The following is a 55,674-nucleotide window of genomic DNA, read 5'->3' on the forward strand; positions in this document are numbered from 1 at the left end:
GGTCGGCGACGCGCAGAGCGAGTTGAACACGGGACATGGGTGTCCTCCCTTGGCCGTGAAGCGGCGGGCCAAAGCCGCCCGTCTGCTTCGATGAGCTTCTAATCAACGTGTATCCGGAGTTTGTGCCCTTGCCTAGACCTGTGTCAAATTAGAGATATGTCGAATCAAGTGCTGCCGATTGTGGACGCGGACGCGGCGTGCTGTGTACCGCTGGGGTGCGAGCCCCTGTCGGAGAGCGAGGCCGCCGAGGTGGCGCCGCTGTTCAAGGCGATCGCCGACCCGGTACGGCTGCGCCTGCTGTCGTTGATCGCCTGCCACGAGGGCGGCGAGACCTGCGTGTGCGACCTGACGGCGGCTTTCGACCTGACCCCGCCGACGATCAGCCACCATCTCAAGGTGCTCAAGCAGGCCGGGCTCATCGACTCCGAACGCCGGGGCACCTGGGTGTACTACTGGATCAACCCCGCCGTCCTGGCCCGTATGTCGGCCCTTATCGGCCCGGTGTCGCCCGCCCTCGCCGGTACGGCGTGACCACGGGCATCGGACGGCGGGCGTTCGCCGAGTTCTTCGGTACCGGCCTGCTCGTCGCCGTGGTGATCGGATCAGGCGTCATGGCCGTGCGCCTGTCACAGGACGTCGGGGTACAACTGCTGGCCAACAGCGCGGCCACCGCGGCGGCTCTGCCGGTCATCATCATCCTGGTCGGGCCGATCTCCGGCGCGCACCTCAACCCCGTCGTCTCCCTGGTCGGCTGGCTGCTCGGACGCCGCGACCGGAGCGGGCTGAGCACCCGCGAGGTGGTCGCCTACCTGCCCGCCCAGGTCGCCGGGGGGATCGCCGGGGCGGTGCTGGCCAACCTCATGTTCGCCCTGCCGCCCGTGACCGCCTCCACCCACATACGGGCGGCCCCGTCGCTGTGGCTCGGCGAGGTCGTCGCCACCGCCGGCCTGGTCGCGCTGATTGTCGCCCTGGCCCGGCAGGGCCGCGCACATCTGGCCGCGCCACTCGTCGGCGCGTACATCGGGGCCGCGTACTGGTTCACCAGCTCGACCAGCTTCGCCAATCCCGCCGTGACGATCGCCCGGGGCTTCTCCGACACCTTCGCCGGGATCGCCCCGTCCTCCATCCCCGCGTTCGTCGCCGTCCAACTGCTCGGCGCCCTCGTCGGAGCGGTCATCGCCGTCGCCCTGTATCCCGCGTCCGGCCCGGCCGGAGCCGACGCCCTCCAGGACGACGGGGGCCATGACGTCGTCGTACCGCACTCGTCCTGATCACCGCCGCTGACCCCGCCAAGGAGTCCCACGTGTCCGACATCCCCGAGGTGCTGTTCGTCTGCGTGCACAACGCCGGACGCTCCCAGATGGCCGCCGCCCTGCTCGACCGCCACGCCGCCGGTCGGGTACGGGTCCGGTCCGCCGGATCGGCTCCCGCCGACACGATCAACCCTGCCGTCATCGCGGTGATGGACGAACTCGGCCTCGACCTGTCCAAGGAGTTCCCCAAGCCGCTGACGACCGAGGCCGTCCAGGCCGCCGACGTCGTCATCACCATGGGCTGCGGGGATGCCTGCCCGATCTTCCCCGGCAAGCGCTACCTCGACTGGCAGCTCGACGACCCCGCAGGCAAACCCGTCGACCAGGTCCGCCCGATCCGCGACGAGATCGACCGCCGCGTACGCGACCTGCTCGCCGAACTCGTCCCCGCCCACTAGAACGACGTCATCTCGGACCGGCTCGGCGTCCGCTGGGCCGGTTTTTGTTCTTCCACTTCAGCACTTCATCGTTTATCGTCGATGAACGATGAATCAGGGAACGACGCCGCTCGACCGGGCCACCGCCGCCGAGTACGCCAGTTGGTTCAAAGCCTTGGCCGACGCCACACGCATTCAGATCGTGACCCTGCTCGCCCGCGCCCAGAGGCCGATGGCGGTCAAAGAGATCGTCGAGGCCGTCGAGGTCGGGCAATCGACCGTCTCCGCGCACTTGAAGGTGCTGGCCGAGGTGGGGTTCGTCCTGGTCGAGCATCGCGGTACGGCCAGCCTCTACCGAATCAACGGCGCCTGTGTGGAGTGCTTCCCCACCGCCGCCGACGTCGTCATGGGCCGCCCCGTTCCCGACCCTGCGCCGCCCTGCTGAACGGAGATGACGTGTCCGAGAACGTGGAAGCAGTCAGAGCCGGTGTCGTCACCCGCTACGGCGAACTGGCCAAAGCCGCCCAGGCAGGCAAACAGGTCATCGACTGCGAGCCGCAGGAGTTCACCGACGGCTGCTTCGGCTCGGCCGGCTACGACGACACCACCGGCCTGCCCGACGGAGCCCTCCGGGCCAGCCTGGGATGCGGAAACCCGGTCACCGTCGCCGACCTCCAGCCCGGCGAAACCGTCCTCGACCTGGGATCGGGCGGAGGCATCGACGTCCTGCTCTCGGCCCGCAGAGTCGGCCCGACCGGCAAGGCGTACGGCCTGGACGCCACACCCGAAATGATCGAACTCGCCCGAGCCAACGCCACCGAGGCCGGAGCGACCAACGTCGAGTTCCTGCACGGCCACATCGAAGACATCCCGCTCCCCGACGGCAGCGTGGACGTCGTCATCTCCAACTGCGTGATCAACCTGTCCGCCGACAAACCCCGCGTGCTCGCCGAAGCCTTCCGCGTGCTCAAGCCCGGCGGCAGGCTCGGCGTCTCCGACGTCATCGCCGACGACGGACTCGACCCCGCCCAGCGCGCCGAGGCCGAACACCTCGTCGGCTGCTCGGTCGGCACCCTCACCGAAGCCGAGTACCGCGCCCTGCTCGCAGAGGCCGGGTTCACCACGTACACGATCACGCGCACCCACGCCGCGAACGGTGTCCTGCACTCGGCGATCGTTCATGCGTCCAAGCCCTCCGCCCCGCCCGGCGTCCATCCGCCCCATGCAGGAGGCTGACGCCGCCCAGGTCCTCGCCATCGACTAGGCCGGTCTCGACGGCGGAAACGCCGGCTTCGAGACCACGGCACCGAACTGCAAGCCGTGAGGCAGCTCTCTGCGTGAGGATTCCCAGCTCGCGGCGGCGTTCCCGGACGGCTGAGGATGTCAGCCCGTTCCAGCTGTTCCCTCTGGAGCGTGGCCGGGCACGCCGTTGCCCCGGCGGCGCTGGAGCTGCACCGGGGCAACGGAGCCGGTTGAGGAGCGAAAAGGGGGGGCGAGCTCAGCGGGTGGAGCCGTAGCCGTCGCCGGAACCGTAGGCGCGGCCGGTTCCGTCGACGTCGCCCTCGACGTCGATGCGCTCCTTGCGGACCTCGCCGCCGATCCGCTTCCGGTCGGTGACCTGCTCCTTGGCCATGTGGACCCGCTCGACCGGCACGGTCCGCTTGTCGACCACCGGGCGCTCCTCGTGCAGCGTCACCTCGTGCTCGGAGCCGGTGATGTCCGGGCCGTTCAGCGCCTCGTCCCGGTTGGTGTCGGTTATCGGCTCACGCTCGATCCGCACCTTCTCCCGGGTCACGGGTACGTCGACCTGCTCGTGCTCGGTGACCACGTACTTGCGTAGCCGGGCCTGGCCGGTGCGGTGTCGTTCGGTGCCGATCTCCAGTTGCTCCTCCGAGCGGGTCATCGCGTCGTCGCGGCCGATGCCCATGCGGTCGCGCTCCCGGCGTCCGCCCGCGTCGGCCCAGCCGGTCTCACCCGGCTGGTTGGCGCGCTCCCAGGAGGAGTCCCAGTCCAGGTCGTAGTAGCGGTACAGCTGCCGCTCCTGCTCGGGCGGCAGGTGCTCGTCGGCGTCCAGGTCGACGTCGGGTGCGTCCTTGATGCGGTCCTTGTCGTAGGGAACCTCGACATGGTCGGCCACCAGGTCGGCGTCGCGCAGCGGGACGAAGGTCTCCTTCATGTTGAACAGCCCGCTCTTGACGCACAGCCATTCGGGCTGCCCGGTGGCATCGTCGAGGAAGACGTGCTTGACCTCGCCGATCTTGTCGCCGTTGAGGTCGTAGACCGGGTGGTCGAGCACCATGGGGATCTGCTCGTGAGTGATCACGTGCTTCTCCTTGCGTTGTCGCTTGATCGGTCCTTTGCCGACGTACCGCTCACATGAGGATGAAAACCACTTATCTAGACATTTTTGTGACCTTCCGGGTCCGGGCCGGACGCCCGGCCGGCGCCGCAGCGTCGCGTGACCACTCTGTAGCTCCCGGCACATCTCGGCCTACACTCCGCATCCTGGTCCGCGCCGCGTGCGACCCCCGGGTAGCGAGCCTTTCCGAGCGGGGCGCGAGCGGCAAAGAAGCGACCACCCACAGCCCAGATATCACACGTTCGAAGAAGAGCCGTGGGGTGAGGGGTATGAGTAGGTTTGTGGCACTTGTGCCCAAGGCGTACATGTCCAGACGCGACGACCAAGGCGGGTGTGGATCAGATGGGTGCCAAGGGTGCGCAGAGCTTTTTCGGCGTAGAGGTGTCCGCCCGAGGTGTGGCTGTCGCCGCGCTCGTCATCGGCATGTCGGCTCTCGCGGATGTGCCGCAGGCGTCGGCAGCGCCGATACCGCAGGGCGTCCACGCAGTGAATCGTGATTGTCACGGCCTTTACGGCCATGGATCCGGCAAGGGCAAGGGTAAGGGCAAGCGGCACGGCAGAGGTGGCGTCAGGCAGAGCACGAGCGGCGTCAACACGGCCAACGCGCCCACGATCAGCAGCCCAGCCCGTCAGCGGATCAAAGGCAGGCGCAACGTGAACGCCCCGGCAGCCAACAGCGCCGTCGACTTCTCCGGCGTTCAGCAGGTGTCAAGCGTCAGCGTGTTCACCAACTCCCTCAGCGGCAACTGCAGGAGGGGAAACGGGGACTGCGTGATCAACCAGAACCTGCGCAGTATCGAGAGCAGAGGAGGCATCGGGCACTAAGAACCATGCCCGCAGATCCATAGGCATGGCGCTCCTTATCACCGACACTCCTGAGCTCCTGATCACCGCAGGGCTCTCCAACTGACGGCATCTGGCCCTCGCCCACATCTACATAGCCATCCAGTGGACGGCGGTGCCTGGCCCAACCCCCGATGGCCGGGCACCGCCGCCGCAGCACCGTCACGGGCGCATGACCAGTTCGGGTATGGCTTGGGCCGCCAGCATGATCCTTGTGATGCTGCCGGTCAGCGCCACGAGCAGCAGCAGGGAGGGCGGTGGCAGAAGTGTGAGGACCGTGCCCAGCATGACCGTGTCCAGGACGGCCACGGTTCCCGTGCCGACGAGTGCGGCCAGCCGTACCGTGCGGTAATGCCGTCCCTTCCGGATGGCGATCAGCAGCATGAGCACGGCCGACCCCAGGAGGAGGCCGAGGGCCAGGCGCGATGACAGCGGGATCGTCGAGGCCCAGACGTTGCCGGTGACGAGAACGGCTCCCCAGCTCAGCCCGACGATCGGCCCGGCCACGAGCAGCCTGAACGCGGCTTTCCTGCCGGGAGAGGCGCGGACGAAGGCGGCGGTGACGGTGTCGGCGTCGCCGAAGTCCGCCAGTGCGGCCCGGGCCGCCGCGTCAGGATCGCCGAGCCGCTCCATCTGGTCGTCGTACGCGGCGAGGAGGCCGTCGGCGAGCTCCTCCACCACGGGATCGGGCAGCCGCTCGGCGAGCGTCTGAAGGTGACGTTCGATCAGTTCGTGGCCGGCCACGGTCCACCACCCAGTGCCGCGGATATGACGGCGGCGAACTCCTGCCAGCGGTCGCGTGCCCCCGCCAGCGAGCGTCGCCCCTGCTCGGTCAGCTCGTAGGTGCGTCGTCTGCGACCGCCCACCACCGACCAGCTTCCCTTGATCAGGCCCGCGCGCTCCAGACGGTGCAGCGCCGGGTAGACGGTGCCGGTGGGCAGGTCGAGTCTGCCGCCTGTGGCGTCACGCAAGGCTTCCTTCACTGCGTAGCCGTGCTGCGGCCCGTCCTCCAGCGTGGCGAGCAGGAGGCCATCCAGGTGTCCTTTGAGTGCTTCCGCCCTCATAGGTAGTAACGCTACATCTGCTCTTTCCATCGGCCAAGACCCGGAGTAGCGTCCCTATAGGTAGCAACCCTACGCATTGGAGATGCGATGGACACCATCGACATCTTGGGCACTCCGATCCCCAACGCCGGACCGGTCTTTCTCTCCGCGCTCGCGGTCCACGTAACCGCCGGGATCACGTGTGTGATCTGCGGCGCGATCGCCGCATTGACGAGAAAGGGAAGCCCACGACACATGCGATTCGGACGCGTCTACCTGTGGGGACTGGCCGTCGTCTACGTCAGCCTTACCGTCATGTCGGTGATTCGCTGGCGAGAGAACATTCACCTGTTCGGCATCGGTACTTTGGCGATCATCACTGCGCTGACGGGGTACGCCAACCGCCGGCAGCGGCCCGACGTCCACATCCTCGGAATGGGAACGTCCTACGTCCTGCTCCTGACCGGCTTCTACGTCGACAACGGCCCACATCTGCCGCTGTGGGACAGGCTTCCGGCCATCGCCTACTGGCTGCTCCCGGCCCTGATCGGCTCCCTCTTGATAACACGCGCCATCGCCCGCAGACGCCATCCGAACGCACCAGCCCGAACGTGACACTCGACCACAGCCACATGCCCTGCCGAATTGTGCTCAGCCGATCCCGGCCGGCGGCGACTCGGGCCGCCTGCCGCACACCAGCCCGCCGTAACTGGCCCCGCGTGCCGCTGCAAGTGATCGCCAGTCAGCGCGAGCACGAGCTCGTGACCTCCTCCGTGAGGACCAGCCGGCCTGTAGGTCACGCGTCACTTCTGGCGATGTCTTCGCTCCCCGACAGGGCCGTGTCAGCGATCCGTTCCTGCTGCGCGATCTCGGCGTGTAGCTGCCCAAGGTCGTCGGCATCGACGGTACGGAAGGCACCTGCCATCTCGGCTGCGCGGCCGAAGGGGCGCTCGCGGGTCGCCCATAACCGCCCGGCATCGCTCCGCAGGATCCGCCAACCATCGTGCGACCGGGGTTCGGGGAGCGTGTTCACGTGCGCAAACACTATCTGGTCATGATCACTGTGAGATGCACGGGGTGTGTTTTTATCCTCTCGGACGGCCGGGGGGGAGGCGGCGGGAGATAAAACCACACCGAGTAGAAGATCTTTTGTACCGGGGGTTCACGCAGGGAATGGCACATGCGTAGCCGTCAGCAACCGGTTCATGTCGCTTTCGACCGTCACAAGCCCGGTGGCCGGATCGACCTCGACGCCGGTGACACCGGGAACCTCACCGACCTCCTCCTTGACGGAGCTGACGCGGTGGCCGCAGGTCATGCCGGTGGCGGTGGTCATGACGCTTCTCCTTCGCTCGGTCGGTCAGGAACGGACGAGACGGGCGACGGCGTCGGAGGCTTCCTTGATCTTGACGTCGGCCTCGGTGCCGCCCTTGGCGATGGCCTCGGCGACGCAGTGCGCCATGTGCTCTTCGAGCAGTTCCAGGGCGAACGCCTGGAGTGCTTTGTTAGCGGCCGAGACCTGGGTGAGGATGTCGATGCAGTACTTGTCCTCGTCGACCATCCGCTGCAGTCCGCGGACCTGCCCCTCGATCCGGCGCAGCCGCCTGAGGTGGTCTTCCTTGGTCCCCGTGTATCCGGCCATCTCCCCGCCTTGCTCCGCTGACGTCTGTTGTTTCTATTAACACCCTACCCCCCTAGGGTATTTCGTGGGCCCGCCACTTCCAAGGACGGGCCCACTCGGCGTCACTCACACCTGTGCGGATGCCGCTTCGGCGTCCGCTGCGGGGGACACGGCGGATGCGGGCGTGCGCATCAGTAGCAGGGTCAGCACGGCCCCCGCCGCGGCCACGACCGCCGCACCGGTGAAGGCGGCCTGGAAACCGTCGGTGAGCGCGGCGGGGCCGGCCGCGCCAGCCGCTGTCCCGGCGGTGGCGAGTGCGGTCATCACGGCCAGGCCGAGCGCCGAGCCGATCTGGTAGGTGGTGTTGACGATGCCCGAGGCCAGCCCGCTGTCCTCGGGCCGCGCGCCGGACATCGCCGACATCATCGCGGGGATGTAGGCCAGGGACATTCCCACCGCCGCGACCAGCGAGGCGGGCAGCACGTCGGCGACGAAGGTCCCGTCCGGCCGGACCAGGGACAGCCCGGCAACTCCCGCGGCCAGTACGCCGAGCCCGATGACGATCAGCGGCTTGGCGCCGAACCTGCCGAGCAGCCGGGCGGTGATCCCGATCATGAAAATCATGATCGCGATCGTCATGGGAAGCAGGGCCGCTCCGCTGGGGAAGGCGCTGTAGCCGAGGACCTGCTGCAGGTAGAGGTTGAGGAAGTACCACATCGGGATCCAGGCCGCACCGAGCAGCGCCATCGCGAGGTTGGCGACGGCCAGCCCGGGGGTGCGCCAGATCCCCAGCGGCATGAGCGGCTCCCGGATCACGCGCTGCACGAGCAGGAACAGCGCGAGCAGCACGACCGCCCCGGCCAGTTCCAGCAGCGTGGCGGCAGAACCCCAGCCCTGCTCGGGTGCCCGGACGATCGCGAACACGGCCAGGGCGATCCCGGCGGTGACGGCGACGCCGCCGAGCGCGTCCACCGACCCGCGTCTGCCGGCCACCGCTGGCAGCAGTGCGGGCACGGCCAGCAGGGTGGCGACGCCGATGGGGACGTAGACGATGAAGATCCACGGCCAGCTCAGGTACTCGGTGATGACCCCGCCGAGGAACACTCCGGCGGTGCCGCCGGCCGGAGCCGCCGCGCCGTACAGGGCCATGGCCTTGCCGAGCTCCCGCGAATCGTGTCCGAAGAGCATCATGAGCAGGGTCATCGAGGCCGGGGCGATGAGCGCGCCGCCGACACCCTGCACACCACGGCCGAGAATCTCCACCCAAGGACTGCTCGCCGCGGCGGCGACGGCCGACCCGGCGATCAGGACGATCCAACCGGTGGTGAAGACCCTGCGGGCACCGAACAGGTCGGACAGGCGGCCTCCGAGCAGCAGCAGGCCGCCGAAGGCGATGACGTAGGCGTTGAAGACCCACTGCAGCGCGTCCGGGGAGAAGCCCAGATCGCGCTGCATGTCGGGTAAGGCGACACCGATGATCGAGGTGTCCATGATGACCATGAACTGCGCGGCGGCGAGCACGACCAGTGCCCGCCACCTGCGCGGATTGACGGCGTTCATGCCGCACTCCTGTTCTACGCATCCGCCGTGCTGGGAGGATGCGCTAGAGGGTTGGGTGTGATGCCGAATCGGACCGGCCCCGCAGGTGGGCGTGCATGCCAGTGCACGCCCACCGCCTTCTTCAGGGCGCGACCCGCTAGGACCGGCTCGCCAGCTGGTAGCCGGCCTGCTCCACCGCGGCGCGGATCTCCTCGTCGGTGAACCCCGCGCCGCTGACGGTGACCGCGCCGGCCGGCAGGTCGACCGCCACGCCGGTGACGCCGTCGATCTTGCCGATCTCCCCGGACACCGACGAGACGCAGTGGCCGCAGGTCATCCCGCTCACCGAATAGACCCTGCCGTCCGCCGCATTCGCCTCAGCGGCCACCTCGGCCTGAGCCGACTCCGTACCGCACGCGCATGCCGTGCACATGTCCGTCCTCCTTCGTTTACTACCCCCTGGGGGTATGTCGGGAGAGACCGTAACATACCCCTGAGGGGTTTGTCCTCCAGGGCTGTCGGCCGACTTCCACCCCCCGCCCCGCCATCGCCGCGACTTCTGAACCGAAGAGATGTGGTAGACGAATCTCCTATTGGAGATAGGCGAACCGAGACCACACCATTGCTTCCTGTGTGCACCTGTGCTCACCGCTTTGACCTGAGACGTCCGGCATTGGATGCGTAAGCAACACAGGTCTACTAAGGTGCGTCGTAGTTCGGCCCGGCCTCAGGAAGAGGACTAGGACGTCGCGGACCGCGGCCGGTGGGCCAGGAAGCGGTCACGCAGGTCCGAGACGTGCCTCGCGACAGGGGAAAAGAGCGGAGAAGTGTGGGACGTAAGCCTGAGGCGCCGCTTTCGCACATCCTTTTACGGATAGCCGGGGCGCTGGTCGCTGTCGCCGGGATGCTGATGCCCACGGTCGCCCTTGCTGCGCCGAAGCCGACCCCGAAGGAGCTCAAGGCTCAACTCGCCCGCCTGAACGAGCAGGCGGAGAAGCTCACCGAGCAGTACAACGGCCGGCGCGTGGAGCTGGCCGCGGCGAAGCGTGAGTCGCGGCGGCTGAACACCGAGGCCGCACGGACCGAGGAGCGATACGCGCAGGTACGGGCGGCTACCCGTGCGCTCGCCAACACCCGGTACATGACCGGGTCCCTCGCTTCGCCGTCCCTCGTCTTGGCCGGAGGGAACCCCCGGGCAGTATTGTCCGCCGCTTCGCTCACTGCGCAGTTCTCCGAACAGTGGGCGGCGCAGATGAAGGACGCACTGCGCCTACAGGCCCAGGTCGATCAGGCACGCGAGCGCGCGAACGCGCACAAGAAGCAGCTCGGAAACCTGGTGAGCGACCTGGCAGGGAAGAAGCAGCGCATCGAGAAGCTCATCGACGAGGTGAAGATCAAGATCGAGCAACTCGGCCCGCCTCCCGTCGCCAACCTGCCGACAGTGTCCGTCGAGGGCCAGGGCAAAGCCGCCGAGGCCGCACGATGGGCGGTCAGCCAGGTCGGCAGGCCCTATGTGTGGGGGGCCGCCGGCCCGAACAGCTTCGACTGTTCAGGCCTGATGTTGTGGGCGTACTCGAAGGTCGGGATCACCCTGCCCCACTACACGGGAGCCCAGTGGCAACTGGGGACACGAGTCCCCAGCATGGACCAGCTTCAAGTAGGGGACATCGTCTTCTTCTACTCCGACCTCCACCACAACGGCATGTACGTCGGCGACGGCATGATGGTGCACGCGCCGCAGACGGGAGACGTGGTGAAGATCGTCAGCATCAGGACGCGCCCCTTCATGGGCGGTGTACGGCTGGTCTCTTGACCGTCGCCGGTGGCCGTTCTCGTCAGGGTCGGCCTGCCGAGGCGAGGAACAGCGGTATCGCAAGGAAGAGCCGTCCCGCCTTGGCCCGCGTAGCCTGCTCGTCGATCCACATGTCGGCCTGCTCCCGGTCGAGCGCGCCGGCCGCGAAGGCGGCCTCGGCGATGCCCGAGAGCATCGGCAGCATGGTGGCGTCGGTGAAGATGCCGGTGTGGACCTCTACCGCCACGTCCTCGAACCCGGCTTCGAGTAGGAGATTGCGGTAGCGGCGAGCGGCGCGAGGATTCGGAACCGTATCGGCGCGCGCCTGGACGATGGTGCGGGTGATCGCGGGAGTGTCCGAGTCGATGACGAAGCTCTCCCAGTCCTGGCCGATCAGGGCGATTCGCCCGCCAGGTGTGAGCACGCGGAACGCTTCACCGAGCGCCTTCGCCGGATCGTCGAGCTCGTGGTACACCTTGTCGGCGCGGTAGGCCGCCACAGAGCCGTCCGGCAGGGACAGCTCGTAGGCGTCGCCCACCCTCAGGTCCGAATCTGGCCGGCGTCGACAGCCCTCTTCGATCATCTGCACGCTTGCGTCGATGCCGAGGGCCCGGGCCCCACGCTCGTTCATCTCCGCCACTGCGCGGCCGGTGCCGCACCCGACGTCGACCGCCGGGATGCCGGGCGCGATGTGGAGCAGTTCATAGGAGCGAGCGCGGAGGGCTGCCGCGCCGGGGGATGCGTCGGCGGCGTCGAGCAGCCGGATGAACGGGTTGAGATCTTCGGCGGGGACACGGTTCGTCTCGTCGTTGGACATGTGTCCCACCATGCGACTTAATGTCGACATGAAGTCAAGCTCGAACCTCCCGGCGATGAGCATCGGACAGGTGGCGGAACACTTCGGCCTGGCCACGCACGTCCTGCGGCACTGGGAGTCCGTCGGCCTGCTGGAGCCGGCGCGAATCGGAGGCGATCGCCGCCGGTACGGTCGCGACGACCTCTACAGAATCGCGGTCATCCTGCGGGCGAAGGAAGCCGGGTTCGGGCTCGACGACATCCGGGAGATGATCGCAGCCAGGGAGCCGGCGGAACGGCGCGTAATACTGCGGCGTCTCGAGAACGATTTGAGGCGGCGCATCGCACAGGCGGAAGCCTCGCTGGAGCTGATCCGATGTGCACTGGACTGCGACCATGAGGACTTCACCTCGTGCGCGCACTTCCAAGCCGTGATCACGGAGAGGATCGGGCGGGAGGCGCGACCGCATGTCCCTGTCTGAGCACGCCGAATCGAATCGGAACCTGTTGGTGGGCGGGGATCAGTTCGGGGGGACGATTTTCAACGCCTGCCGAAGCGCCTCCGCCTCCGTAGGGGTCAGCTCGGCGAGGAAGTGGACGAACGCCGCCGCCTGGTTGTTGCTCGTCGCCAGCGCTCCGCGCATCAGACGAGCCGTGTACGCCTCGCGCGAGGCCACAGCCTCGTAACTGTAGGCGCGGCCCTCCAACCGACGGCGCAGCCAGCCCTTGCCGTGCAGGGTGTCCATCACCGTCATCACCGTGGTGTAGGCGATGTCGCGGCTCTTCTGGAGCTCGGTCAGCACCTCGCGTACGGACACGGGCCGGCCGAGAGCCCAGACGCAGTCCATCACCGCCGCCTCGAGCTTGCCGAACTCGCGCACGTCTCCTCCGCCTTCGTCCTTCCTAGGTAAGGTAGTAGATCAGGCCTGGCGCGACAAAGCGGTCACCCATGCCGGGCTCCTGTCGTAGGCAGTGACAGTCGATCAACCGCTGCCCTTGGGATCCCGCGACGCGATCAGCGGTGTCTCCCCGGCGCTCACGATCACACTATCCCTGTTCTGCCCCACCCGCCTCGGTCGACGATCGTGGCTGAGCGCCAGACGCCAACGGTCCGACATGGGTATCGATAGAGGCCATCGGGATTACTAGTACGGGTAGTAGTGAGTTCTTGGTGTGGCATTGCGAGGCGGTGCGGGAAGCGCGCGGATCCGTGAGTAATGTGTCCACTGTGACTACGGGCGGTGTGGCGCGCAGGCTCGCTCCTTTGAGCGGACTGCTCCTGCTTGCCGCCGTCCTGTGCGGCCTGCTCGCCATGCACGGGCTTCAGCCCTCACCTGGGCCTCTTCCCACTCCTAGCGTCCTGGCCCTGCACTCCGCTCAAATCGATCATGCGGCGATGCCGATGGCCGGACCCCACGACCGGCACGGCGACGAACCCGGCTCTCCCCACCAGGGTCACGGCGGCGGCCAGGTCTGTCTCGCCCTCCTCCTGGCCGGGTCGGTCCTACTACTTCTCCTCGTCATAGTGGGTGCAGGCCGCTTCGGTGCCCCGCCAAGCCGGCTGTTCTTGCAGTCGTTCCTCCCCCGCGGGCCCACCGCCCGTCCCAGAGGTCCGACCCTCGCGCAACTCTGTGTGATCCGGGTGTAGAAGGCGCGCTCGTCGGCCTGACTCGCCGTCGAGCTGCAGCGACCTGCATGCACCTACACACGGAGAGTGTTCATCCATGAAGCGTCTTGCCATTTCCGCCGCCCTGCTCGGAGCCGGTCTGCTGGCCAGTGCCTGCGGCTCCACGGACACCGCCGCCCACGACATGTCCGCCACGTCGTCGATGTCCGCGGTGCCTGCCGAATCACCGGCTCCTGCCACCAGCCCGGCCGCGGACCACAACGACCGGGACATCTGGTTCGCGCAGATGATGATCCCGCACCACCGCCAGGCCCTTGAGATGGCGAAGCTGGCCGAGGATCGCGCTGGTAGCAGCAAGGTCAAGGAGCTGGCCAAGCAGATCGAGGCCGCCCAGGATCCCGAGATCCAGACGATGACCGGCTGGCTCGAAAGCTGGGGTGTTCAGGCCCCCGGCGAGGACGGCATGCCGATGGACCATACGGACCACGGCATGCCCGGCATGATGTCCGGCGAGGACATGAAGAAGCTCGAAGGCCTCAAGGGCGCCGCATTCGACAAAGCGTTCCTGACGATGATGATCCAGCACCATGAGGGCGCCATCACCATGGCCAAGGAGGAGCAGGGAGCCGGCGTCTACGAACCGGCCAAGCAGATGGCCGACTCCATCATCACCGGCCAGTCCGCGGAGATCAGCACCATGAAGAAGCTCCTGCAGTAGGACGCCCGGCGGGTGGGCGACGGTGGTCGTCGCCCACCCGTCCCTCGAATCCCAGGTGCGAGAAGGTGAGGACTGGGAATGATCGCCGCAATCATCGCCTTAGCCGGATGCGTGTTCCTGCTCGGGCACCTCGCGGGCCCGATGCTGCTGCGCGCGCGATGGTCCGCGGGGTTGCCCGGCACCGCCGTAGCACTGTGGACCGCCGCCCTCGCCGGCACCATGCTGGCCTTGACCGGGCTGACCGCTATCGCACTCGTCTGGCCCTCCACTCCCGGTCACCGGCTCGTCGACTGGCTCGCCGACTGCCTGCCGAAGGACGGCCATGCCATATCCCCGGTGGCGGCGCTCGCGACAGTTCTGCTCCTCGCGGCGGGGATCACCTCGCTCAGCCTGGCCGTGCCCAGGGTGGTCCGGACCGTACGGGAGCGCCGCGAGCACCGGCAGATGCTCGACGTGGTCGCGAGGGACCTCGCCGGGACACCGGATGTCCGCGTGCTCGAGCACCCCATGCCGTTGATCTACTGCCTCCCGGCGCGAGAACGACCCATCGTTGTGACCACAGGCGCGCTCGACCAGCTGGAACCGGCCGAGGTTGAGGCGGTGCTGGCCCACGAGCGCGCGCACCTGCGGCAGCGGCACCACCTGGTCCTGATGCTGGCCGACGCACTGCGCGCCGCGGTCCCCTGGCTCGGAACGCTACGGCTCGCGCACACCACCCTGCCCGGCCTGCTGGAACTGGCCGCCGACGACCACGCGGCACACCATCACGGGCGGGCTCCCCTGATCGGTGCGCTGCAGAAGCTCGCAGTCACGTCCTGCTCAGCGGGTGCCTTGGCCGTCAACCCCGCCACCACGCACATAGCCAGGCTGAGAATCGCCCGGCTGACCTCTCCGCAGACGCCCCCACGGCTGCCTCACGTCAAACCCCTGTCGTGGCTCGCCGTCGCCTCTGCGGTCGGCGTCCCCGCCGTACTGGTGACCCTGGGCGTGATGATGCTGCCGCTTCCTTGCTGAGCGTTCACCGGACATGCCATGACGCTCGGCTCTACAAACGGGCAGGAACGGGCGCCGATTTCACTGTGCAGGGGATTGCGGCCGAAGCATGGCCAGCAGTGTCGAAGTCAGCAGCGAGGGAGCGGCATCCTCCGTGACCTTTCCCGCCTCTACTTCGTCGGCGGCGGTGTGGATCAGGCTGAACAGGCTGGTAACCATCCAGTCGATCGGCAGGTCCGTACGGAAGACACCCTCCTCCTGCCCCCGGGTGACGAGGTGTTCAACCCGGTGGCGTACGGGGTCGTGGTGCCGGCTGAGCCGCTCGGCTCCCAGCGTGGCCGTCGCATGGGTGCGCAGCCGCCGGTAGTGATTGAGCACCTGCCAGGTCGAATCGATCAGGTCCGCCAAGGCTCGGTCTGCTGAGCCGTGGGAGCGGGCCAGGCAGTCGTCCATCGCCTGCTCCGCCTTGCTGATCGCGTGCACGACCAGCGCGTCGATCAGGTCCGCCCGGGAGGGGAAGTGCGCGTAGACGGTGACCCGGCCCAGCCCGGCGGCGCGGGCGACGTCGGCCATGCTGACGTTGTCGTTCCTGCCGAACAGGTCCAGGGCGGTGGCGAGGATGGTGGCGATGTTGCGCTCGGCGTCGGCCCGGCGGGGCGAGTCGTCCTCGTCCCGCCGCCCGTCCGCCGTGCGGGTGTCGCGTGCCGTGACCATGGATGCAGCCTAGGTCCTCAGTGCGCGTGCGGCCCTGCGACGTGATGTGGTCTGCCGCGTGGGACCAGGACCAGGGTGACGAGGACGCCGAGAGCGGCACTGACGGCGCTCACGGTGAAGGCGGTGCCGAAGCCGGTGATCGTGCCGGTCTCGATGCCCGCGGCTGCGACGGTGGAGACGACGGCGACGCCCACCGACCCGCCGACCTCGTGGAAGGTGTTGACCACGCCCGATGCGAGGCCGGCCTCCTGATGGGAGATGTAGCCGAGTGCGGAGGTGGTGGCTGCGACGAACACCGCACCGAGGCCGGCCGCGGCCACGGCGAAGCCCGGGACCAGGACCGCCCAGACGTCGGCCTCGGCGGACAGGCCGGTGAGCAGCCAGGCGCCGACGGCGGCGAGCGCCAACCCCGCGGCGGCGATCGGGCGGCTGCCGGCGCGCCCGATGAGACGACTGCCGACGTGTGCACCGATGCCGGTGGCGACCGCGACGGGCAGGAACATGAGGCCGGTGCCGAGGGCGCTGTACCCGCGTGCGTGCTGCAGGTAGACGGAACCGAGGAAGAAGAAACCGATCAGCAACGCGCTGGCGACCAGCATGAGGAAGGCACCTGCGAGGACGGGACGCCGGGAGAGCATGCGAACGTCCATGAGCGGCGCGCGAACCCGCCTTTCCACGATGGCGAATCCGGCGTACAGCGCCAGGGCGGCGATCAGTGCCACGAGCGTCGCCGTCCCGCCCCAGCCGGCGTCGCCCGCTTTGACCAGTCCGTAGATGAGGGAGGCGGTCGCCCCGGTGACCAGCAGCGCCCCGAGCAGATCGACCCGACGCCGCTGAGCATGGCGTGCCGGGGCCGGGACGGTGAACGGCAGGGCGACCAGCACCACGACGCCGACAGGGACGTTGATGAAGAACACCCATTCCCAGCCGGGGCCGGCCGTTATCGCGCCGCCCAGGATGACTCCCGCCGCCGATCCGATGCCACCCAGGGCGGCCCAGACGCCCAGCGCTTTGTTGCGCTCAGCGCCGTGGAAGGCGGTCGTGACGATGGACAACGCCGCCGGGGAGAGCAGGGCCGCTCCGACTCCCTGCGCGACGCGACCGGCGATCAGCACCGGTCCGCTCGCGGCCAGGCCCGTCCCAAGCGACGCGAGGGTGAAGACGGCGAGACCGGCCAGCAGGGTCCGCCGCGCGCCGAGCACGTCCGCGAGCCGGCCGCCCAGCAGCATCAGCCCTCCGAAGCAGAGGGTGTAGGCGGTGACCACCCACGTGAGCGTTTCGCGGTCCAAGTGAAGGTCGGCGCTCATGCTGGGCAGCGCGACGTTCACGACGGTGACGTCGAGGATCAGCATGAACTGGGCCAGGCACACCAACGCGAGGGCCACCCAGCGGCGCCGGTCAGGTGGGGTCTCGGGATGGCCCTGCACGTCATGCGGATGGCGAGCAGAGACGGGATGGCTCACGAGCGACCTCCGGAAGGGGGACATGAAGGCTGCACGACGAACCCAAGCGCATCGGATAAGTCGAACAACTGTGTACGGGTTAGCGTAGCTCAATAACCCGAACAATGGTGTACGAGTTTGAGTGTGGGTGAGTCGCCTTGTGGCCGTTTACGGTTTCGCTTCGCCCCGGTCCCGCTCATCGTGTTGCTTATACCCCCTAGGGGTATTAGCCTCGGAGGGGCAAAGAGGCCTACCTGCACGCGTTGGAGTTGCCATGACCAAGCCGCACCACCACGACCAGATGGAGCATGGGCACGGCGAGCACCCGTCGGCTATGGATCACGAGGCCCATCCGCATCACCGCGTGGTCGAAACGAAAGCGTCCTGGCGGACGGCCGCGTCCGCGACGCTGCACTGCCTGACCGGATGCGCCATCGGCGAAGTGCTGGGCTTGGTGATCTCCACCGCGCTCGGCTGGGCCACCGGCCTGTCCGTCGCCTTGGCCGTCGTGCTCGCCTTCTTCTTCGGCTACCTGCTGACCCTGCTCCCTCTCCGTAAGGCTGGAGTGGGCTGGGGCAGCGCGATCAAGCTGGCGCTGGCAGCCGATACCGTTTCCATCATCGTCATGGAGATCGTGGACAACGGCGTCATGCTCGCCGTCCCGGGCGCCATGGCCGCTACCCTGACGTCCGCGCTGTTCTGGGGCACCCTGGCGCTTGCCCTGCTCGTCGCCTTCTTGGTCACCACGCCGATCAACAAGTGGATCATCGGCAAGGGCAGGGGACACGCCGTTGTCCACGCCTATCACCACTGAGCAGCGGTGCGGGCGGTGTGTGCGGAGCGGTAACGGGGCCCCGCCGTGACCTTCGCGTGCTCACTGAGGTCGCGAAGATCGCCGCCGAGAAAAATCAGGGCCGACGCTCGGTGAGGCCGCCGGCGGCGCGTCGCCAGGCGGCGCCGCGCAGGAGGCGCAGGCCGTTGAGGCCGACGATGACGGTGGAGCCTTCGTGCCCGGCGACGCCGAGCGGCAGCGGCAGGTCGCCGAGCAGGTCCCAGGCCACCAGCACGGCGATGAACGCGGCGGCGATGGCGAGGTTGGCGATGACCAGGCGGCGGGCGCGGCGGGCGAGGGCTATCACGGTGGGGACGGTGTCGAGCTCGTCGCGGGTGATGACGGCGTCGGCGGCCTCCAGGGTCAGGTCGGCGCCGGTGTGGCCCATCGCGATGCCGGTGTGCGCGGTGGCCAGAGCGGGGGCGTCGTTGACGCCGTCGCCGATCAGCGCCACCTGTGCCCCCTGCTGCTGCAGGTCGCGTACGGCGTCGACCTTGTGCTCGGGCAGCAGGCCGGCGCGGATGTCGGTGATGCCGGTCTGGGCGGCCAGGTGGGCGGCGGCGCGGGGGTTGTCGCCGGTCAGCAGCACCGGTGCGGCGTGGGTGAGGGCGGTCAGGCGGTCCACGGCGCCGGCGGCGCCGGGCCGGATGCGGTCGGCCAGGGCCAGCACCGCGGCAGGGTGGCCGTCCAGCAGCATCACCACGGCGGTGTGCCCGCCGTCTTCGAGTTCGGCCACGAGGGCGCGGGCCGGGCCACCGGTTCCTTCGGGTAGCAGGTGGGCGGGGCTGCCGATCTGGACCAGGTGGCCGGCGACGTGGGCGCGCACGCCCTGTCCGGGCACAGCCCCGAAGTCCGTGGGCGTGGGCAGGCGGATGCCCCTGGTGCGGGCCGCGGCGGTGACGGCCCGGCCGAGTGGGTGTTCCGAGCCGTCCTCGGCCGCGGCGGCGAGCGTGAGCAGCTCACGCTCGCTGAGGGTGGTGCCGGGCAGGGCGCGGAAGTGGGTCAGGCGGGGGCGGCCCTCGGTGAGGGTGCCGGTCTTGTCGAAGGCCACCTGGGTGACGTCGGCGAGCTGTTCCATGACCACGGCGGACTTGACCAGCACGCCGTGGCGGCCTGCGGTGGCGATGGCGGCCAGCAGCGGCGGCATGGTGGCCAGCACCACCGCGCACGGCGAGGCGACGATCATGAACGTCATCGCCCGCAGCAGGCTGCCCTGCAGGTCCTGCCCCAGCGCGAGCGGGATCGCGAACAGCGCGAGGGTCGCGGCGACCATGACCACCGAATAGCGCTGCTCGACCTTCTCGATGAACAGCTGGGTGCGTGCCTTGGTGGCGCTGGCCTGCTCGACCATGGACACGATCCGGGCGATCACCGTCTCGCCGGCCGGGCGGCCCACCCGCCGTCGGCGCCGATGCGCTCCCCGGGCCTGACCACGATGACGTCGCCGACGGCCAGATCGGCGGTCTCGACGACCTCTTCCCGGCCCGCCGGATCCAGCCGGTTGGCTGTGTCGGGGGCAAGGTTCAGCAGGGTGCGCACCGAGTCGGCGGTGCGCTTGGTCGCCACCGCCTCCAGCGCCCCGGAGGTGGCGAAGATGACGATCAGCAGGGCGCCGTCGAAGACCTGCCCGATCGCGGCGGCGCCGATCGCCGCGGCGACCATGAGCAGGTCGACGTCCAGCGTCCGCTCACGCAGTGCCCGCAGCCCGGCCAGCCCCGGCTCCCACCCGCCGGCGGCGTAGCAGGTCAGATACAGGGCCCACCACAGCCGGGAGGGCGCTCCTGCCAGCTGGCAGATGCCGCCGGCGGCGAACAGAAGAGTCGCCGCGATCGCCCAGCGCACCTCGGGCAGCGAGCCCGCTCCGGAGTGCCACCACCCCCATGGGCGGCCGGGTGCGGCGTCGGCCCCGGGAGCGGGACCTTCGTCTACTACAGCGCCGCCGACGAGCACGTGCGCCGCCTGCTGGCCGAGGGCCTGTTCCACGCCGACCACATCGACCGCGGCGAAGGCCACGACCAGGACTCCGCCGCTACGTCGACCGTGAGCGTCGCGTCCTGACGCTCGTGAGTGTGGCGACCGGCGGTCCGCCTCGGCTCCTCACCGTCTTCCCGCCCTCGCCCGTCGATGCGGGTCCATCGCCCGTGCTTCGGCTCACCGCCTGAAGGCGGTTTCCACACCCGGTGTCACCACAGCGCGAAACGCCGCGTCCATCTCGGCCGGCGTGGCGGTCAACTCGCCGTCGGCCCACTTGCGCAGCAGCGCCATGAACGCCCCGACGACGCAGGTGACCATCAGGTCGAGCGAGTCCGGTGGTGTGCTTCGCGGAGGGAGTGCTGCCAGCAACTCGTCACGCACGACCGTGGCCAGGATTTGCTCTCCGCGCGCCATCACGGCGCTGCCCCCGCGCCGCCCGAGCAGCGCTCGCGCCAGCCGGCGCTGCTCATGAAGGTGCTCGAACATGGGCAGGCTGAAGGCGAACAGCGTGCCCGGCCTGGACGCGGGAGCGAGACGAAGAAGGCCGGAGAGCTCGTCGAGGTTGCTGAACAGCACATCCTGTTTGTCGGTGAAGTGCGCGTAGAAGGTCGAGCGGCCGACGTTGGCGCGGTTGATGAGATCAGTGACGGTCACCGCCTCATAGCCCTTCTCCAGAATCAGCTCCACCAATGCCTGCTGAACGGCCTTCCGAGTGCGCCGCACCCGGCGATCGGAGCTCTCCCGCCGTGAGTTCCCGAACACGTCCCCCACCTCTGTCCAGTACGGCACAGCCCAACGAATTTGCTTGTTGACCGTGCCGTGCCGACGAATCGATCATTTATAACCGAACACATTGTTCCGAAACAAGAAGGAGAAGCCTTATGGGCAGGGGAAAGTTGCTGCATGGTCACTCGAAACACGGTGACGGTGGTGGGCCCATCAATTATCCGCGGGGTTATGAGATTTTGGCCGAGCTCGGTTTCGCCGGGCGGCGTCGCAGCGTTTTCACCCGCCTGGCCGCGTTGTCCGGCGCGGGGCCGGGCCATCAGATCTTGGACGTCGGCTGCGGCACCGGCTACCTGACCCGGCTGCTGGCTCCTCTCGTGGGCCCCGAGGGGCGCGTGACCGGCGTTGACCCGTCACTTCCGATGATCGAGCACGCCCGTCGTCGCTCACCTGACAACTGCTCCTATCAGGTGGGCGAGGGGCAGGCGCTCCCCTTCCCCGACGCCTCGTTCGACATCGTGGTCTCCAGCTTCGCCGTTCACCACATGCCCGTCTCCGCCCGCAGCACCGCCGTGAGGGAGATCTCCCGCGTCCTGCGACCGGGCGGACGGCTGCTGATCGCCGAGTTCCGCCCGCCGGTCAACCCCCTCGCCGCCCGCCTCGTCGGGGTACTGGCCGGTCCCGCGATGCGGCCGACCATGCCGGACCTGCTCGCCGAGCTGGTCCCCGGCGCCGGTCTCAGCGTCGAGAGCACAGGCACCGTGGGGCCGGTGCTGTACTACGTCAACGCCGTTCGCCCACCCGAAATCCGTTCCTGAAACAGCCCGCTATTCAGACGAAAAAATGATCTCCATTGTGGGGAAGAAAAGTCAGGGGCGTGACGACCGGATTGCTTCCTGCCGAGCAGTGACGATTTGGGGCCGTTCGGCTCTATCGGCCGGTAGGGCAGGGCGATCGTATGGAAGGCAGCACTCTGTCGTCTCGTCATTGTGGAGGCACGACATGCTGCGCGTTCTCAGTGCCCTGGATGATCGGTGGCGTGAGCCGGTGTTCCTGGCGGCGACCGGTGGCGCGCTGGTCGGCGGTGGTGTGGCCTGGTTGGCCGGGGCCGTGGGCGTCGCGGATGGGTTCTGGATGGCGGGGACCGCGGTGGCCGTCGTGCCCGCGGTGGTGTGGGTGGTCGCCGCGTTGCGGAAGGGGCGGGCGGGCGTCGATCTGATCGCGGCGCTGGCGCTGGCCGGGACCCTGGCGGTCGGTGAGTACCTGGCCGGGGCTTTGATCGCGGTGATGCTGGCCACCGGGCGGGCGCTGGACGCGGCGGCGGAGCGCCGGGCGTCGCGTGACCTGCGCGCGTTGCTGGAGCGTGCGCCGCGCTCCGCTCGCCGCCGAAGCGGCGATGAGGTGGTTGTCGTCGCTCTGGCGGACGTACGGGTGGGGGACGTGGTGGTGGTCGGCCCGGGCGAGGTGGTGCCGGTGGACGGCCGGGTGCTGGCCGGGCCGGCGATGCTGGACGAGGCCGCGCTGACCGGGGAGTCCACCATCATCGAGCGCGGTACCGGCGAGGCGGTCCGCAGCGGGGTGGTCAACGCCGGCGGTGCGGTCGACATCGAGGCGACGGCTACCGCCGAGGACAGCACCTACGCGCAGATCGTCCGGCTGGCCGAGCAGGCGGGTGCGCAGCGGGCGCCGGTGGTGCGGCTGGCCGAGCGATACGCCGCGTGGTTCCTGCCGCTGTCCCTGGGGGTCGCCGGGGCGGCGTGGTTGATCAGCGGATCCGCGGTGCGGGCGGTGGCGGTCTTGGTGGTGGCGACCCCGTGCCCGCTGCTGCTGGCCGCTCCGGTCGCGATCGTGTCGGGGTTGTCGCGGGCGGCGCGCCAGGGCGTCATCGTCCGGGACGGTGGCGCGCTGGAACGGCTGGGGCGAGCCCGCACTCTGCTGCTCGACAAGACAGGCACGTTGACCAGAGGCCGTCCGCGGGTTCTGCAGGTAGCCGCCGCTCCCGGCCGGGCGCCTTCGGAGGTGCTGCGGCTGGCGGCGTCACTCGACCAGATGTCCGCTCACGTGCTGGCTGAGGCGATCGTCGCGGAAGCACGGGCCCGAGGCTTGGCGCTGTCGGCGCCGCGGGAGGTGACCGAGGAACCCGGCCGCGGAGTGACCGGCATGGTGGACGGACAGCGCGTGAGCGTGGGCAAGACGGGGATACCGCTCGAAGCCCGTCCCGGCTGGGCTCGCGCGGCCGACAACCGTGCCGCCTTGGACGGCGCCGCCGTCGCCTGGCTCACCGTCGACGGCGTGTTGTGCGGTGCGATCTTGCTGCTGGACCCGTTGCGTCACGACGCTCCCCGTACGCTGCGGCGGCTGCGCTCGGCGGGCATCGACCGCCTGCTGATGCTGACCGGCGATCGCGCCGAGCCCGCCCGTGAGGTGGCCGCGGTGGTCGGGCTTGACGAGGTACGGGCCGAGCAGTTGCCCGCCGACAAGGTCGCCGCGGTCAGAGCGGAAACCTCAAGGGCCGTGACGGTCATGGTCGGCGACGGCATCAACGACGCCCCCGCGCTGTCGGCGGCCGACGTCGGGGTGGCGATGGGAGCGCGCGGGTCCACCGCCTCCTCCGAGGCCGCGGACGTGGTGCTGGTCACCGACCGGGTGGACCGGCTCGCCGACGCCATGGAGATCGCGGTGCGCACCCGGCGTATCGCCGTGCAGTCGGCCGCGGGGGGCATGGCCATGTCGCTGGTGGCCATGGTGGCCGCGCTGCTGGGCTGGCTGCCGCCCGCGGCCGGGGCGCTGCTGCAGGAGGGGATCGATGTGGTGGTGATCCTCAACGCGTTGCGTGCCGTGCTGCCCCGGCGCGGCGCCCGGCTGGCGCTGGAGCCGGCCACCGAGGACCTGATCCGCCGCTTCGCCGCCGAGCATGACGATCTCGCCGACGTGCTGGACGCCGTGCGTGATGCCGCGGGCCTGCTGGCCGTCGAGCACGGGCCGCAGGTGCTGGGCGCCGTGCGGGAGGTCGACCGGTTGCTGACCGAGCGGCTGCTGCCGCATGAGTACGCCGAAGAGCACGAGCTCTACCCGGCGCTGGCCGGTCCCCTCGGGGGAGGAGAGGCGACCGCGACCATGAGCCGGGCCCACAGCGAGATCGATCGCCTGGCCCGCCGAATCGCCACGCACGTGAAAGTCGCCGAAACCGCCGGCCAGTTGCGACCCGAGCAACTGGAGGATCTACGGGCCTGCCTGTACGGGTTGCACTCGGTGTTGCGGCTGCATTTCGTCCAGGAAGAGGAGAACTACTTCTCCCTCGCCCCCTGATCCCTCGGCGTTCGCGGAACCGTGTACGCACCGGAGGAAGGCATGGCGGGGCTGACCACAGCCGAGGTCACCGAGCGGATCGTCCGCGGCCAGGTCAACGACGTCCCCGCCCGGTCCTCCCGGTCCACTGCGGAGATCGTGCGGGCCAACGTCTTCACCCGGTTCAACGCGATCATCGGCGCCTTGTTCGCCGTCATCGTGGTCGTCGGCCCACTGCGGGACGGTCTGTTCGGCCTGGTGGTAGTCGCCAACACCGGGATCGGCATCCTCCAGGAGCTGCGCGCCAAGCGCGCCCTCGACGCCCTGGCCCTCATCGGGCAGGCCAGGCCCGTGGTCCGCCGCGACGGCGTGCGTGTCACCGTTCCCATCTCGCAGATCGTCCTGGACGATCTGATCGAGATCGGCACCGGAGACAAGTGCGTCGTCGACGGCACCGTCACTCAGGCGGACGGGTTGGAGATCGACGAGTCGCTGCTGACCGGCGAACCGGACCCGGTGCCCAAGCAGCCCGGCGATGCCGTGCTGTCCGGCAGCTTCGTGGTGGCCGGCAGCGGCGCCTTCGTCGCCACCAAGGTCGGCCGCCACGCCTACGCCGCCCAGCTCGCCGAGGAAGCCAGCCGCTTCACTCTGGTCCACTCCGAACTGCGCTCCGGCATCAGCCGCATCCTCAAATACGTGACCTGGATGATGGTCCCCGTCGCGGTCGCGCTGATCGTCAGCCAGCTGTACCTGCAGCACCACGACTGGCCCGAGGGGGTACGGCGGATGGTCGGTGGCATCGTGCCCATGGTCCCCGAGGGGCTGATCCTGCTGACCTCCGTGGCCTTCGCCATCGGAGTGATCAGGCTCGGCCGCAGAAGGTGCCTGGTCCAGGAACTGCCGGCCATCGAGGGACTGGCCCGGGTGGACATCGTGTGCCTGGACAAGACCGGCACCCTCACCCAAGGCGGCATGCGCGTCAGCGACCTCGTCACCTTCGACCGCGCGAGTTCGACGCACCCGGCCCAGGCCCTGGCCTGCCTCGCTGCCGCGGACCCGCGACCGAATGCCAGCCTGCAGGCCATTCTCGACGCCTACGGGACCAGTGAGCACAATGGCTGGCGCTGCACCGCCGTGCTGCCGTTCTCCTCCACCCGAAAGTACAGCGCGGCCGTACTCGACAGCCCGGACGGCGCGCGTGGCACCTGGCTGCTCGGCGCTCCGGACGTCCTGCTGCCGGCCGGTGATCCGCACCTGGCCACGGCCGACACCCTCGCCGCACAGGGACTGCGTGTCCTCCTCCTGGCCACCAGCGGCAACGACCTGAACCATCCCACACTCACCCAGCACGCCAACCCCGTCGCCCTGGTCGTGCTCGACCAGCGTCTACGCTCCGACGCGGCCGCCACGCTGCGCTACTTCGCCGACCAGGGCGTCGCCGCGAAAGTCATCTCCGGTGACAGCGCGGTCTCGGTCGCCGCCATCGCCGCCCGGCTCCACCTGCCCCACGCCGAGCATCCCATCGACGCCCGGCGGCTCCCCACCGAACCGGACCGGCTGGCCAGGACAGTGGAGGAGACGACGGTCTTCGGACGCGTCACCCCCAGGCAGAAACGCGACATGGTCGCCGCCCTGCAGGCGCGCGGTCACACGGTCGCCATGACCGGCGACGGGGTGAACGACGTGCTCGCGCTCAAAGACGCCGACATCGGTGTCGCCATGGGCACCGGCAGCGACGCCACCCGCGCCGTCGCGCAGATCGTGCTACTCGACAACGACTTCGCCGTCTTGCCGGCGGTGGTCGCCGAAGGCCGGCGCGTCATCGGCAACATCACCCGTGTCGCCAACCTCTTCCTCACCAAAACCGTGTACTCGGTGCTGCTCGGCCTGCTGGTCGTCATCTGGCGGGTTCCCTACCCGTTCCTGCCCCGCCACTCCACTCTGCTGTCCGCCCTCACCATCGGGCTGCCGGCGTTCTTTTTGGCCCTGGCTCCCAACACAGAACGCGCCCGGCCCCACTTCGTCCGCACTGTCATGCGGTTCGCCCTGCCCAGCGGGCTGATCGCAGGCACCGCCACCTTCGCCACCTACCTGATCGCCCGCCACCACTACGGCGCTGCGGGGCTCGGCGCCGCGACCAGCGCCGCCACTCTGACGCTCTTCTTGATCTCCTTGTGGGTTCTGGCCATCATCGCCCGCCCCTATACCCGATGGCGTGCAACCCTCGTGGTCGCGATGGCCGTGTCCTTCATGGCCGTGCTGGCCGCCCCATGGCTCCAACACTTCTTCGCCCTGAAACTGGTCGGCTTCCCCATCCCCTGGACTGCGGCCGGCGTCGCCGTCGTCGCCGCAGCCGCGCTCGAACTGGTCTGGAAACACAGCCGCAGAACCCCGACGAGTCGTCCTTCCCCGCCTGCCTGACCCGGGGATGCCGTCCGGCCTCGTCCTTCGCATTGTGCGAAAAGCGCGTCGCCGCCCGGCCGGGCACGCCGTTGCCCCGGCGGCGCTGGAGCTGCACCGGGGCAACGGAGCCGGTCCGCAGCCGGGCCTGGCCGGTGCGGTGCCGTTCGGTGCCGATCTCCAGCTGTTCCTCCGAGCGGGTCATCGCGTCGTCGCGGCCGATGCCCATGCGGTCGCGCTCCCGGCGTCCGCCCGCGTCGGCCCAGCCGGTCTCACCCGGCTGGTTGGCGCGCTCCCAGGAGGAGTCCCAGTCCAGGTCGTAGTAGCGGTACAGCTGCCGCTCCTGATCGGGCGGCAGGTGCCCGTCGGCGTCCAGGTCGACGTCGGGTGCGTCCTTGATGCGGTCCTTGTCGTAGGGAACCTCGACATGGTCGGCCACCAGGTCGGCGTCGCGCAGCGGGACGAAGGTCTAGACATTATTGTGGCTTTCGCCCTCTTGGGTCCGCCTGGATGTGGCCTCAGGTAACCACCCTGTAGCTCCCGGAACATCTCGGCCTACACTCCGCATCCTGGTCCCTTGACCCGCATTGAGTGAGGTGAGGGTGGATGACGGCCGATTCTCCCGACACGACTCGTCAGGCAGGGCGTTCCCGCGCGAGGGGGGCGTTGGCCGTCCTGGCGCGCCTGCTGGCGGCCCTCGCCGTGCTGGTCCTCGCGCCGGTCCTCGGCTTGGCGTCGCTGGCCGGCATGGCGAGCGTGACCACGAACCCGGCCCTGGCGGTGTTCCTCGGCCTGGCCGTCTTCGCGTCGGTGTTCTTTCTCGGCCTGCTGCTGTTCGTGCCGCGGCCGAGGACGGCCCCCTGGCGCCGGGTGCGAGCCGCGATCCTTGTCCTCGTCGAGACCTTCGTCGTCGTACGTGTCGTGCCGGCGACCATCCGGCCGTTCCCCGACACCCTGTCGGCCCGGCCCGAGGTGGCGGGGCAGCGATACTGGGACCTGCCGACCGGGTCCCGCATCGCCTATGTCCGCATGGCGCCCAAGCAGCCTCAGGCCTCGACGCCGGTGGTTTTCCTGCACGGCGGACCGGGGGTCGCGGACATGGAGCGGGACGCCGCCTTCTTCGGCGCTCTCACCTCCGACGGGTACGTCGTCTACGTGTACGACCAGGTGGGCGCCGGCAGTTCCGGGCGGCTCGCCGATCCCCGCGGCTACGGGCTCGCCCGCGACGTCGCGGACCTGGAGGCCATCCGCCAGGCCGTCGGCGCCGAGCAACTGATTCTGATCGGCCACTCCTACGGCGCCCAGGTCGCCGCCGCCTACCTCGCCCACCATGCCGATCACGTCGCCAAGGCCGTCTTCTCCTCGCCCGGCTCCCTGACACCGAGCCCGACCGGCGCCGCCCTGCTGAGCCGGCTCGACCCCGGCCAGGGCCGTGCGCTCTCCCTGGACCTGCTCCACCCGCGCGCTCTGGCCGCCTACACCCTGGTGCAGGTGAATCCCCAAGCCGCCCACGCCCTGGTCGGAGACGACGAGATGGACGCCCGCTTCGCGCGCTACTACGAACTCCTCCAGCCCGCGCTCCACTGCCGGGGCGCGACCGTCGGGCGGAGCGTGGCCGGCGTGGGGGCCTACGCGAATCTGTCCCCCCAGGCGTTGGGGGCCCCGCCGCACCCCGACCTGCGACCCGCGCTCGGCGCGACCACCACCCCTGCCCTCGTCCTCAAGGGCTCGTGCGACTACCTGAGCTGGTCCTCGGCCATCGAGTATCGGCGGGTGCTGCGCGGAACCGAGGTGGTCTACCTCCGTCACGCGGGTCACGACGCGTACCAGGATCAACCGGGCGCCTATCTGGCGAGCCTGCGAGCGTTTCTGGCCGGCCGTCCCGTGCCGGCGTACGACAGTGACCAGCCGCCCGCTGACTACGAAGGACCTCGGTGATCGGCCGGCCATGGCGGACAGGGTTGCGCCGCCGCGTACAGATCGTCACTGGCCAATACGCCGGAATCGCGGCCCTGGTCGTCATCTCCGTCATCGCCGCCCTCGGCCTGACCATCATCTCGACCAATGGGTCGGCCTGCTCGGCTTGGTTCCCCTCGCCCTGGGCGTCCGGGGCCTGATCAAAGCCATACGCGCCAAGGATTCCGACGACCAACCCCCATCGGCCGTGGCCTGCGGCCTCTTTTCTGTAGCAAGCGTCACTGTCGCCAACGGCGCGGACAACATCTCGGTCTACACGCCGACGTTCCGCACCATCGGCGTGAGCGCAACCCTGATCACCGTCGCCGTATTCGCTGTCCTGGTCGCCCTGTGGTGCCTGATCGGAACCTTGCTCGGCTCCCACAAAAAGATCACCGAGTTTGTCGAGCGCTACACCTTCTCTGAACTCAGGATGCGAACGGCTCACTCGTCGGCATCGGCCGACCGTGCTCCCGCGATGCTCGGGTGAGGACAACCCGGGGTCATGTCCGCATGAGGCATGCGAGGAGCGCCAGCTTGTCGGCACTGTCGGTGCCGGGGTCCGGGTGGAGGACGACGAGCGTCTGACCTGGCGCGCCGCTGACGCCCAATCGCTCCCGGTTCAGCCAGAGGCCACCGACCTGAGGGTGCTCGATGTGCTTGGGTGTGCCTTCGCACGTGTTCACGTCGTGGCGGGCCCACAGCCTGCTGAAGCGGGAACTGGCGAGGGAGAGTTCGCCGACGAGTTCGATGAACCGGGGGTCGTCCGTGTCGGTGCCGACGGACTCGCGAAAGCCGGCGACCATGCCCTGCGCGGCGTCCTCCCAGTCCGGGTAGAGGGTCTGCTCGGCGAGGTCCAGGAACACGTCGCGCAGGCGGTTGCGCCCCGCCACGAGTCGCGGCGACAGAGCGGTGGCCGGCGCGTTGGCGGCGAGGACATCGAAGTAGCGGCCCTCCACGTACGCGGGGAGCGGGAGCGTGGCGACGAGCTTGGCGACGCCGGCAGGGACGGTTTCCTTCCGGGGCCGCCGTCGCCCCCGCGGTTTTCCCGCCCCGAGGCGGAGCAGGTAGGCCGTCGCGTCGTCATCGAGCAGCAGCACGCGGGCGAGGGACTCGAGGACCTGCGTGGAGGGGTTGCGGTCGCGGCCCTGTTCCAGGCGCAGGTAGTAGTCGGCGCTGATGCCGGCGAGCATCGCGACCTCCTCCCGGCGCAGGCCCGGCACGCGCCGTACGCCCACGGCAGGGATGCCGGCCTGTTCAGGAGTGACGAGCTCGCGGCGGGCGCGTACGTAATCGCCCAGGAGGTTGGACTCGTCCCTCATGGCCCCACTGTAGGTCGCGCGCTTTCGTGTGTACCTGGTCCTGTCACCCCCAGGATCGCGGGGGCTCTGGCTCTGCCAGCGGGTGAGCGGAAACCTCGCCTCAGACGAACGCCGGCTGAATCGGCTGGTGGTCCCTTCCGCGAACAAGGAGCTACACCATGTCGACCTTTCTGCTCGTACACGGGGCCTGGCACAGCGGGCGATGCTGGGAGCGGGTGGTCCCGTTGCTGGCATCGGCCGGGCATCGGGTGATCGCGCCGTCGCTGACCGGCTTCGGCGACAAGGCACATCTGTTCGGCCCCGAGGTAGGGCTGGACACGCACGTCGACGACGTCGTCAGACTGATCACCGAAGAGGACCTCACCGACGTGATCCTGGTGGGCCACAGCTACGCCGGGCTGGTCATCTCGTCCGCCGCCAACCGGATCCCGGATCGGATCGCCCATCTCGTCTATCTCGACGCGATGGTCCCGGAGGACGGCGAGAGCGCGGTCGATGTGCAACCGGTGACCCAGACCCTCATCGATCGCGCCGCGGAGTCCGGGGCCGGCTGGCGGATCCCGCCGATGCCCGAGTCGCCGCCGCCTCTGGGCCTGTTCGGGGTCACCGACCCGGCGGACGTGGCGTGGCTGCGGACGATGTTGTCGGATCAGCCGGCGCTCTGCCTGCGGCAACCGGTCCGGCTGGACAACCCGGCCGTGCACGCGATTGCGCGGACGCACATTCATTGCGTCGCGGACATGCCGGAGGGCATCGAGCGGCGGCCCGTACCGGCGACACAGCCCAACGGCAGCCCGGCACAGGTGTGGGAACTGCAGACGGGCCACGACTGCATGATCACCATGCCGGCCGAGCTCACCGACCTGCTGCTCAAGCTCGGCTGACCCGCCCGCGGTGGCCTCGGCCCTCATTGACCTGGCCTGGTATCTGGGGATCGTCCGGCTGGTCGGTGCGGCCGAGCGGTTCTTCAAGCGGCCCGCCGTACGCCGTTACCTGGAGTACGTGTCAGGAACCCTGCTGATCGGTCTGGCCGTCCGCCTCGCTCTGGCGACCAGGCCCTAGAGCGTTTTCGTCGGTGGGACCTTCCTGCCGCTACTAAGGTTGTGGACGTGAGTCCGAGGCCGGTGCGCGCGGTGGACGCCGAGGAGAAGGTCGACCGGCAGGCGCGGATCCTCGAGGCGGCGCTCCGGCTGCTGTCCCTGCAGGGCATATCCGGAGTCAGCATGCGTGCCGTCGCCCGTGAAGCCGGGGTCTCGCTGGGGCTGGTGAACTACCACTACGAGGACAAGACGAGCCTGATCCGTGCGGCCCTGCACCGCATCGAGGAGCAGGACATCGCGCTGGTCGAGCCGGACCTCACCCTGGAACCGGAGGAGCGGCTGCGGGCCGCGCTGAAGCGGGTGGCCGACCCGGAGTTCCTGACGACGGAGTACCTGTCTCTGCGACTTCAGCTCTGGGCGCTCGCCCAGGCCCACGAGGACTTCGAGCGCATCAACACCGCGGCCCAGAGACGCTACCGCGCCGGGCTCGCCGCCCTCATCCACGCGGCCCGCCCCGAGCTGTCACCCGACGAGTGCGGCGAGCGGGCCGCCGACATCGACGTCATCCAGAACGGCCTGTGGCTCACGGCCCTGCTGGGGCTCGACCGCGACTCGATCGGCAGGAGCGTCCGTCGCTGTGAGGAGATCGCGCTCGCCGACTGACCGCCTGTGCGACGACGACGAATCTGAACGATCGTTCAGGAACATATTGAACGATCGTTCAGGCGCTCGTATGCTCCCATCATGGCACCTGTCACGATGGCCGACGTACGCCGCGTCGGCACCGGTTTCCACCAGGACCCCGAACGATCGATGTCGCTGCGGTCGGAGGCGTACACGGACCCGCGGTGGCTCGATGTCGACGTCCGGGCCGTTTTCGCCCGCACGTGGCAGTGGGTCTGCCACGTGGAGAAGCTCCGGTCGCCGGGCAGCTACGTGTCGGCCACCGTGGCCGGCATGCCGATCGCGATCGTGCGCGATCGTGACGGAGCGCTGCGCGCGTTCTACAACGTCTGCAAGCACCGCGCCCACGAGTTGCTCACCGGCTCCGGCACCACGCGCAACATCGTCTGTCCGTACCACGCGTGGACCTACGGCCTGGACGGGCAGCTGAAGGCGGCTCGTCGCGCCGACAAGATGGCGACCTTCGACAAGAGCGAGATCTGTCTCGACCAGGTGCTGGTGGAGGAGTTCGGCGGCTTCGTCTACGTGAACCTGGACTCGGGCGCCGCTCCCCTGGCCGAGCAGGCCGGGGACCTGGCGGCCGAGATCGCCAGGTGGGCCCCCGACGTGGCCGGACTGACCCTCGCGAAGCGGCTGACCTACGACATCGCGTCCAACTGGAAGAACGTCATCGACAACTTCCTGGAGTGCTACCACTGCCATATCGCCCACAAGGAGTTCGTCGACCTCGTCGACATGGACACCTACGAGGTGAAGACGTACGGCATCTGGTCGAGCCACTTCGCCGAGGCCGGCAAGCAGGAGAACTCCGCGTACGACGTCGCGGGCGCGTCGGTCACCGAGCACGCGGTCTGGTGGCTGTGGCCCAACACCTGTCTGCTGCGCTACCCCGGCCGCGGCAACTTCATGGTCCTGCAGGTGATTCCGGCCGGTCCCGACCGGACCCTGGAGACCTGGGACTTCTACTTCGAGACGGCCGAGCTCATGGATGCCGAGGTGGAGGCGGTGCGGTACATCGACGAGGTGCTGCAGCAGCAGGACATCACCATCGTGGAGAGCGTCCAGCGCGGCATGAACACCCCGGCCTTCGACCAGGGCCGCATCGTCTACGACCCGGACGGCTCGGGGCTGTCCGAGCACGGCGTGCATCACTTCCACGGTCTCGTCCTCGACGCCTACCGGTCGTGGGTGGAAGGGACCGCCGCCGGGCGCGACCACGCGGACGCCACGTGGCGTCGTCGGCATCCGGCCTGACCCTCACCGAACTGCAGGCCGGCTGGGACCGTCCGGACCGGCTCGTCCTCGGTCCCCCCTTCAACCCGCCGCATCTGATCCCCCTCGTCGAGGTCATGGGCAACGACCGGACAGGCGCCGGCGTGGTCGACCGGGCCCGTGACTTCTACGAGTCCGTCGGCAAGGTGACGATCGAGGTCAAACGGGAGGTCCCCGGCCACGTCGCCAACCGGCTGCAAGCCGCCCTGTGGCGAGAGGTCATCCACCTCGTCAACGAGGGCGTGGCATCCGTGGACGACGTCGACACCGCCATCTCGTACGGACCGGGCCTGCGCTGGGCGGCCTGGGGACCGACGACGCTGTTCCACCTCGGCGCCGGAGAGGGAGGCATCGCCGCCTTCTGCGAGCGGTACGCCGACAGCTTCAACCGCTGGTGGGACGACCTGGGTCACCCCCATCTGGACGAGGCCACCGCGGCCCGGCTGGCCGGCGGGCTGACGGCCGCCGGGTCCGGTGACCTCGATGCCCTGGCCGCGCAGCGCGACGCCATGATCGTGGCGGCGATCCTGGCGGCGGGGCGCGTCAAGGGAGGTGTGGAATCGCCGGCGTAACCCTCGACCACACGTCGTTCGCCGTCCACGACGCGATGGGCTGGGCACGGCGGCTGCGGCGCGAGCTGGGCGCGACCCCGATCTTCGGTGAGCGGCTCGCGGAGTTCGGGTACCTGCTGCTCCACGTCGGCACCGCCGACGAGGGCGCGAGACTGGAACTGCTCGAGCCGAGGGACGAGGGGTTCCTCACCCGATTCCTGGACGCCCGCGGCGAGGGCCCGCACCACATCACCTTCGTCGTACCGGACCTGCGTACGACGGTGCTGCGGGCCCGCGCGCTCGGCCTGACCGTCGTCGGCGAGGACTACGACCACCCGCCGTGGCGCGAGGCGTTCATCGCGCCCGACCGCAGGCACGGTGTCGTCATCCAGCTCGCGCAGTCCGACCGGAGCTACCCGCCTGCCGGCCGGCTGCTGTCGAGCCGTACCCGTGTCGTCGAGGACTTCCCCAGCTCCCGGGGAGCCACCGAGCCGCTGTGGTGGACCGGGCTGTGGGAGACCGCACCGGGACCGGTCGCACGGCTGGGGACGACACATCTCGCGTCGACGGACCTCGAGTTCTCCCGGCTCGTCTTCGGGGAGCTGCTGGAGGCCCGGGTGGCCGGAGACGACTCGGAGCTGGACCTGTCGTGGCCCGGCGGATCGGTCCGGGTGCACGCCTCGGACCGCGCGGGCGTGACCGGGATGAGCCTGCGCGGCGGCCCCGCCGGCGGCATCGCGATCGGCCCCGCCCGGCTCGACGACAGGACCCCCGGCGCGTCACCAACCTACTGACCGAGTACACCTAGTCGCGCGGCGCGTACATGATGACCAGGACACCCAGCAGGCAGACGGCCGCTCCGATCAGATCCCACCGGTCGGGGCGGAAGCCGTCCACCACCATGCCCCAGATCAGCGAGCCCGCGACGAACACGCCTCCGTAGGCGGCGAGGATCCGGCCGAAGTTGGCGTCCGGCTGGAAGGTCGCCACCAACCCGTAAAGGCCCAGGGCGACGAACCCCGCCCCGACCCACAGCAGCCCGCGCTGTTCTCTCACTCCCTGCCAGACGAGCCAGGCACCGCCGATCTCGGCGAGCGCGGCGACGACGAACAACAGGAGAGAACGCGCGACGGTCACGGCTGCGACTGTAGAGGAACGGTCACCGTCTCCTGCTTCCGGCAGCCGCAGGCGGCCCGGTACAGGATGCAGCCCCGCGATATGCCTTCTGTGGTGGTTCATCCCTGTTCTCCTGGCAGGGGTATCCTGCTGCGCACATGTCACCGACTTCCCCCCGACATCAGTGGGGCCCGCGGTGTGGCAAACGGCACGGTACGGGAGTCCGGTGCGAGCGAGCTGGGCTCGGCGTGGACGGAGGGGTGTCGAGTGACGCGCTGCGAGGACGCTGAGCAGCAGCCGCGGACAGCGGCCGGGGCCGGAGTGTTCGCCGTAGACGACGAGGTCGGCCGGGATCTGGCGTTGGTGGACTGGGCGGCGACGCCCCTGGGACCGCCGGACGAGTGGCCGCAGAGCCTGCAGACGGCGGTGAGCATCCTGCTGTCGTCCCGGTTCTCCATGTGGATGGCGTGGGGGCCGGACCTGACGTTCTTCTGCAACGCCGCCTACCGCCGCGACACCCTGGGCCGGAAATACCCGTGGGCGCTGGGCCGGCCCGCGAGCGAGGTCTGGGCGGAGATCTGGGGCGACATCGGCCCGCGGATCGAGGCCGTGCTGGCCACGGGGAAGGCGACCTGGGACGAGGCGCTCCTGCTGTTCCTGGAACGAGCAGGCTACCCGGAGGAGACCTACCACACGTTCTCCTACAGTCCCCTGCGCGACGACTCCGGCGCCGTGGTCGGCATGCTGTGCGTCGTCAGCGAGGAGACCGAGCGGGTCATCGGCGAGCGGCGCATGGCGACCCTGCGGGACCTCGGCTCGGACCCCAGCGTGGTCCGCACCGAGCAGGAGATGCTGGCCTTCGCCTGCAGGCAGCTCGGCCGCAACCTCCAGGACCTCCCGTTCACCCTGACCTACCTGTACCAGGAGGGCGGCGGCGTGCGGCTGGCGGGGGTGACCGGGATTTCGGCCGGGCATCCGGCCGCCCCCCTCACACTGCCGGCCGACGATCCGGACGCGGTATGGCCTTCGACGGTGCTGGCCCGGGGAGAGCCGGTGCTCGTCCCGCTCGACGGCGCCGCGTACGCCGGTCTCCCGTCCGGAGACTGGCCGGAGCCGCCCGTACAGGCGCTGGTGGTGCCGCTGCTCCAGCAGGGCAGTGCGCCGTACGGGTTCCTCGTGACCGCGCTCAACCGCTACCGCCGCCTGGACGACGCCTACCGCGGGTTCATCGAGCTGGCCGCGGGGCACGTCGCGGCGGGCGTCGCGAGCGCGCGCAGCTACCAGGCCCAGCAGCGGCGGGCGGAGGAGCTGGCCGAGCTCGACCGTGCGAAGACGGTCTTCTTCTCCAACATCAGCCACGAGTTCCGCACTCCGCTGACCCTGATCATGGGGCCAGTGGAGGAGCTGCGCGGCCGTCTCCAGGAAGCCGACGCGCAGGTGCGCGAGGAGCTGGAGGTCATCCGCCGCAACGGGTTGCGGCTGGGCAAGCTGGTCAACACCCTGCTGGACTTCTCCCGCATCGAAGCCGGCCGGATGCAGGCCAGCTACGAACCGGTCGACCTCGCCACGGTCACCGCCGAGCTGGCCAGCCTCTTCCGCTCCGCGATCGACAAGGCGGGGCTCGGGTTCCGGGTCGAGTGCCCTCCCCTGGACGAGCCGGTGTACATCGACCGCGGCATGTGGGAGAAGGTGGTGCTCAACCTGCTCAGCAACGCGTTGAAGTTCACCTTCGAGGGCTCGATCGGCGTCGAGGTGCGCGGGGAGGACGCCCAGGCGGTGGTGACCATCACCGACACGGGCATCGGCATCCCCGCGACGGAGTTGCCGCGACTGTTCGAGCGGTTCCACCGCATCGAGAACGCCCGCTCGCGGTCCAACGAGGGCAGCGGCATCGGGCTGGCCCTCGTGCAGGAGCTGGTCGGCCTGCACGGCGGCACGATCACCGCGGACAGCATCGAGGGCGAGGGCACCCGATTCACCATCCGCGTGCCGTACGGCGCCGCGCACCTGCCCGCGGACGCGATCACGACGGCCGGCGCCGGCACCACCGGCACCCTCGCCGACCCCTACGTCGAAGAGGCGCTGCGCTGGCTGCCCGCGGACGGCAGGGGCGAGCCCGCCGGGACCGCCATGGGGAAGGTGTCCCACGAGGGACTCGCGGCCCGCGCCGAAGACTCCGCCGCCCCGGCGCGTGTGCTGGTCGCCGACGACAACGCCGACATGCGCGGGTACCTCGTCCGTCTCCTCCAGGGCGCCGGCTACCTCGTCAGCACCGCGGGCGACGGGATGGAGGCCCTGGACGCCATCCATGCGGACGCCCCCGATCTGGTGGTCAGCGACGTGATGATGCCCCGCCTGGACGGCCTGTCCCTGGTCGCGGCGCTGCGGGCCGATCCACGCACCGCGACCGTGCCCGTGGTGCTGCTGTCCGCGCGGGCGGGCCAGGAGGCGTCAATCGAGGGACTGCAGGCCGGGGCCGACGACTACCTGGTCAAGCCCTTCGCCGCCGCGGAGCTGCTCGCGCGGGTGCGGGCCACCATGGACATGGCGCGGCTGCGCCAGCACCAGGCGCGCTGGCGTACGGCACTGGTGAACTCGCTGCAGGAGGCGTTCTTCGTCTGCGACGAGGACGGCGCCGTCGTCGAGATCAACAAAGCGTTCACCGACATCCTCGGCTACGGCCCCGAGAGCCTGCCCTACACGCCGATCCACCCGTGGTGGCCGGACGCCGCCGGCGATCCCGAGGCCCATCAGCAGGTCGCCGACGCGTTCAGCGGCCTCGTCGGCCCCGGGCAGGGCAGCTACACCATCCCCGTCACCCACAGCGACGGGCACCGGCTGTGGGTCAGCGTCAGCTTCAACCAGGCACAGGATCCCGACACCGGACGCCGGGTCGTCGTCGGCACCCTTCGCGACGTCACGGCCGAGCACTACGCCATCCAGCGCGAGAGCGCCCTCGCCTCCCTGAGCACCTGCCTTTCCCAGGCGGGGAGTCTCTCCGACGCGCTGACCGGCGCACTGGAGGAACTACGGAATCTGTGGCGCGCGAAGTCCGTGCTGGCCGCCGTCTTCGGCCAGGGCGACGAAGAGCCGGCCCTGACCGCGACGGACACCTCGGTGAGCTGGCACGGTATGCCCGCCGAACGCCGCCGGACGCTCGCCGGCATGCCGCAGCGGCCTCTGCTCACCCCGGTCGCCGGGCACGACGGGGTCGGCATCCTCCTGGAGCACCCCGACGGCCCGATGGCGCTGTGGATCGAACTGGGCGACCGGTCTTTCACCACCGAGGACCAGCTGCTGCTGTCGCTGCTGGCCGGGCGGCTGGCCCAGGGACTGGTCCGCGCCCACCAGATCGACCAGCAACGCGAGACCGCGATCGCGCTGCAGCGCGCCATCCTCGGCCCCGCCCAGCTTCCCGACGGGTTCGCCGTACGCTACGAGCCCGCCACCCGGCCTCTGGAGGTCGGCGGCGACTGGTACGACACCATCGCCCTGCCCGGCGGACGCATCGGCATCGTCGTCGGCGACTGCGTCGGACGCGGGGTGGAGGCCGCCGCCGTCATGGGACAACTGCGCAGCGCCTGCCGCGCGCTGCTCCTGCAGGACGACAGCCCGGCCCGCGTGCTCATGGCCCTCGACCAGTTCGCCGCCGGTGTCCCCGGCGCCCGGTGCACCACGGTCTTCTGCGGCGTCCTCGACCCGGAGACCGGGCACCTGTCGTACTCCAGCGCGGGACACCCCCCGGGCATACTCGCCCACCCCGACGGCAGCACCGGCCTGCTCGACGGCGGACGTTCCGTTCCCCTGGCCGTCCGCCCGGGTGCGACGCGCCCGGAGGGCGAGGCGGTCATCCCCGCGCGTGCCACGCTCATGCTCTACACGGACGGCCTGGTCGAACGTCGTCGCCGCTCGCTGTATTCGGGCATCGACCAGGCCAGCCAAGCCGTACAGGACGGCAGGAACGTCGCGGTCGACGACCTCGCCACGCAGGTGATGATCCGCCTGGCGCCCGCCGACGGCTACGACGACGACGTCGCTCTGCTGCTCTACCGGCACCCGGCCCCACTGGAGATGACGTTCCCCGCCGAGTCGTCGCAGCTCGCGCCCGTTCGCAAGGCGCTGCGGAGCTGGCTCGGCCAGTGCGACCTACCGGCCCAGATCGTGCAGAACGTCCTGGTCGCCGCCGGTGAGGCGTGCGCCAACGCGATCGAGCACGGCCACCGCCACACTCCCGGCGACACCGTCCGGCTCCGGGCCGAGGCGTCCGTCGACAACCTGCGCCTCACCGTCGCCGACACCGGCCGCTGGAAGGCCCCGCAACCCGAGGTGAACAGCCACCGCGGCCGCGGCGTCGCCCTCATGCGCGCCATGATGCAGCAGGTCACCATCACCCCGGGCCCGTCCGGCACCACCGTCGACATGCAGATGAGGATCGCCTGATGACCACGCCGCTCACCCTCACCCCCGGCCATGGCCCTGACGGCGCCGCCCTGCTGACCGTCGCCGGTGAGATCGACATGAGCAACACCGACAGCCTCGCCGCCGCTCTCGACCGCACGCCTGGCCCCGTCGTCCTCGACCTGACCCTCGTCGAATACCTCGACAGCGCGGGCCTGAGCGTCCTGTTCGCCCACGCCGACCGCATCACCCTCATCGCCAACCCCCTGCTGACCCCCCTCCTGACCATCTCCGGGCTCGCCGACCTCGCCACCGTCCAGGACGGCGGTCCCGACGTCCGTTAGGGCGGGCGTTCTCGGCCTCGTCCTGTGGCCGGACCGCTGGGCACCTCCTGTGAAGGGTTGACGCGAACAGGGGGAAGGGATACGTTCCGGTGGATTTCACGATCGTCCAAGGGAAATCCGGTGAGATGCCGGTGCGGACGCGCCACTGTATTCGGGACGTACATCCCGGGAGCCAGGTCGCTTGGGCCTTCGTGACCTCGCATGGTGGGACGCGTCATCCCTGAGGAGGCCTGTATGAGTGGAATGTCCACTCCTTCCGTCATCCCGATCCCGCGACTGAGGCTGTGGCTGCTGACCGTGCCGGTGTTGCTGCTGATCGCCTACCTGGTTCTGATGGACAACGGGGCGATCTCGCAGAGCGGCGCCTATCTGCACGAGCTCATGCACGACGGGCGCCACCTGCTCGGCGTGCCCTGCCACTGAGCGCGGGCGTGGTACGCACCCTGGTGGTCAGGGGCCTGCTTCTGGGCCTGCTGGCCGGATTGATCGCGGGCGGCTTCGCCTTCGCTTTCGGCGAGCCGCGGGTCGACAGCGCGATCGCGCTGGAGGAGGCCCACGTCGCGCACGACGCGCATGGTCACGACCACGGCGAGGAGGAACTGGTCGGCAGACCGGGGCAGAAGGCCGGGTTGTTCCTCGCCACCGGCCTGTACGGGCTCGCTGTGGGAGGGATCTTCGCCCTCGCGTACGCGGGGCTGCGCGGGCGGGTCGGCCCCCGGTCGGAGGGCGGGCTGGCACTCGCCGCGGCAGGGACGGCGTTCGTGGCGGTGATTCTTGTGCCATTCGTGAAATATCCGGCCAACCCGCCGGCCGTCGGAGACCCGGAGACGATCAATAGCCGTACCGTGCTCTACGTGGTGATGGTCCTCGTCGGGCTCGCGGCGGCGGTGATCGCGGTGGCGACCGCCCGCAGGGTCACCGCGGGGCCCTGGGCACGGTGGACCGCGGCGGCGCTGGCGTTCCTGGTCCCGGTGACAGCCGCCTGGATTCTGCTGCCCACCGTCGACGAGGTGCCCGAGGGCTTCCCCGCCACCTTGTTGTGGCAGTTCAGGCTCGCGTCGCTGGGGACCCAGCTGGTCTTCTGGACGGCCTTCGGCGTGTTGTTCGGGTGGGTGAGCGACCGGGCGGCGGGACGTGCGCGGGCCGTCCCGGCCACCGCCGCCACGCCGATCTGAGCCGGGCACGGTGCTGCTCGTCCGGCATGCCGGTACGCCGGAGATGCGGGCCGCCCGATTTCCCCTGGCCGATCGGGACGCCGACGCGGCGAGCCTGGCCAGGGCCGCCGCCCTGGCTCCGATGACGGCGGGCTCGGCCGGGTGGGCCGGTCCCGCCGTCGCCGCGCGCCAGACCGCCGCCGCCATCGGTCTGGAGGCGCGGGTGGCGCCGGCGCTGGCCGAGGTGGACGTCGGCCGGTGGCGCGGCCTGCCGTACGAGCAGGTCGCGCGGGAGGAGCCGGACGCCTTGGTGAGCTGGCTTACCGACCCGCACGTGGTTCCGCACGGCGGTGAGAGCCTGGCCGCGCACGCTGAGCGGGTCGCCGCCTGGCTCGACCTGGTGCGCGCGGAGCCCGGCGTCGTCGCCGTGTGCGACGCGGGCACGATCCGGGCGGCGATCGGCCACGCGCTGGGGCTCGATCCGCTGGGCGCCGCTCTCTTCGATCTCGCGCCGCTGTCGGTCACCGAGTTGCTAGCCACGCGGAGCGGCTGGCGGGTCGCCTACGTCAACCGGAAGGTCCCGTCGTGAGCCGGTCCGCGCCGTACGGCCGGACATCTGGCGGAAATGGCGCTCCCTCTGAGTCGGCCGAGGGCTGACTTCGGCCGGGCGCCTGCCGAAAGGCGCCCGGTGCCCACCGTGGGCCCGACGAGTTCCGCGGACATGCACGAATGCGAGTTTCCTCGCCGGACGGCGCACGGATCGGGCCGGACTTCTTCCCAATCCTTCTCGGATGAGATGAGTGCGGCGGATTTCCGGCCGGACCGGGAGTTTCGCGCGGATGACGAATGAGGCGTCACCCGATGAGAAACTTGGCATGTGGAGACTTCGGTGCCAGGGCGAGCCGAAACACGGCTCCAGGCCAAAATCCTGACGCGATTGCGAGACGCCGGTCCGCAATCTCGCATTCAGCTGTCGGAACACTTCGAAGTGTCACGAACGACGATCGGGACCGAACTCGGCCGGCTCACGGCGCTTCATCTCGTCGAGGAAATCGGACCGGCCGCGTCCCGCGGAGGCCGCCGCTCGACCGTCATCGATCTCGCCGGTCACGTTCGGTTCGTCGGCATAGCCATCGGTGCGACCTCTGTCTCCACCGCGGTCACCGATGGCCGGCTGCGAGTTCTCGCGTTCGAACGCACCGAATGCGACGTACGCCGGGGGCCTGAGCCGGTGCTCGAACTCGCCGCGGAACAGACCCGGCGGCTGCTCGTGAAATTGGGAGTGGACAGGCCGCTGGGAGTCGGCGTGGGCGTGCCCGGCCCGGTGGACTTCTCCCGTGGTATCCCGGTGTCGCCGCCGATCATGCCGGGATGGGACGGTTATCCGGCCCGCGATCTGCTCGGGCGGCGGTTCGATTGTCCGGTCTTACTGGACAACGATGTCAATGTAATGGCACTCGGCGAACAACACGCCGGTGCGGCGGGCACCGTGGAGAACTTCCTGTTCGTCAAGGTCGGCACGGGCATCGGCTGCGGAATCGTGGCCAAGGGTGAGCTCTATCGCGGCATGGACGGATGTGCGGGGGATATCGGACACATCCCGGTCGCCGATTCGGTCGCCGTCTGCGCGTGCGGCAACACGGGATGCCTGGAGGCGTCCTTCGGCGGCGACGCGCTCGCTCGCGACGCCCTCGCCGCGGCCCGGTCGGGGCGCTCGCCCCTGCTCCGGGAACTCCTCGAACGCACCGGGACGCTCACCGCCGCCGATGTGGGGGAGGCGGTCGGCGCCGGGGACGCGACGTCCGTCCAGATGGTGCGCGACGGGGGACGGCGGGTGGGCGAGGTTCTGGCGGGCCTGGTGTCGTTCTTCAACCCGAGCCTCATCGTCCTGGGTGGCGGGCTCACGCTGCTGGGCCACGTCCTGCTCGCCGAGATCCGCGGGGCGATCTACCGGCGCTCGCTGCCGCTCGCCACCAGGAACCTGCCGATCATGATGAGCGATCTCGGCCCGCAGGCCGGCGTTATCGGGGCGGCCAGACTCGTGAGTCAGGAGGTCTACGGGGTCGCCCGGTGATCGGCGCTCGCACCCGCACTCCGCACCCGCACCCCGGCACCCGCACCTGAGGGCCCGCCGGCACTCGGCCGTCGGAGACTTCACGCGCCGGATTGCATGATCATGCATTCCCGTGTATATATTCTACTCGTGTCCAAGGTGCTCACTTCTCTGCCTGTCGGCGAGCGTGTCGGGATCGCCTTCTCCGGTGGCCTCGACACTTCGGTAGCGGTCGCGTGGATGCGGGAGAAGGGTGCAGTGCCGTGCACCTACACCGCCGAAATCGGCCAGTACGACGAACCTGACATCGCCTCGGTGCCGGGGCGTGCCACCGCGTACGGCGCGGAGATCTCCCGGCTGGTCGACTGCCGGGCGGCCCTGGTCGAGGAGGGGCTCGCGGCTCTCGCCTGCGGGGCGTTCCACATCAGGTCCGGCGGCCGCACGTACTTCAACACCACCCCGCTCGGGCGGGCCGTCACCGGCACCCTGCTGGTGCGCGCGATGCTCGAGGACGGCGTGCAGATCTGGGGAGACGGCTCCACCTTCAAGGGCAACGACATCGAGCGGTTCTACCGCTACGGTCTGCTCGCCAACCCCTCCCTGCGGATCTACAAGCCCTGGCTGGACGCCGACTTCGTCAACGAGCTCGGCGGGCGCAAGGAGATGTCCGAGTGGCTGCTCGCCCACGGGCTGCCCTACCGGGACAGCGTGGAGAAGGCCTACTCCACCGACGCGAACATCTGGGGCGCGACGCACGAGGCCAAGTCTCTTGAGCACCTCGACACGGGCATCGAGATCGTCGACCCCATCATGGGTGTGCGTTTCTGGGACCCCACCGTCGAGATCGCCACCGAGGACGTCACGATCGGCTTCGAGCAGGGACGTCCGGTGACGATCAACGGCAAGGAATTCCCCTCCGCCGTCGATCTGGTGCTGGAGGCCAACGCCATCGGCGGCCGGCACGGCCTCGGCATGTCCGACCAGATCGAGAACCGGATCATCGAGGCCAAGAGCCGGGGCATCTACGAGGCCCCGGGCATGGCGCTGCTGCACACGGCCTACGAGCGGCTGGTCAACGCGATCCACAACGAGGACACCCTCGCCAGCTACCACATCGAGGGGCGGCGGCTGGGCCGGCTGCTCTACGAGGGCCGCTGGCTGGACCCGCAGGCGCTGATGCTGCGCGAGTCGCTGCAGCGCTGGGTCGGCATGGCGGTGACCGGGCAGGTGACCCTGCGGCTGCGGCGCGGTGAGGACTACTCCGTGCTGGACACGTCCGGGCCGGCGTTCAGCTACCACCCGGACAAGCTCTCCATGGAGCGCACCGAGGACTCCGCCTTCGGCCCGGTCGACCGCATCGGGCAGCTGACGATGCGCAACCTCGACATCGCCGACTCCCGCGCCAAGCTGGAGCAGTACGCCAGGCTCGGCATGGTCGGCACCCAGCAGCCGGCCTTGATCGGCGCGGCGCAGGCGGCCTCGACCGGCCTGATCGGCGCGATGGCCGAAGGCGGGGCCGAGGCCATCGCCTCCCGCGGCGAGGCTCCCACGGAGGAGGAGCTGCTCGACCAGGCCGCGATGGAGCTCGGCACCGACTGAGGCCACGACGTTCGCTGAGGGCGCCCGGCACGCCGGGCGCCCTCAGCACGTCCTCGCCGGTCATGGCGACCACGGGGCGCGGCCGGACCGGCCACCACGCGGGGAAGGCGCCGGCGTCCTCGCTCCTGCCGTTCGGCCTCCCAGGAGCCCGGTGATCGCCGGGGGCGGCGCGCTAGACGAGGACCCGGGGGTTGAGGATCTCGGTGATCCGGGTGAACCCGTCGGCGCCGTGGCCCTTTCCGATCACCCGGCGTGCCCAGCCCTCGGCCGCGCGCATCACGCTCGCGTCGATGCCGTGCGCCTCGGACACGTGGACGATGTGGGCCATGGACGAGGCCGCCGAGGTGATCGGGTTGCCCTCGCCGGGGAACGCGCCGCTGTCCACGTCCCGCGCCGCCTGCTCGAAGAGGGGCGGCAGGATCGCGCCGATGCCCTTGGCGAACGGCGCCAGCTCGCGAGCGGTCACCCCCTCGGCCCGCGCCACCGCCAGCGCGTGCGCGTAGCCCGCCATCGCGGTCCAGAAGACGTCGAGCAGCGCGATGTCGTAGGCCGCCGCCCGGCCGATCTCCTCACCGAGATGGGTGTGCGTGCCGCCGAGCGCGTCCAGCAGCGGGCGGTGCCGCTGGTAGAGCTCCTCCGGGCCGCTGTGGAGGAACACCGCGGCCGGGGTGCCGATGGTCGTGGTCGGCGTCATGATCGCGCCGTCGAGGTAGCCGATGCCGTGCTCGGCCGCCCAGGCCCCGGCGCTCCTTGCGCGGTCGGGCGTGTCGGCGGTCAGGTTCACGAGCGTGCGTCCCCGCAGTGCGTCGGTGACCGCGTCGCGCCGGAGGACGGCGTCCGCGGCGTCGTAGTTCACCACGCAGATCACGGTCAGCTCGCTCGCCGCGACCGCCGCCTCCGGCGTGGGGGCGCCCACAGCGCCCCGCTCGGCCAACTCGCGATCCCTGCCCGGTGTCCGGTTCCAGACCGTGGTCCGGACGCCGGCGTCCAGGAAGGCCCCGGCCAGGGCCCGGCCCATCGGGCCCAGGCCGAGCACGGTGACGGCAGACTGGTCGGTGTGCTGGATCATGTCTCAACTCCTGCGTGCATGACAGTGGGAGCGCTGAACGGGATGGACGATGACGCGTAGCCGTGCCCAGGACCTGAACGTCTGCGGGGTGACCGCCGCGATCGCGGTGATCGACGGCAAGTGGAAGACGATCCTGCTCTGGCTCCTGGAATCCGCGCCGCGTCGTCCCGGCGAGCTGGTCCGGCGACTGCCGGGCCTCACCGAGAAGGTGCTGACTCAGACGCTCCGGGAGATGGAGGCCGACGGGCTCGTGCACCGTGAGGTGCATGGCGGCCGCCCGCTGAAGACCGTGTACTCACTGACCGAGTTCGGCCGTGAGCTGTCCGAGGCGCTGGCGCCGCTGTCCGACTGGGGACACCGCCGCCTGGAGAAGCTGGCTCTGGAGAGGTCGGTCCCGGAAAGGCCGACGGAGTCTGAATCGGTCTCCTGACACACCACCGGCACCTCCGTTCCGCCTGAAGTCGGGCCGGCCCTCCGGCCGCCGGAACCAAGCTTCACGCCGCCCCGGCAGTGCGGACAAGTACCCACAAAAAGGTGGGTAGGCCGCACCCGTTCGGCTGTCGACACTTCTTTGCACAGTGCATACGTTGCCTTTGCTCGGGTAGCGCGGCCTTGTTCGCGAGATCGACCCCCGAAGGGGGAACGTGGTGGCACTGCGGATCGAGGACTACGGGCTGCTCGGTGACCTGCACACGGCCGCGCTGGTGGGGCGAGACGGGTCGATCGACTGGCTGTGCCTGCCCCGGTTCGACGCGCCCGCGTGTTTCGCCGCCCTGCTCGGCGACGACCGGGCCGGATTCTGGCGCCTGGCCCCCGTGAGCGGCGGTCTCTGCACGCACCGCCGCTACCGCGGCGACTCTCTCGTCCTGGAGACGGAGTGGGACACCCCCGAGGGGTCCGTACGCGTGATCGACGCGATGCCGCCACGCGGCGAGGCGGCCGACGTGGTGCGGGTCGTGGAAGGCGTCAGCGGGCGGGTGCCGATGCGGATGGCGCTGCGGCTGCGGTTCGACTACGGGCACATCGTGCCGTGGGTGCGGCGCCAGGACGGGCGGCTCGCGGCGGTCGCCGGCCCGGACGCCGCCTGGCTGGAGACACCGGTGCCGCTCCGGGGCGAGGACATGACCACCTACGCCGAGTTCGAGGTGGCCGCCGGGCAGCGGGTGCCGTTCGTGCTGACCTATCGGCCGTCGCACGAGCGCGTGCCGCGCCCGGTCGACGCGGAGAAGGCCCTGGCCGACACGGAGGCGTACTGGACGTCGTGGATGCGCGGCTTCCGATACCAGGGCCGGTGGGAGGAGGCCGTACGCCGGTCGCTGGTCGTGCTGAAGGCGCTGACCTACGCGCCGACCGGCGGCATCGTCGCCGCGGTCACCACCTCGCTGCCCGAACGGCCGGGCGGCCCGCGCAACTGGGACTACCGGTTCTGCTGGCTGCGCGACGCGACGTTCACGCTGCAGGCGCTGCTGGGCACCGGCTTCGTCGCCGAGGCCAAGGCCTGGCGGGAGTGGCTGTTGCGGGCCGCCGCCGGAGATCCGGCCGACCTGCAGATCATGTACGGGATCGACGGCACCCGCCGTCTGCCGGAATACGCCCTCGACTGGCTGGCCGGTTACGAGGGCTCGGCTCCGGTCCGGGTGGGCAACGCGGCGTCCGGGCAGTTCCAGCTCGACGTGTGGGGCGAGGTCCTCGACGGGCTGCATCTGGCCAGGACGGCCGGCATTCACGCCGAGGAGCCGGCCTGGGACCTGCAACGGGCGCTGCTGGACTTCCTGGAGAGCCACTGGGACGACCCGGACAACGGGCTGTGGGAGGTGCGCGGCGACCGCCGCCACTTCGTGCACTCCAAGGTCATGGCGTGGGCGGGCCTGGACCGGGCCGTGCGGGCCGTCGAACGCTTCGGCCTGGACGGGCCCGTGGATCGGTGGCGCGCGACCCGCGACAAGATCCACGCCGAGGTCTGCGACCGCGGCTACGACCCCGAGCGGGGCACGTTCACCCAGTTCTACGGCTCCAGAGGGCTGGACGCCGCCCTGCTGCTGATCCCCCGGGTGGGGTTCCTGCCCTGGGACGACCCGCGGGTGGCGGGCACCGTCGAGGCGGTGCGGCGCGAGCTGTGCTCCGACGGGTTCCTGCTGCGCTACCGGCCGCAGGCCGACGGCAACGTGGACGGCCTTCCCGGCACCGAGGGAGCGTTCATCACCTGCACGTTCTGGCTCGCCGACGCCCTGTACGGCATCGGCCGCCACCGGGAGGCGTACGAGTTGTTCGAACGGCTGCTGAGCCTCCGCAACGACCTCGGCCTGCTGAGCGAGGAGTGCGACCCCGCCACCGGCCGGCACCTCGGCAACACCCCGCAGGCGTTCAGCCACGTCGGGCTGGTGAACTCCGCCCGTCACCTGTCCGGCACCCGGCCCGCCGAGCACGCCGCGCACGGCCACGACCACGACGGAAGCGGGCACTTGTGACGGCTCTCCGGTTCACTGCCACAGGAGCAGCACGGCGGTGAGGCCGAGGCTCGCTGCCACGAAACCGGCCGTCCTGTGCTGCAGGGCGGCCTCCCGGCGCGAGGAGACCACCAGTACGGCGCCTATGGCGAGCGCCACCACGAGGTGCAGGCCGTACCACACGGGGATCGGCACCCTGGCCAGGAAGGTTCCGGACAGGAGGTCGTCGGCGGAACCGTAGCCGGCGAGTGCGCCGAGCGCTGCCAGGCCCAGCACCGGGAGCGCGTACCGGTACCGGCCGAGCAGGGCCCAGACGACGGTCCCCAGGGCGAGCAGTATCTGGAAGCGGTGGTGCAGTTGCCGTGCGATCAGCCCGCCGTGGTCGTCGAAGCTGATGTCGAGGATCGAGTGGTAGGCGGCGGACATCGGGACGCCGCGCAGCGGCTCGTAGACGCCGGTGTAGGAGAGCGTCTCACCGCTCGGCACATAGGAGAACGCGAGGTAGCCGCCGGTGAGCAGGACGAGCACATACCAATAGACCAGTATTTCGCCCATCAACTGCCTCGCCCGATTCACCGGCACATTTCAGCACATGCGTGCGCTTCAGGAGGGCGGAAACAGATGGGCCGCCTTGGCGGGTGTCTCCCGGGTCGTGAACGGAACCGGGCTGAGCGCGTCGAGGCGCTCGGCGAACTCGGCCGAGAGGCCGGTCAGGACCAGCATCCCCGCCGTCTCCGACACGCGCTGGTGCGCCATGATCAGGGCGGTGATGCCGGTGCTGTCCCAGTAGGTCACCGCGGAAAGGTCGATCACCAGCCCCGGCGCCGGTGTGCCGGCGACGATCTCACCGATCGTCGCCGTGATCTTCGGGGCCGCCTGCTCGTCGAGGGCGCCGTCCAGCTCCAGAACGGTGTGCGACTCGAGACGGCGCAGCCGTGGAGTGGCGGACCACGACCCGGGCCCGGGGAGGGCGAAGTCGGCCGTGGCGAGGGTGCCGTCCGGGCCGGAAGCGATCGTGAACCGGTCCGACAGGTAGCGGGCGAGCCACAGCCCGTGCCCGTGCCTGACCGGCCAGGCGGCGGTGTCGTGCCCCGAGGAGCCGGGGTCGCCGACCTCGCACCGCAGCACGCCGCCGAACTGCCAGATCCTCGCCCGTCCGGTCCCCGAGCCGTGGAAGACCGCGTTGGTGGCGAGCTCGTGGACGGTGAGCACCAGGTCAACGGACCGCCCGTGCGGAAGCCCGGCGTGGACGACGTGTGCCTGCAGCGTCTCCCGCAGGGGGTAGAGCGACCCGCGGTCGAACGCGTGGTCGAGGATCAGTACCGACGTCCCGGCGTTCCGATTCCCGCTGCCGGGGTCCGAGGCGACGTGGGAGGCATGGTTGGTCGCGTCATCGCTCATGCGCGGTCACCAGGCTGATCCCGGGAATGCCCTGAGCGCCGAGCAGCACGAACCTCGGCACGATGGCGGGGTTGCACCGCAGGACGACCGTACGGGCCGGCGCGAGGCTCCGTGCCACGTCGATGATCGTCCGGGTGCAGGAGAGGTCGATGAAGGACAGCTCGGCCATGTTGATCACGACGGGACCATCCGTCCTGATCGCCTCGCTCAGCGCCAGGGCCAGGGCGTCCTCGGCCGCCCGGTCGATCTGTCCCGCCATCCGGATGCCGGGTGGCGCGTACTGGCGGCAGATCCGCAGCAACGGGTCGTCGTAGTAGGTGGCCGCGGCGACCGCCCGAGTGTGGAACGGGGAGACCGAGGCGAGGGTGACCGGGTCGAAGCGTTCCCGGTCGTACTGGCACAAGACCGACACGCTGCTGTCCGAAAGGACCGTCGCGATCTTCTCCTCGAAGGCGGGCAGCTGCTCCACACCGTGGACCGGCCGCAGCGCCCAGCCCATGTCGAGGGCCACCCGAAGACCCGAGTAGCCCCCGCGTGAGGTCAGCTCCATCTGGGAGCTCAGCCATCCCATCGCATGATCCACGCTGAAGGCCTGTTCGGACAGCAGGCCCTCCTGAGAGGCGACGACGTCCATCCGTCCGTCGGCGGTGGCGGACCGCACGGCGATCCCGCGGCGGCTCAGCTCGGCCAGCGCTCCCTGGGGCTCCTCGCACAGCCAGACGACCCGCAGCCCTCCCGACAGCCCGTCACGTACGTACGCCGCGGTGAGGTCGAGCAGCTCTTCGGGCTCGCCGAAGGTCAGACACGCGTGATCGTTGATCGCCAAATCAGTGATCTGCACCTCAGCACTGACCGTCACCGCGCCACCATCCTCAGGCGGCCCCGCCGCCCACCGCCCCATCGAGGTACCCATCGTAGTGACGGGCATACGTCAAGAATCGGTATCGGCGGCGCTGCTACAGGTACGTCGGCGTACGACCGGCCCGGTGGCGGAACAACCACCAGTTCCACGCCTGGGCGAGGAGCATCAGCGGCACCATCACCGCGGCGAAGCCCACCAGGATCCGCAGCGTGGCCGCATCCGCCATCGCCTCCGTCAGGCGCAGGCCGGTGCCGGGAGCGCCGGAGGAGACCAGCACGAAGGGGTGCAGGCCCGCGCCGAGGGCGACGACGGGCAGGGCGGCCGCGCACGAGGTGGCGGCGAAGGCCCGGCCGCCGCGTCCCGCGCCCAGGAGGGCCGCCCCCGCGAGGAGCGCGATCACCAGGGCCGCGCCGGTCGCGAGTGCGGGCCAGGAGTTGACGACGGTGTGCCGCGCCGGGGAGAGGTACCCGGCGACGAGGACGGCCGCCGCCGCCACGGCCGCCACGAGCAGGGCGCGCCGGGCGGCTCTCGCCGCCCGGGCGCTCGGCTCGCCGCCGGTTCGCCAGGCCAGGAAGGACGCGCCGTGCGCGAGGAACACCGCGGTGGTCGTGGCGCCGCACAGCAGCACGAAGGGGTCGAGCAGGTCGGCCGGGCCGAGGGAGAAGGCGTTGCGCGCGTCGAGCGGCACCCCGGCGAGCAGACGGCCCGTCACGAGCCCCCACCCCGCGGCGGGCACCAGCCCGCCCACGAAGATCAGCCCGTCCCAGATCCGGCGCGCCGAGGCGCTCCGGTGGCGGCTACGCACCTGCACGGCGGCGTTGCCGACGACGATCCCGGCCAGGATCGCCGCGAACAGGAAGTACATCCCGGACAGCAGCCGCCCTTCCAGGAAGGGGAAGGCGCCGAACAGCACCCCCGCCGCGGCGACCAGCCAGACCTCGTTGCCGAGGAAGAACGGGCCGAAGGCGTTGAGCAGTGATCGGCGCTCACCGTCGTCGCGGCCCAGCGTGGGGGCGAGCATCTGCACGCCGTAGTCCAGGCCGGCCAGGACGAAGTAACCGGCGAGCAGCAGCCCGAGCAGGGCCGGCCACACGAGTTCGAGAGTCACGGGTTCCTCTTGGGCAGGTCGGGCTACAGGGCGAGCGACGCGGCGGGCCGCTCCGCGTGCCCGTCGGGAGGCGAGCCGCCCAGGTCGGTGTCGGCCGGGCCGCGGCGGGCGTACCGAATGATCAGCGCCCAGTCGGCGATCGCCAGCGCGAGGAACACCGAGCCGAACAGCACCAGGGATGCCAGCATCGAGCCGACGTGCGACCGTGCGGCGGCGGTCGTGAGCTCGCCGTACACCGCCCAGGGCTGGCGCCCCACCTCGCGCAGCAGCCATCCGCCGAGCGCGGCGACGAAGGGCAGGGGAACCGCGACGAGCATCAGGTACGCCGCCGGACGGAACCGGAGGTACCAGTCCCGGTAAAGCAGGATCAGAGCCACGACGATCAGCAGGAGGATCAGGTATCCGACGTCCTGCATGACGTCGAAGGCGGTGGCGATCCAGGCGGGCGGCCGGTAGTCGCCCGCGCCGAACCGCTGCACCAGTTGGGCCTGTACGTCCTCGACCCGCAGGGAGCCGATGTCGTCGACGTGGCCCCGCAGGGTCGCCGCCTTCATCGGCTGGGTCTCCACGAGCGTCGGGATCTGCACGAACCCGTAGTAGAGCGCCACGAACGCCGCAGGCGTCGCCACGAACAGGCCGAGGCGCAGCGAGGCGCGGAAGAACGCACGCTCGGCCGTGCGCTTGAGGAAGTGGTAGGAGCTCATCCCCGCCATGAAGACCCCGCCGGTCATCAGGGCGGCGGACGCGGCGTGCACCAGCGCGTTGATGGCGTTGGGGTTGGTGAGCATGGCCCCGAAGTCGGTGAGCCGGGTCACGCCGTCGCGCACCTCGTGTCCCACCGGGTGCTGCAGGAAGCCGTTGGCCACCATGATCCAGTACGCCGAGGCGTACGCGGTGAGCGTGACCAGCCAGATCAGCGTGACGTGCACCGCCTTCGGCAGCCTGCCCCAGCCGAAGATCCACATACCGAGGAAGGTCGACTCGGCGAAGAAGGCGACGATCGTCTCGAGCGCGAGCGGAGCGCCGAAGACGTTGCCCGCGTACTCCGACAGCCCGCTCCAGGCGAGCCCGAACTGGAACTCCATGACCAGGCCGGTGACGATGCCCAGCACGTAGTTCACGACGTAGATCTGGCCCCAGAACCGGGTCATGCGCTCCGTGAGCGGTGAACCGCGGAGGGCGTGCCGGGTGTGCGTCACCGCGATCAGCGGGGCGAGCCCGAGGGTGAGCATCACGAACAGCCAGTGGAAACCGGCCGTGGTCGCGAACTGCAGGCGCGCCAGTGTCTCGTCCGTCATCGGCGTCCGTCGTCCGTAACTCGAAGGAGACAGGCCCAGGACGCATGGTGAAGCGACAAATCAGCCCTTTTCTCGCAAAGTCCGCAAGAGTGGACGGATCATATCCCTCATCCACGTCTCGCCGGAGCGCGAGGCCCTCGCCCACCAGCCCGGCGTGATGGCTATTCGGGGTCGATGAGGAAGGTCTGTCCGGGCGCGGAGGCGCAGGGCCGTTCGACGGCCTCCGCCCCGGGCGCGCCGTCGACGGCGAGGCACAGGTCGCTCGACGCCGGTCGGATGCGGTAGCCGTCCTCGCCGACGGGTTCGAGCCGGAAGCGCTGGTTGGGCCTGGCGCCGGTGCAGTCGCTCCAGGGCTGCAGCATGCCCGCCGTGGGGCCCGCCACGATCACCGTCAGGCAGCCGACCCCCTTCGCCGGGTCGGGGTGATCCCATTGCAGGTGGATCAGCCCGCCACCCGCCGGGGTGAGGAAGGTCCGCGGCGGAACCGCCGTGGCACAGGGACGCAGGACCGCGACCTCGGGATCGTACGGGACGTCCCTGGCCCGCCCGGCGGTCAGGCACAGGGACGGATCGGCGGCCGGCCGCACGCGAACCCACCTGCGGCCCGGCGCCGGTCCGCCCGCGCCGTCGGCCAGGTCGGACGGTGCCGGGTCAGACGGTGCCCGCTCAGACGGTGCCGGGGCGGCCGAGATCGACGAGGAGGGGCGGGAGGCCGCCTCCCCGGTGGACATGCGGTCGAACTGCCAGGCTCCGACCAGGCAGAGCAGGGCCGCGGCCGCGGCGCCCGCCACCAGTCGCCGGGCCGGGGCCTTCCGCCGGGAGGCCCCGCCCACGGGAGGCGAGGCCGGGACCCCGCCGCTGTTCCTTCCGCTCGCGTCGATGTCCAGGAGTTCGTCCGGCCGGGAGACGTCTCGTCCGGGAGCCGTCGGGGCGGACGCGGGTGGCGGCGCTGCCGGCGTCCCAGCGGAGGCCACGACGCGCGTCCCACCCCCGGGTGCGGCGGGCGTGTCGCCGGGCGGCGGGGTGGTCGTCTCGCGGGCGACGGCCAGGCGCCGGCGGGCGTCCACCCACTCGGCCACGGCGTCGTCGTCCGCCCCGCATGCCCGTACGAACGCGGCGAGCAGGTCTTCGCGCGGCAGATCCCGGCGATTGAGCGCGCCGGCCAGAGTGGCACGCGGCAGGACGTCGCCCACGGCGTCGGCGCGGCGTTCGAGCTGCCGGTAACTGCACCCGCTCCACGCCCGGAGCCGCCTCATCAGGGCGACGAACTCCGCGGGCGTGGCGGCGGTCCGCGGCTGCGGCCGGCTGTCGGTCACGCTTACTCCATCCCGTAGATCCCCTGCGCTCCCACGGCAGCCTATGCACGCTCCGGAGTGTCCGAGATCGTCCGGGAGTGTCCGGGACGCCGCCGATGTGTGGACGTGAGCCCGCGTGCCGGGCCACGGTGGCCTTGCACGACGGCCCGTCGGCGCCGGAGCACCCAGGTGCTCGGGGGCGGCGTCGCGGGGGCGGGCCGTGGCGGCGGACGTGACCGCCCATCCCGGCACCGAGTGGCGGCGCACGCATTCTCCGCGGCCGGCTGGGCGCACGTCCGCCGCCGCATCTCACCCGACATGAGGGATACGAACCATGGGACGCATAGTTCTGTCTGTTTTCACCACCCTTGACGGCGTCATCGAGAACCCGCACGAGTGGGCTTTCGGATTCGTCAGCGAGGACTCGATGCAGGCCGGCCTCGACCAGATCCGCGCGGCGCGGGCACTGCTGCTCGGGCGGGTCACCTACGAGGGCTTCGCGGCCTCCTGGCCGTCGATGACCGACGAGGCGGGCTACGCCGACGCGATGAACACCCTGCCGAAGTACGTCGTGTCGACCACGCTGACCGAGGCCACCTGGAACAACAGCACGATCATCGGCGCGGACGCCGCGGCCAGGATCGAGGCCCTGAAGAAGGAGGTGGACGGCGACATCCTCGTCTTCGGCAGCGCGGCGCTGGTGCGGTGGCTGCTGAGCGAGAACCTCCTCGACGAGATGCGCCTGGCCGTCTACCCGGTACTCGCCGGTCGCGGCGCCCGCCTGTTCGACGACGACTCCGCGGACCCCGCCACGCTGCGGCTCGCCGGCACGCAGGCGTTCTCCTCCGGCGTGGTCCTGCTCACCTACGAGCCGACCGGTGAGGGCCTCGCCGACCCGGCCGCCGCTCGCCGGGCGGCCGAGGCGAACGCCGGGGGGTGATCGAGCGCCCGCGACCCGGCTCAGCGGCGCAGCCGGGTCGCGGCGGCGTACAGGGTGAGGGAGACGGCGGCCCAGGCCAGGGTGGCGACCGTGAGGGACAGCCACAGCGGCCAGACGGCCACCGTGGTCGTCACCACGACGGCGAAGCCGATCAGGCCGAGGGCGCCGAAGGTCGCGCCCCACACGTCCTGCCCGGCCTGGCGTACGCCTTCCTCCTTGGCGATGAGGGTGACGCTCGCGAGGAGGATCGCCGGGAACGCGAGGAAGAGCCCGCCTGCGCGCGGACCGGCCAGCACCGACACCGCGCCGGCCAGCGCCGACACCCCGGCGCCGAACGCGAACCGGACCACCCAGTCGCGCGGGGGCGGCCGCCTGAGCTCGCCGATGCGCAGCCGCACCTTCTCGCCGCCGCCACGAGAGCGGCCGTCGCCATGAGATCGGCTGCCGTCGTGAGAGCGGCCGCTGTCGTGAGACCGGTTGCCGTCGTGAGACCGGCCGCCGTCACGATCGGCGCTCACGGTTCCGGCGCCGGCGGCGGGGGGAGCTCCGGCGTCCCCGGCCGGGAGAGCGAGGCGGGGACGGCCGCGGCCGGAAGGGCGAGCAGGCCCGCCGGCGCCAGCGCGTACCCGGCGGCCACCGTGGCGCCCCAGACCGCGAGCGCGGCCAGCGCCCCCCACCAGGCGCCCCACCTGCCCAGAAGGGGAGCGGCGACCAGACAGTAGAGCACGAAACCGGCCGCGCCGATCCACATGCCGCGGGCCGAGGCGAGGACGTCCGGGATGCCGGCGATGCCAGCGGTGACGATGAGGCTGGCCAGGGCCACGGAAGGGGCGGCGCAGAACACCCCGGCGAGCCGTTTCGGCGTCAGCATCGCGGCCAGCGCCGCGAAGGCCAGCACGAAGACGCCCCCGGCCAGCGCCTTCAGAACGACCTCCACGATCTGGTCGGTCACCTCGCCCACGCCGCGTCCCCTCCCCGGAACCGACACAGTTGTTCGGGGGGCGCCGCTCGCCGGTTGAACCGCGTTGATTTCCGGCACGCGAACGCCCGAAACCCCTGGCGTGGCCCGTGTACAGGGGGCGTCAATACTCGGTCCGAACCCGTATGGAAGCCGTCAAGAGCGGTCATATGCCCCCGATCTCGGACTTTGCTTGTGCTGAGAGTGCCGCAGCAATCACAACCGAGGAGTGGGGATGGCGGACGTCGTCTTCGTCGCCCTGACGATCGCGGTCTTCACGATCGTCGGGCTCGTCGTACGGGCGGTGGAGCGCCTGTGAGCGTGGTCAACGCCGTGGGCCTCGGAGTGGCCGCGGCCCTGCTGGTCTTCATGGTCGCGGCCCTGTTGTTCCCGGAGCGCTTCTGATGGGCG

The 55,674-nt window shown here is 70.2% G+C and carries 62 protein-coding genes and 1 riboswitch (1 of these 63 only partly in view); of the genes, 36 read left to right on the forward strand and 26 right to left on the reverse strand.

The genetic code is table 11. The features are described from left to right. The first annotated feature begins 156 nt into the window (after positions 1-156). The 5 genes from HHX30_RS21835 to arsM all read left to right on the forward strand — a co-directional run bounded on the left by HHX30_RS21835 (position 157) and on the right by arsM (position 2,926). A complete protein-coding gene (locus HHX30_RS21835; protein WP_169983839.1) occupies positions 157-531 on the forward strand; it encodes a helix-turn-helix transcriptional regulator in 375 nt (124 codons plus the stop codon). Then, the gene (locus HHX30_RS21840; protein ID WP_169983840.1) at positions 528-1,271 is read left to right on the forward strand and encodes an MIP/aquaporin family protein; all 744 of its coding nucleotides are present in this window, start codon (positions 528-530) and stop codon (positions 1,269-1,271) included. The genes HHX30_RS21835 and HHX30_RS21840 overlap by 4 nt, the downstream gene beginning before the upstream one ends. A gap of 32 nt (positions 1,272-1,303) precedes the next feature. Beyond that, positions 1,304-1,711, forward strand: coding sequence for an arsenate reductase ArsC (locus tag HHX30_RS21845; RefSeq protein ID WP_310741777.1), 408 nt, complete (start codon positions 1,304-1,306; stop codon positions 1,709-1,711). Positions 1,712-1,799: 88 nt separating this feature from the next. Next, complete coding sequence (locus HHX30_RS21850) at positions 1,800-2,135, forward strand: helix-turn-helix transcriptional regulator (protein WP_169983841.1); 336 nt, start codon at positions 1,800-1,802, stop codon at positions 2,133-2,135. Positions 2,136-2,146: 11 nt separating this feature from the next. Beyond that, positions 2,147-2,926, forward strand: coding sequence for an arsenite methyltransferase (gene arsM, locus HHX30_RS21855; protein ID WP_169983842.1), 780 nt, complete (start codon positions 2,147-2,149; stop codon positions 2,924-2,926). 262 nt (positions 2,927-3,188) lie between these two features. On the opposite strand, the gene HHX30_RS21860 is transcribed toward arsM, so the two are convergent. Continuing rightward, complete coding sequence (locus tag HHX30_RS21860; RefSeq protein ID WP_169983843.1) at positions 3,189-4,013, reverse strand: PRC and DUF2382 domain-containing protein; 825 nt, start codon at positions 4,011-4,013, stop codon at positions 3,189-3,191. A gap of 369 nt (positions 4,014-4,382) precedes the next feature. On the opposite strand from HHX30_RS21860, the gene HHX30_RS21865 reads away from it, so the two are divergent. Continuing rightward, entirely contained in the window at positions 4,383-4,874 is a 492-nt protein-coding gene (locus tag HHX30_RS21865) for a hypothetical protein (protein ID WP_169983844.1), read from the forward strand. A 180-nt stretch (positions 4,875-5,054) separates the two neighbouring features. On the opposite strand, the gene HHX30_RS21870 is transcribed toward HHX30_RS21865, so the two are convergent. Together HHX30_RS21870 and HHX30_RS21875 are read right to left on the reverse strand one after the other, a co-directional pair. Further along, positions 5,055-5,636, reverse strand: coding sequence for a hypothetical protein (locus tag HHX30_RS21870; protein ID WP_169983845.1), 582 nt, complete (start codon positions 5,634-5,636; stop codon positions 5,055-5,057). Next, positions 5,618-5,956 (reverse strand): PadR family transcriptional regulator, encoded by a 339-nt coding sequence (locus HHX30_RS21875; protein WP_169983846.1) that lies wholly within the window; start codon positions 5,954-5,956, stop codon positions 5,618-5,620. Before HHX30_RS21875 ends, HHX30_RS21870 begins: the two co-directional genes overlap by 19 nt. Before the next feature lie 87 nt (positions 5,957-6,043). Here HHX30_RS21875 and HHX30_RS21880 point away from each other — a divergent pair, with 87 nt between their 5' ends. Next, the gene (locus HHX30_RS21880; protein ID WP_169983847.1) at positions 6,044-6,550 is read left to right on the forward strand and encodes a DUF2306 domain-containing protein; all 507 of its coding nucleotides are present in this window, start codon (positions 6,044-6,046) and stop codon (positions 6,548-6,550) included. Between the two features lie 181 nt (positions 6,551-6,731). Here the strand turns inward: HHX30_RS21880 and HHX30_RS21885 are convergent, their stop codons facing one another. The 5 genes from HHX30_RS21885 to HHX30_RS21905 all read right to left on the reverse strand — a co-directional run bounded on the left by HHX30_RS21885 (position 6,732) and on the right by HHX30_RS21905 (position 9,528). Further along, entirely contained in the window at positions 6,732-6,968 is a 237-nt protein-coding gene (locus HHX30_RS21885; protein ID WP_169983848.1) for a hypothetical protein, read from the reverse strand. Between the two features lie 129 nt (positions 6,969-7,097). Next, a complete protein-coding gene (locus HHX30_RS21890; protein WP_169983849.1) occupies positions 7,098-7,271 on the reverse strand; it encodes a heavy-metal-associated domain-containing protein in 174 nt (57 codons plus the stop codon). A gap of 24 nt (positions 7,272-7,295) precedes the next feature. Next, on the reverse strand, positions 7,296-7,577 hold the full coding sequence (locus tag HHX30_RS21895; protein ID WP_169983850.1) for a metal-sensitive transcriptional regulator: 282 nt from the start codon (positions 7,575-7,577) through the stop codon (positions 7,296-7,298). Positions 7,578-7,682: 105 nt separating this feature from the next. Beyond that, positions 7,683-9,116 carry an MFS transporter gene (locus HHX30_RS21900; protein WP_169983851.1) on the reverse strand — a complete coding sequence of 478 codons (1,434 nt, stop codon included), beginning with the start codon at positions 9,114-9,116 and terminating at the stop codon, positions 7,683-7,685. 136 nt (positions 9,117-9,252) lie between these two features. Further along, complete coding sequence (locus tag HHX30_RS21905) at positions 9,253-9,528, reverse strand: heavy-metal-associated domain-containing protein (RefSeq protein WP_169983852.1); 276 nt, start codon at positions 9,526-9,528, stop codon at positions 9,253-9,255. Between the two features lie 477 nt (positions 9,529-10,005). Between HHX30_RS21905 and HHX30_RS21910 the strand changes: the two genes are divergently transcribed. After that, entirely contained in the window at positions 10,006-10,908 is a 903-nt protein-coding gene (locus HHX30_RS21910; RefSeq protein ID WP_211592357.1) for a C40 family peptidase, read from the forward strand. Between the two features lie 22 nt (positions 10,909-10,930). On the opposite strand, the gene HHX30_RS21915 is transcribed toward HHX30_RS21910, so the two are convergent. After that, positions 10,931-11,704: a methyltransferase domain-containing protein gene (locus HHX30_RS21915; RefSeq protein WP_169983854.1), complete on the reverse strand. Its 774-nt coding sequence runs from the start codon at positions 11,702-11,704 to the stop codon at positions 10,931-10,933. Between the two features lie 55 nt (positions 11,705-11,759). Here HHX30_RS21915 and HHX30_RS21920 point away from each other — a divergent pair, with 55 nt between their 5' ends. Next, a complete protein-coding gene (locus HHX30_RS21920; RefSeq protein WP_211592358.1) occupies positions 11,760-12,164 on the forward strand; it encodes a MerR family transcriptional regulator in 405 nt (134 codons plus the stop codon). Between the two features lie 39 nt (positions 12,165-12,203). Here HHX30_RS21920 and HHX30_RS21925 read toward each other — a convergent pair whose 3' ends face one another. Beyond that, complete coding sequence (locus HHX30_RS21925) at positions 12,204-12,563, reverse strand: BlaI/MecI/CopY family transcriptional regulator (protein ID WP_169983856.1); 360 nt, start codon at positions 12,561-12,563, stop codon at positions 12,204-12,206. Positions 12,564-12,925: 362 nt separating this feature from the next. On the opposite strand from HHX30_RS21925, the gene HHX30_RS43785 reads away from it, so the two are divergent. From HHX30_RS43785 to HHX30_RS21935, 3 genes are all read left to right on the forward strand, one after another. Beyond that, a complete protein-coding gene (locus tag HHX30_RS43785) occupies positions 12,926-13,330 on the forward strand; it encodes a DUF6153 family protein (RefSeq protein WP_396704964.1) in 405 nt (134 codons plus the stop codon). A 76-nt stretch (positions 13,331-13,406) separates the two neighbouring features. After that, complete coding sequence (locus HHX30_RS21930) at positions 13,407-14,027, forward strand: DUF305 domain-containing protein (protein ID WP_169983857.1); 621 nt, start codon at positions 13,407-13,409, stop codon at positions 14,025-14,027. A gap of 78 nt (positions 14,028-14,105) precedes the next feature. Then, positions 14,106-15,041 carry a M56 family metallopeptidase gene (locus HHX30_RS21935; RefSeq protein WP_169983858.1) on the forward strand — a complete coding sequence of 312 codons (936 nt, stop codon included), beginning with the start codon at positions 14,106-14,108 and terminating at the stop codon, positions 15,039-15,041. 60 nt (positions 15,042-15,101) lie between these two features. On the opposite strand, the gene HHX30_RS21940 is transcribed toward HHX30_RS21935, so the two are convergent. Together HHX30_RS21940 and HHX30_RS21945 are read right to left on the reverse strand one after the other, a co-directional pair. Beyond that, complete coding sequence (locus HHX30_RS21940) at positions 15,102-15,734, reverse strand: TetR/AcrR family transcriptional regulator (RefSeq protein WP_169983859.1); 633 nt, start codon at positions 15,732-15,734, stop codon at positions 15,102-15,104. Positions 15,735-15,751: 17 nt separating this feature from the next. Then, positions 15,752-17,197, reverse strand: coding sequence for an MFS transporter (locus HHX30_RS21945; RefSeq protein WP_311922700.1), 1,446 nt, complete (start codon positions 17,195-17,197; stop codon positions 15,752-15,754). Between the two features lie 253 nt (positions 17,198-17,450). Here HHX30_RS21945 and HHX30_RS21950 point away from each other — a divergent pair, with 253 nt between their 5' ends. Continuing rightward, complete coding sequence (locus HHX30_RS21950) at positions 17,451-17,990, forward strand: DUF4396 domain-containing protein (RefSeq protein WP_169983861.1); 540 nt, start codon at positions 17,451-17,453, stop codon at positions 17,988-17,990. Positions 17,991-18,084: 94 nt separating this feature from the next. On the opposite strand, the gene HHX30_RS21955 is transcribed toward HHX30_RS21950, so the two are convergent. The 3 genes from HHX30_RS21955 to HHX30_RS40810 all read right to left on the reverse strand — a co-directional run bounded on the left by HHX30_RS21955 (position 18,085) and on the right by HHX30_RS40810 (position 20,669). After that, positions 18,085-19,404: a heavy metal translocating P-type ATPase gene (locus HHX30_RS21955; protein ID WP_311922701.1), complete on the reverse strand. Its 1,320-nt coding sequence runs from the start codon at positions 19,402-19,404 to the stop codon at positions 18,085-18,087. After that, complete coding sequence (locus HHX30_RS43335) at positions 19,377-20,021, reverse strand: hypothetical protein (RefSeq protein WP_311922702.1); 645 nt, start codon at positions 20,019-20,021, stop codon at positions 19,377-19,379. Before HHX30_RS43335 ends, HHX30_RS21955 begins: the two co-directional genes overlap by 28 nt. 138 nt (positions 20,022-20,159) lie before the next feature. Then, a complete protein-coding gene (locus tag HHX30_RS40810) occupies positions 20,160-20,669 on the reverse strand; it encodes a TetR/AcrR family transcriptional regulator (protein ID WP_211592359.1) in 510 nt (169 codons plus the stop codon). A gap of 278 nt (positions 20,670-20,947) precedes the next feature. On the opposite strand from HHX30_RS40810, the gene HHX30_RS21970 reads away from it, so the two are divergent. From HHX30_RS21970 to HHX30_RS21990, 5 genes are all read left to right on the forward strand, one after another. Continuing rightward, the gene (locus tag HHX30_RS21970; protein WP_211592360.1) at positions 20,948-21,526 is read left to right on the forward strand and encodes a class I SAM-dependent methyltransferase; all 579 of its coding nucleotides are present in this window, start codon (positions 20,948-20,950) and stop codon (positions 21,524-21,526) included. Positions 21,527-21,710: 184 nt separating this feature from the next. After that, positions 21,711-24,017: a heavy metal translocating P-type ATPase gene (locus tag HHX30_RS21975; protein ID WP_169983863.1), complete on the forward strand. Its 2,307-nt coding sequence runs from the start codon at positions 21,711-21,713 to the stop codon at positions 24,015-24,017. Between the two features lie 42 nt (positions 24,018-24,059). Beyond that, positions 24,060-26,417 carry an HAD-IC family P-type ATPase gene (locus tag HHX30_RS21980; RefSeq protein ID WP_169983864.1) on the forward strand — a complete coding sequence of 786 codons (2,358 nt, stop codon included), beginning with the start codon at positions 24,060-24,062 and terminating at the stop codon, positions 26,415-26,417. A 645-nt stretch (positions 26,418-27,062) separates the two neighbouring features. Further along, positions 27,063-28,334 carry an alpha/beta fold hydrolase gene (locus HHX30_RS21985; RefSeq protein WP_169983865.1) on the forward strand — a complete coding sequence of 424 codons (1,272 nt, stop codon included), beginning with the start codon at positions 27,063-27,065 and terminating at the stop codon, positions 28,332-28,334. A gap of 145 nt (positions 28,335-28,479) precedes the next feature. Further along, the gene (locus tag HHX30_RS21990) at positions 28,480-28,842 is read left to right on the forward strand and encodes a cadmium resistance transporter (protein WP_249350315.1); all 363 of its coding nucleotides are present in this window, start codon (positions 28,480-28,482) and stop codon (positions 28,840-28,842) included. 13 nt (positions 28,843-28,855) lie between these two features. Here the strand turns inward: HHX30_RS21990 and HHX30_RS21995 are convergent, their stop codons facing one another. Beyond that, positions 28,856-29,674 (reverse strand): helix-turn-helix domain-containing protein, encoded by an 819-nt coding sequence (locus HHX30_RS21995; protein WP_169983866.1) that lies wholly within the window; start codon positions 29,672-29,674, stop codon positions 28,856-28,858. Positions 29,675-29,832: 158 nt separating this feature from the next. On the opposite strand from HHX30_RS21995, the gene HHX30_RS22000 reads away from it, so the two are divergent. The 6 genes from HHX30_RS22000 (at position 29,833) to HHX30_RS22025 (ending at position 34,015) form a co-directional block, all read left to right on the forward strand. After that, positions 29,833-30,558 carry an alpha/beta hydrolase family protein gene (locus HHX30_RS22000; protein ID WP_169983867.1) on the forward strand — a complete coding sequence of 242 codons (726 nt, stop codon included), beginning with the start codon at positions 29,833-29,835 and terminating at the stop codon, positions 30,556-30,558. A gap of 10 nt (positions 30,559-30,568) precedes the next feature. After that, positions 30,569-30,736 (forward strand): hypothetical protein, encoded by a 168-nt coding sequence (locus HHX30_RS43340; RefSeq protein WP_169983868.1) that lies wholly within the window; start codon positions 30,569-30,571, stop codon positions 30,734-30,736. 47 nt (positions 30,737-30,783) lie between these two features. Further along, positions 30,784-31,377, forward strand: a complete 594-nt coding sequence (locus tag HHX30_RS22010) for a TetR/AcrR family transcriptional regulator (protein ID WP_310741779.1) — start codon at positions 30,784-30,786, stop codon at positions 31,375-31,377. An 81-nt stretch (positions 31,378-31,458) separates the two neighbouring features. Further along, entirely contained in the window at positions 31,459-32,652 is a 1,194-nt protein-coding gene (locus HHX30_RS22015; protein WP_211592361.1) for an SRPBCC family protein, read from the forward strand. Continuing rightward, positions 32,628-33,242, forward strand: coding sequence for a 3-hydroxyacyl-CoA dehydrogenase NAD-binding domain-containing protein (locus tag HHX30_RS22020; protein ID WP_211592362.1), 615 nt, complete (start codon positions 32,628-32,630; stop codon positions 33,240-33,242). The genes HHX30_RS22015 and HHX30_RS22020 overlap by 25 nt, the downstream gene beginning before the upstream one ends. Continuing rightward, positions 33,230-34,015 (forward strand): VOC family protein, encoded by a 786-nt coding sequence (locus tag HHX30_RS22025; RefSeq protein WP_311922770.1) that lies wholly within the window; start codon positions 33,230-33,232, stop codon positions 34,013-34,015. The genes HHX30_RS22020 and HHX30_RS22025 overlap by 13 nt, the downstream gene beginning before the upstream one ends. Positions 34,016-34,025: 10 nt before the next feature. Here the strand turns inward: HHX30_RS22025 and HHX30_RS22030 are convergent, their stop codons facing one another. Then, the gene (locus HHX30_RS22030; RefSeq protein WP_311922705.1) at positions 34,026-34,358 is read right to left on the reverse strand and encodes a YnfA family protein; all 333 of its coding nucleotides are present in this window, start codon (positions 34,356-34,358) and stop codon (positions 34,026-34,028) included. 246 nt (positions 34,359-34,604) lie between these two features. On the opposite strand from HHX30_RS22030, the gene HHX30_RS22035 reads away from it, so the two are divergent. From HHX30_RS22035 to argG, 7 genes are all read left to right on the forward strand, one after another. Beyond that, positions 34,605-38,777, forward strand: coding sequence for a SpoIIE family protein phosphatase (locus HHX30_RS22035; RefSeq protein ID WP_311922706.1), 4,173 nt, complete (start codon positions 34,605-34,607; stop codon positions 38,775-38,777). Then, on the forward strand, positions 38,777-39,079 hold the full coding sequence (locus HHX30_RS22040) for an STAS domain-containing protein (protein WP_169983873.1): 303 nt from the start codon (positions 38,777-38,779) through the stop codon (positions 39,077-39,079). The genes HHX30_RS22035 and HHX30_RS22040 overlap by 1 nt, the downstream gene beginning before the upstream one ends. Before the next feature lie 70 nt (positions 39,080-39,149). Then, positions 39,150-39,279: riboswitch (cobalamin riboswitch) on the forward strand. A gap of 34 nt (positions 39,280-39,313) precedes the next feature. After that, a complete protein-coding gene (locus tag HHX30_RS22045; protein ID WP_169983874.1) occupies positions 39,314-39,502 on the forward strand; it encodes a CbtB domain-containing protein in 189 nt (62 codons plus the stop codon). A gap of 8 nt (positions 39,503-39,510) precedes the next feature. Further along, complete coding sequence (locus HHX30_RS22050) at positions 39,511-40,254, forward strand: CbtA family protein (RefSeq protein WP_169983875.1); 744 nt, start codon at positions 39,511-39,513, stop codon at positions 40,252-40,254. Between the two features lie 10 nt (positions 40,255-40,264). Beyond that, the gene (locus tag HHX30_RS22055; protein ID WP_169983876.1) at positions 40,265-40,822 is read left to right on the forward strand and encodes a histidine phosphatase family protein; all 558 of its coding nucleotides are present in this window, start codon (positions 40,265-40,267) and stop codon (positions 40,820-40,822) included. Between the two features lie 288 nt (positions 40,823-41,110). After that, entirely contained in the window at positions 41,111-42,307 is a 1,197-nt protein-coding gene (locus HHX30_RS22060; protein WP_169983877.1) for an ROK family transcriptional regulator, read from the forward strand. Positions 42,308-42,436: 129 nt separating this feature from the next. Beyond that, positions 42,437-43,885, forward strand: a complete 1,449-nt coding sequence (gene argG, locus HHX30_RS22065) for an argininosuccinate synthase (RefSeq protein ID WP_169983878.1) — start codon at positions 42,437-42,439, stop codon at positions 43,883-43,885. Positions 43,886-44,057: 172 nt separating this feature from the next. Here the strand turns inward: argG and HHX30_RS22070 are convergent, their stop codons facing one another. Then, entirely contained in the window at positions 44,058-44,954 is an 897-nt protein-coding gene (locus HHX30_RS22070) for an NAD(P)-dependent oxidoreductase (protein WP_169983879.1), read from the reverse strand. A 49-nt stretch (positions 44,955-45,003) separates the two neighbouring features. Here HHX30_RS22070 and HHX30_RS22075 point away from each other — a divergent pair, with 49 nt between their 5' ends. Both HHX30_RS22075 and HHX30_RS22080 read left to right on the forward strand, forming a co-directional pair. Further along, positions 45,004-45,384, forward strand: a complete 381-nt coding sequence (locus HHX30_RS22075; RefSeq protein WP_169983880.1) for a helix-turn-helix domain-containing protein — start codon at positions 45,004-45,006, stop codon at positions 45,382-45,384. 217 nt (positions 45,385-45,601) lie between these two features. Beyond that, entirely contained in the window at positions 45,602-47,422 is a 1,821-nt protein-coding gene (locus HHX30_RS22080; protein ID WP_169983881.1) for a glycoside hydrolase family 15 protein, read from the forward strand. A gap of 12 nt (positions 47,423-47,434) precedes the next feature. Here the strand turns inward: HHX30_RS22080 and HHX30_RS22085 are convergent, their stop codons facing one another. The 6 genes from HHX30_RS22085 to HHX30_RS43345 all read right to left on the reverse strand — a co-directional run bounded on the left by HHX30_RS22085 (position 47,435) and on the right by HHX30_RS43345 (position 53,386). Then, the gene (locus HHX30_RS22085) at positions 47,435-47,956 is read right to left on the reverse strand and encodes a hypothetical protein (RefSeq protein WP_169983882.1); all 522 of its coding nucleotides are present in this window, start codon (positions 47,954-47,956) and stop codon (positions 47,435-47,437) included. 48 nt (positions 47,957-48,004) lie between these two features. Beyond that, positions 48,005-48,802 carry an STAS domain-containing protein gene (locus tag HHX30_RS22090; RefSeq protein WP_169983883.1) on the reverse strand — a complete coding sequence of 266 codons (798 nt, stop codon included), beginning with the start codon at positions 48,800-48,802 and terminating at the stop codon, positions 48,005-48,007. Next, positions 48,792-49,661, reverse strand: a complete 870-nt coding sequence (locus HHX30_RS22095) for an MEDS domain-containing protein (RefSeq protein WP_169983884.1) — start codon at positions 49,659-49,661, stop codon at positions 48,792-48,794. The genes HHX30_RS22090 and HHX30_RS22095 overlap by 11 nt, the downstream gene beginning before the upstream one ends. A gap of 97 nt (positions 49,662-49,758) precedes the next feature. Next, complete coding sequence (gene cydB / locus HHX30_RS22100) at positions 49,759-50,772, reverse strand: cytochrome d ubiquinol oxidase subunit II (protein ID WP_169983885.1); 1,014 nt, start codon at positions 50,770-50,772, stop codon at positions 49,759-49,761. Between the two features lie 23 nt (positions 50,773-50,795). Beyond that, positions 50,796-52,070: a cytochrome ubiquinol oxidase subunit I gene (locus HHX30_RS22105; RefSeq protein WP_169983886.1), complete on the reverse strand. Its 1,275-nt coding sequence runs from the start codon at positions 52,068-52,070 to the stop codon at positions 50,796-50,798. Positions 52,071-52,231: 161 nt separating this feature from the next. Next, entirely contained in the window at positions 52,232-53,386 is a 1,155-nt protein-coding gene (locus HHX30_RS43345) for a helix-turn-helix domain-containing protein (RefSeq protein ID WP_169983887.1), read from the reverse strand. Positions 53,387-53,699: 313 nt separating this feature from the next. Between HHX30_RS43345 and HHX30_RS22115 the strand changes: the two genes are divergently transcribed. Beyond that, positions 53,700-54,305: a dihydrofolate reductase family protein gene (locus HHX30_RS22115; RefSeq protein WP_169983888.1), complete on the forward strand. Its 606-nt coding sequence runs from the start codon at positions 53,700-53,702 to the stop codon at positions 54,303-54,305. Positions 54,306-54,325: 20 nt separating this feature from the next. On the opposite strand, the gene HHX30_RS41855 is transcribed toward HHX30_RS22115, so the two are convergent. Both HHX30_RS41855 and HHX30_RS22125 read right to left on the reverse strand, forming a co-directional pair. Continuing rightward, positions 54,326-54,823: a DUF3147 family protein gene (locus HHX30_RS41855; RefSeq protein ID WP_169983889.1), complete on the reverse strand. Its 498-nt coding sequence runs from the start codon at positions 54,821-54,823 to the stop codon at positions 54,326-54,328. Then, positions 54,820-55,266: a hypothetical protein gene (locus HHX30_RS22125; protein WP_169983890.1), complete on the reverse strand. Its 447-nt coding sequence runs from the start codon at positions 55,264-55,266 to the stop codon at positions 54,820-54,822. The genes HHX30_RS41855 and HHX30_RS22125 overlap by 4 nt, the downstream gene beginning before the upstream one ends. A 312-nt stretch (positions 55,267-55,578) precedes the next feature. Between HHX30_RS22125 and HHX30_RS22135 the strand changes: the two genes are divergently transcribed. Both HHX30_RS22135 and kdpA read left to right on the forward strand, forming a co-directional pair. Next, entirely contained in the window at positions 55,579-55,668 is a 90-nt protein-coding gene (locus tag HHX30_RS22135) for a potassium-transporting ATPase subunit F (RefSeq protein ID WP_169983891.1), read from the forward strand. Then, positions 55,668-55,674, forward strand: the start of a protein-coding gene (gene kdpA, locus HHX30_RS22140) for a potassium-transporting ATPase subunit KdpA (RefSeq protein WP_169983892.1). It continues 1,655 nt past the right edge of the window; only the first 7 of its 1,662 coding nucleotides appear in the window; the start codon lies at positions 55,668-55,670; its stop codon lies beyond the right edge, outside the window. Before HHX30_RS22135 ends, kdpA begins: the two co-directional genes overlap by 1 nt.

The organism is Microbispora sp. H10836 (assembly GCF_012999525.1).
Classification (GTDB): Bacteria; Actinomycetota; Actinomycetes; order Streptosporangiales; family Streptosporangiaceae; genus Microbispora.

Bases quoted from the DNA above. Each gene is read 5' to 3' on its own strand.
- HHX30_RS22000 (WP_169983867.1), top strand. From the start codon at position 29,833: ATGTCGACCTTTCTGCTCGTACACGGGGCCTGGCACAGCGGGCGATGC.
- HHX30_RS22015 (WP_211592361.1), top strand. From the start codon at position 31,459: ATGGCACCTGTCACGATGGCCGACGTACGCCGCGTCGGCACCGGTTTC.
- HHX30_RS21890 (WP_169983849.1), bottom strand. From the start codon at position 7,271: ATGACCACCGCCACCGGCATGACCTGCGGCCACCGCGTCAGCTCCGTC.
- HHX30_RS22115 (WP_169983888.1), top strand. From the start codon at position 53,700: ATGGGACGCATAGTTCTGTCTGTTTTCACCACCCTTGACGGCGTCATC.
- HHX30_RS21980 (WP_169983864.1), top strand. From the start codon at position 24,060: ATGGCGGGGCTGACCACAGCCGAGGTCACCGAGCGGATCGTCCGCGGC.
- HHX30_RS22045 (WP_169983874.1), top strand. From the start codon at position 39,314: ATGAGTGGAATGTCCACTCCTTCCGTCATCCCGATCCCGCGACTGAGG.
- HHX30_RS21875 (WP_169983846.1), bottom strand. From the start codon at position 5,956: ATGAGGGCGGAAGCACTCAAAGGACACCTGGATGGCCTCCTGCTCGCC.
- HHX30_RS22070 (WP_169983879.1), bottom strand. From the start codon at position 44,954: ATGATCCAGCACACCGACCAGTCTGCCGTCACCGTGCTCGGCCTGGGC.
- HHX30_RS21920 (WP_211592358.1), top strand. From the start codon at position 11,760: ATGAGCATCGGACAGGTGGCGGAACACTTCGGCCTGGCCACGCACGTC.
- HHX30_RS22040 (WP_169983873.1), top strand. From the start codon at position 38,777: ATGACCACGCCGCTCACCCTCACCCCCGGCCATGGCCCTGACGGCGCC.
- HHX30_RS21910 (WP_211592357.1), top strand. From the start codon at position 10,006: ATGCCCACGGTCGCCCTTGCTGCGCCGAAGCCGACCCCGAAGGAGCTC.
- HHX30_RS21950 (WP_169983861.1), top strand. From the start codon at position 17,451: ATGACCAAGCCGCACCACCACGACCAGATGGAGCATGGGCACGGCGAG.
- HHX30_RS22105 (WP_169983886.1), bottom strand. From the start codon at position 52,070: ATGACGGACGAGACACTGGCGCGCCTGCAGTTCGCGACCACGGCCGGT.
- HHX30_RS21940 (WP_169983859.1), bottom strand. From the start codon at position 15,734: ATGGTCACGGCACGCGACACCCGCACGGCGGACGGGCGGCGGGACGAG.
- HHX30_RS21930 (WP_169983857.1), top strand. From the start codon at position 13,407: ATGAAGCGTCTTGCCATTTCCGCCGCCCTGCTCGGAGCCGGTCTGCTG.
- HHX30_RS21905 (WP_169983852.1), bottom strand. From the start codon at position 9,528: ATGTGCACGGCATGCGCGTGCGGTACGGAGTCGGCTCAGGCCGAGGTG.
- HHX30_RS21995 (WP_169983866.1), bottom strand. From the start codon at position 29,674: ATGAGGGACGAGTCCAACCTCCTGGGCGATTACGTACGCGCCCGCCGC.
- HHX30_RS22075 (WP_169983880.1), top strand. From the start codon at position 45,004: ATGACGCGTAGCCGTGCCCAGGACCTGAACGTCTGCGGGGTGACCGCC.
- HHX30_RS21935 (WP_169983858.1), top strand. From the start codon at position 14,106: ATGATCGCCGCAATCATCGCCTTAGCCGGATGCGTGTTCCTGCTCGGG.
- HHX30_RS21835 (WP_169983839.1), top strand. From the start codon at position 157: ATGTCGAATCAAGTGCTGCCGATTGTGGACGCGGACGCGGCGTGCTGT.
- HHX30_RS21975 (WP_169983863.1), top strand. From the start codon at position 21,711: ATGCTGCGCGTTCTCAGTGCCCTGGATGATCGGTGGCGTGAGCCGGTG.
- HHX30_RS21915 (WP_169983854.1), bottom strand. From the start codon at position 11,704: ATGTCCAACGACGAGACGAACCGTGTCCCCGCCGAAGATCTCAACCCG.
- HHX30_RS22090 (WP_169983883.1), bottom strand. From the start codon at position 48,802: ATGAGCGATGACGCGACCAACCATGCCTCCCACGTCGCCTCGGACCCC.
- HHX30_RS22085 (WP_169983882.1), bottom strand. From the start codon at position 47,956: ATGGGCGAAATACTGGTCTATTGGTATGTGCTCGTCCTGCTCACCGGC.
- HHX30_RS21880 (WP_169983847.1), top strand. From the start codon at position 6,044: ATGGACACCATCGACATCTTGGGCACTCCGATCCCCAACGCCGGACCG.
- HHX30_RS21850 (WP_169983841.1), top strand. From the start codon at position 1,800: ATGAATCAGGGAACGACGCCGCTCGACCGGGCCACCGCCGCCGAGTAC.
- HHX30_RS21895 (WP_169983850.1), bottom strand. From the start codon at position 7,577: ATGGCCGGATACACGGGGACCAAGGAAGACCACCTCAGGCGGCTGCGC.
- HHX30_RS21900 (WP_169983851.1), bottom strand. From the start codon at position 9,116: ATGAACGCCGTCAATCCGCGCAGGTGGCGGGCACTGGTCGTGCTCGCC.